General features: G+C 61.6%; 49 protein-coding genes (1 of these 49 cut by a window edge). 28 read left to right on the top strand and 21 right to left on the bottom strand.

Features of this window, described 5'->3' with window-relative positions:
* Nucleotides 1-170 precede the first annotated feature (170 nt).
* The 6 genes from recC to yfiB all read left to right on the top strand — a co-directional run bounded on the left by recC (nt 171) and on the right by yfiB (nt 11,888).
* Nucleotides 171-3,623 carry an exodeoxyribonuclease V subunit gamma gene (recC, locus tag AAIS01_RS24520; protein WP_343471072.1) on the top strand — a complete coding sequence of 1,151 codons (3,453 nt, stop codon included), beginning with the start codon at nt 171-173 and terminating at the stop codon, nt 3,621-3,623.
* Nucleotides 3,620-7,309, top strand: coding sequence for an exodeoxyribonuclease V subunit beta (gene recB, locus AAIS01_RS24525; protein WP_343471073.1), 3,690 nt, complete (start codon nt 3,620-3,622; stop codon nt 7,307-7,309). Before recC ends, recB begins: the two co-directional genes overlap by 4 nt.
* Nucleotides 7,306-9,402, top strand: a complete 2,097-nt coding sequence (gene recD / locus AAIS01_RS24530) for an exodeoxyribonuclease V subunit alpha (RefSeq protein WP_343471074.1) — start codon at nt 7,306-7,308, stop codon at nt 9,400-9,402. The genes recB and recD overlap by 4 nt, the downstream gene beginning before the upstream one ends.
* Before the next feature lie 138 nt (nt 9,403-9,540).
* A complete protein-coding gene (gene yfiR / locus AAIS01_RS24535; protein WP_343471075.1) occupies nt 9,541-10,116 on the top strand; it encodes a regulatory sequestration protein YfiR in 576 nt (191 codons plus the stop codon).
* Nucleotides 10,113-11,381, top strand: a complete 1,269-nt coding sequence (gene dgcN / locus AAIS01_RS24540) for a diguanylate cyclase DgcN/YfiN (RefSeq protein ID WP_343471076.1) — start codon at nt 10,113-10,115, stop codon at nt 11,379-11,381. The genes yfiR and dgcN overlap by 4 nt, the downstream gene beginning before the upstream one ends.
* 3 nt (nt 11,382-11,384) lie before the next feature.
* Nucleotides 11,385-11,888 carry an outer membrane lipoprotein YfiB gene (gene yfiB / locus AAIS01_RS24545; RefSeq protein ID WP_431191944.1) on the top strand — a complete coding sequence of 168 codons (504 nt, stop codon included), beginning with the start codon at nt 11,385-11,387 and terminating at the stop codon, nt 11,886-11,888.
* Here yfiB and AAIS01_RS24550 read toward each other — a convergent pair.
* A complete protein-coding gene (locus AAIS01_RS24550) occupies nt 11,885-12,832 on the bottom strand; it encodes a LysR family transcriptional regulator (protein ID WP_343471124.1) in 948 nt (315 codons plus the stop codon). The two genes, yfiB and AAIS01_RS24550, sit on opposite strands and share 4 nt — an antisense overlap.
* Nucleotides 12,833-12,975: 143 nt before the next feature.
* On the opposite strand from AAIS01_RS24550, the gene AAIS01_RS24555 reads away from it, so the two are divergent.
* Entirely contained in the window at nt 12,976-14,502 is a 1,527-nt protein-coding gene (locus AAIS01_RS24555; RefSeq protein WP_186656854.1) for a CoA-acylating methylmalonate-semialdehyde dehydrogenase, read from the top strand.
* 10 nt (nt 14,503-14,512) lie between these two features.
* Nucleotides 14,513-15,400 (top strand): 3-hydroxyisobutyrate dehydrogenase, encoded by an 888-nt coding sequence (gene mmsB / locus AAIS01_RS24560; protein WP_343471077.1) that lies wholly within the window; start codon nt 14,513-14,515, stop codon nt 15,398-15,400.
* A 224-nt stretch (nt 15,401-15,624) separates the two neighbouring features.
* Here mmsB and AAIS01_RS24565 read toward each other — a convergent pair whose 3' ends face one another.
* Nucleotides 15,625-15,969 carry a cupin domain-containing protein gene (locus AAIS01_RS24565; RefSeq protein ID WP_085701337.1) on the bottom strand — a complete coding sequence of 115 codons (345 nt, stop codon included), beginning with the start codon at nt 15,967-15,969 and terminating at the stop codon, nt 15,625-15,627.
* Between the two features lie 97 nt (nt 15,970-16,066).
* Nucleotides 16,067-16,951, bottom strand: coding sequence for a LysR substrate-binding domain-containing protein (locus AAIS01_RS24570; RefSeq protein WP_343471078.1), 885 nt, complete (start codon nt 16,949-16,951; stop codon nt 16,067-16,069).
* A 213-nt stretch (nt 16,952-17,164) separates the two neighbouring features.
* Here AAIS01_RS24570 and AAIS01_RS24575 point away from each other — a divergent pair, with 213 nt between their 5' ends.
* Entirely contained in the window at nt 17,165-17,929 is a 765-nt protein-coding gene (locus AAIS01_RS24575) for a sulfite exporter TauE/SafE family protein (protein ID WP_343471079.1), read from the top strand.
* Here the strand turns inward: AAIS01_RS24575 and AAIS01_RS24580 are convergent.
* Nucleotides 17,919-18,233: a putative quinol monooxygenase gene (locus AAIS01_RS24580; protein WP_343471080.1), complete on the bottom strand. Its 315-nt coding sequence runs from the start codon at nt 18,231-18,233 to the stop codon at nt 17,919-17,921. The two genes, AAIS01_RS24575 and AAIS01_RS24580, sit on opposite strands and share 11 nt — an antisense overlap.
* A gap of 196 nt (nt 18,234-18,429) precedes the next feature.
* Between AAIS01_RS24580 and mdaB the strand changes: the two genes are divergently transcribed.
* Nucleotides 18,430-19,020, top strand: a complete 591-nt coding sequence (mdaB, locus tag AAIS01_RS24585; RefSeq protein WP_047229531.1) for an NADPH:quinone oxidoreductase MdaB — start codon at nt 18,430-18,432, stop codon at nt 19,018-19,020.
* Between the two features lie 107 nt (nt 19,021-19,127).
* Complete coding sequence (locus tag AAIS01_RS24590) at nt 19,128-20,039, top strand: LysR substrate-binding domain-containing protein (protein WP_343471081.1); 912 nt, start codon at nt 19,128-19,130, stop codon at nt 20,037-20,039.
* A 95-nt stretch (nt 20,040-20,134) separates the two neighbouring features.
* Here AAIS01_RS24590 and AAIS01_RS24595 read toward each other — a convergent pair whose 3' ends face one another.
* Complete coding sequence (locus AAIS01_RS24595) at nt 20,135-20,614, bottom strand: Lrp/AsnC family transcriptional regulator (RefSeq protein ID WP_047229533.1); 480 nt, start codon at nt 20,612-20,614, stop codon at nt 20,135-20,137.
* Between the two features lie 412 nt (nt 20,615-21,026).
* On the opposite strand from AAIS01_RS24595, the gene AAIS01_RS24600 reads away from it, so the two are divergent.
* Nucleotides 21,027-22,007 (top strand): DUF6515 family protein, encoded by a 981-nt coding sequence (locus AAIS01_RS24600; protein ID WP_343471082.1) that lies wholly within the window; start codon nt 21,027-21,029, stop codon nt 22,005-22,007.
* A 132-nt stretch (nt 22,008-22,139) separates the two neighbouring features.
* On the opposite strand, the gene AAIS01_RS24605 is transcribed toward AAIS01_RS24600, so the two are convergent.
* Entirely contained in the window at nt 22,140-23,033 is an 894-nt protein-coding gene (locus AAIS01_RS24605) for a cation diffusion facilitator family transporter (RefSeq protein ID WP_343471083.1), read from the bottom strand.
* 28 nt (nt 23,034-23,061) lie between these two features.
* Nucleotides 23,062-23,481 carry a polyribonucleotide nucleotidyltransferase gene (locus AAIS01_RS24610; protein WP_214914184.1) on the bottom strand — a complete coding sequence of 140 codons (420 nt, stop codon included), beginning with the start codon at nt 23,479-23,481 and terminating at the stop codon, nt 23,062-23,064.
* A gap of 95 nt (nt 23,482-23,576) precedes the next feature.
* Here AAIS01_RS24610 and hrpB point away from each other — a divergent pair, with 95 nt between their 5' ends.
* The 3 genes from hrpB to AAIS01_RS24625 all read left to right on the top strand — a co-directional run bounded on the left by hrpB (nt 23,577) and on the right by AAIS01_RS24625 (nt 28,579).
* Nucleotides 23,577-26,093: an ATP-dependent helicase HrpB gene (gene hrpB / locus AAIS01_RS24615; RefSeq protein ID WP_343471084.1), complete on the top strand. Its 2,517-nt coding sequence runs from the start codon at nt 23,577-23,579 to the stop codon at nt 26,091-26,093.
* 110 nt (nt 26,094-26,203) lie between these two features.
* Nucleotides 26,204-27,256 carry a LacI family DNA-binding transcriptional regulator gene (locus AAIS01_RS24620; RefSeq protein ID WP_343471085.1) on the top strand — a complete coding sequence of 351 codons (1,053 nt, stop codon included), beginning with the start codon at nt 26,204-26,206 and terminating at the stop codon, nt 27,254-27,256.
* Nucleotides 27,257-27,418: 162 nt separating this feature from the next.
* Nucleotides 27,419-28,579, top strand: coding sequence for an L-talarate/galactarate dehydratase (locus AAIS01_RS24625; RefSeq protein WP_343471086.1), 1,161 nt, complete (start codon nt 27,419-27,421; stop codon nt 28,577-28,579).
* A gap of 59 nt (nt 28,580-28,638) precedes the next feature.
* Here the strand turns inward: AAIS01_RS24625 and AAIS01_RS24630 are convergent, their stop codons facing one another.
* Both AAIS01_RS24630 and AAIS01_RS24635 read right to left on the bottom strand, forming a co-directional pair.
* Nucleotides 28,639-29,718, bottom strand: coding sequence for an endonuclease/exonuclease/phosphatase family protein (locus AAIS01_RS24630; RefSeq protein ID WP_343471087.1), 1,080 nt, complete (start codon nt 29,716-29,718; stop codon nt 28,639-28,641).
* A 91-nt stretch (nt 29,719-29,809) separates the two neighbouring features.
* Complete coding sequence (locus AAIS01_RS24635) at nt 29,810-30,472, bottom strand: hypothetical protein (protein ID WP_343471088.1); 663 nt, start codon at nt 30,470-30,472, stop codon at nt 29,810-29,812.
* A gap of 177 nt (nt 30,473-30,649) precedes the next feature.
* Here AAIS01_RS24635 and AAIS01_RS24640 point away from each other — a divergent pair, with 177 nt between their 5' ends.
* From AAIS01_RS24640 to AAIS01_RS24650, 3 genes are all read left to right on the top strand, one after another.
* On the top strand, nt 30,650-31,411 hold the full coding sequence (locus AAIS01_RS24640; protein ID WP_343471089.1) for a DUF2076 domain-containing protein: 762 nt from the start codon (nt 30,650-30,652) through the stop codon (nt 31,409-31,411).
* 125 nt (nt 31,412-31,536) lie between these two features.
* Nucleotides 31,537-32,016 (top strand): LabA-like NYN domain-containing protein, encoded by a 480-nt coding sequence (locus AAIS01_RS24645; RefSeq protein WP_008012653.1) that lies wholly within the window; start codon nt 31,537-31,539, stop codon nt 32,014-32,016.
* A gap of 22 nt (nt 32,017-32,038) precedes the next feature.
* Nucleotides 32,039-32,650, top strand: coding sequence for a 3'-5' exonuclease (locus tag AAIS01_RS24650; RefSeq protein WP_047229543.1), 612 nt, complete (start codon nt 32,039-32,041; stop codon nt 32,648-32,650).
* 65 nt (nt 32,651-32,715) lie between these two features.
* On the opposite strand, the gene AAIS01_RS24655 is transcribed toward AAIS01_RS24650, so the two are convergent.
* Entirely contained in the window at nt 32,716-33,168 is a 453-nt protein-coding gene (locus tag AAIS01_RS24655; RefSeq protein WP_053125600.1) for an Lrp/AsnC family transcriptional regulator, read from the bottom strand.
* 161 nt (nt 33,169-33,329) lie between these two features.
* Between AAIS01_RS24655 and yedA the strand changes: the two genes are divergently transcribed.
* Together yedA and rhlE1 are read left to right on the top strand one after the other, a co-directional pair.
* On the top strand, nt 33,330-34,232 hold the full coding sequence (gene yedA, locus AAIS01_RS24660; RefSeq protein ID WP_076386438.1) for a drug/metabolite exporter YedA: 903 nt from the start codon (nt 33,330-33,332) through the stop codon (nt 34,230-34,232).
* A 57-nt stretch (nt 34,233-34,289) separates the two neighbouring features.
* On the top strand, nt 34,290-35,627 hold the full coding sequence (rhlE1, locus tag AAIS01_RS24665; RefSeq protein WP_092459751.1) for an RNA helicase RhlE1: 1,338 nt from the start codon (nt 34,290-34,292) through the stop codon (nt 35,625-35,627).
* A 21-nt stretch (nt 35,628-35,648) separates the two neighbouring features.
* Here rhlE1 and AAIS01_RS24670 read toward each other — a convergent pair whose 3' ends face one another.
* The 7 genes from AAIS01_RS24670 to AAIS01_RS24700 all read right to left on the bottom strand — a co-directional run bounded on the left by AAIS01_RS24670 (nt 35,649) and on the right by AAIS01_RS24700 (nt 44,636).
* Entirely contained in the window at nt 35,649-36,884 is a 1,236-nt protein-coding gene (locus AAIS01_RS24670) for a TIGR03862 family flavoprotein (protein WP_343471091.1), read from the bottom strand.
* 160 nt (nt 36,885-37,044) lie between these two features.
* The gene (locus AAIS01_RS24675) at nt 37,045-38,283 is read right to left on the bottom strand and encodes an OprD family porin (RefSeq protein ID WP_343471092.1); all 1,239 of its coding nucleotides are present in this window, start codon (nt 38,281-38,283) and stop codon (nt 37,045-37,047) included.
* Between the two features lie 153 nt (nt 38,284-38,436).
* A complete protein-coding gene (locus AAIS01_RS24680; RefSeq protein ID WP_343471093.1) occupies nt 38,437-40,176 on the bottom strand; it encodes an acetyl/propionyl/methylcrotonyl-CoA carboxylase subunit alpha in 1,740 nt (579 codons plus the stop codon).
* Nucleotides 40,173-41,792 carry a 5-oxoprolinase subunit B/C family protein gene (locus AAIS01_RS24685; RefSeq protein WP_343471094.1) on the bottom strand — a complete coding sequence of 540 codons (1,620 nt, stop codon included), beginning with the start codon at nt 41,790-41,792 and terminating at the stop codon, nt 40,173-40,175. The genes AAIS01_RS24680 and AAIS01_RS24685 overlap by 4 nt, the downstream gene beginning before the upstream one ends.
* A 9-nt stretch (nt 41,793-41,801) precedes the next feature.
* Entirely contained in the window at nt 41,802-42,608 is an 807-nt protein-coding gene (locus AAIS01_RS24690) for a putative hydro-lyase (protein ID WP_343471095.1), read from the bottom strand.
* Nucleotides 42,605-43,375 (bottom strand): LamB/YcsF family protein, encoded by a 771-nt coding sequence (locus tag AAIS01_RS24695; RefSeq protein WP_343471096.1) that lies wholly within the window; start codon nt 43,373-43,375, stop codon nt 42,605-42,607. Before AAIS01_RS24695 ends, AAIS01_RS24690 begins: the two co-directional genes overlap by 4 nt.
* Before the next feature lie 28 nt (nt 43,376-43,403).
* Nucleotides 43,404-44,636 carry an NRAMP family divalent metal transporter gene (locus AAIS01_RS24700; RefSeq protein ID WP_343471097.1) on the bottom strand — a complete coding sequence of 411 codons (1,233 nt, stop codon included), beginning with the start codon at nt 44,634-44,636 and terminating at the stop codon, nt 43,404-43,406.
* A gap of 252 nt (nt 44,637-44,888) precedes the next feature.
* On the opposite strand from AAIS01_RS24700, the gene AAIS01_RS24705 reads away from it, so the two are divergent.
* From AAIS01_RS24705 to AAIS01_RS24720, 4 genes are all read left to right on the top strand, one after another.
* Complete coding sequence (locus AAIS01_RS24705; RefSeq protein ID WP_214914238.1) at nt 44,889-45,554, top strand: GntR family transcriptional regulator; 666 nt, start codon at nt 44,889-44,891, stop codon at nt 45,552-45,554.
* Nucleotides 45,555-45,753: 199 nt separating this feature from the next.
* On the top strand, nt 45,754-46,323 hold the full coding sequence (locus AAIS01_RS24710) for a GNAT family N-acetyltransferase (RefSeq protein ID WP_343471099.1): 570 nt from the start codon (nt 45,754-45,756) through the stop codon (nt 46,321-46,323).
* Between the two features lie 103 nt (nt 46,324-46,426).
* Nucleotides 46,427-47,296, top strand: coding sequence for an acyl-CoA thioesterase II (gene tesB, locus AAIS01_RS24715; RefSeq protein ID WP_092402291.1), 870 nt, complete (start codon nt 46,427-46,429; stop codon nt 47,294-47,296).
* Nucleotides 47,293-47,886, top strand: a complete 594-nt coding sequence (locus tag AAIS01_RS24720) for an HAD family hydrolase (protein ID WP_092459762.1) — start codon at nt 47,293-47,295, stop codon at nt 47,884-47,886. The genes tesB and AAIS01_RS24720 overlap by 4 nt, the downstream gene beginning before the upstream one ends.
* 142 nt (nt 47,887-48,028) lie before the next feature.
* Here AAIS01_RS24720 and AAIS01_RS24725 read toward each other — a convergent pair whose 3' ends face one another.
* Both AAIS01_RS24725 and ypfJ read right to left on the bottom strand, forming a co-directional pair.
* A complete protein-coding gene (locus AAIS01_RS24725; protein ID WP_343471125.1) occupies nt 48,029-48,976 on the bottom strand; it encodes an alpha/beta fold hydrolase in 948 nt (315 codons plus the stop codon).
* Nucleotides 48,976-49,863: a KPN_02809 family neutral zinc metallopeptidase gene (ypfJ, locus tag AAIS01_RS24730; protein ID WP_343471100.1), complete on the bottom strand. Its 888-nt coding sequence runs from the start codon at nt 49,861-49,863 to the stop codon at nt 48,976-48,978. The genes AAIS01_RS24725 and ypfJ overlap by 1 nt, the downstream gene beginning before the upstream one ends.
* A 232-nt stretch (nt 49,864-50,095) precedes the next feature.
* On the opposite strand from ypfJ, the gene AAIS01_RS24735 reads away from it, so the two are divergent.
* Complete coding sequence (locus AAIS01_RS24735; protein ID WP_343471101.1) at nt 50,096-50,872, top strand: IclR family transcriptional regulator; 777 nt, start codon at nt 50,096-50,098, stop codon at nt 50,870-50,872.
* A 53-nt stretch (nt 50,873-50,925) separates the two neighbouring features.
* Nucleotides 50,926-51,804, top strand: coding sequence for a DMT family transporter (locus tag AAIS01_RS24740; protein WP_214914250.1), 879 nt, complete (start codon nt 50,926-50,928; stop codon nt 51,802-51,804).
* A 73-nt stretch (nt 51,805-51,877) separates the two neighbouring features.
* On the opposite strand, the gene AAIS01_RS24745 is transcribed toward AAIS01_RS24740, so the two are convergent.
* A complete protein-coding gene (locus tag AAIS01_RS24745; RefSeq protein ID WP_343471102.1) occupies nt 51,878-53,215 on the bottom strand; it encodes an MFS transporter in 1,338 nt (445 codons plus the stop codon).
* A gap of 272 nt (nt 53,216-53,487) precedes the next feature.
* Here AAIS01_RS24745 and quiC point away from each other — a divergent pair, with 272 nt between their 5' ends.
* Nucleotides 53,488-55,389 (top strand): 3-dehydroshikimate dehydratase QuiC, encoded by a 1,902-nt coding sequence (quiC, locus tag AAIS01_RS24750; protein ID WP_343471103.1) that lies wholly within the window; start codon nt 53,488-53,490, stop codon nt 55,387-55,389.
* 104 nt (nt 55,390-55,493) lie between these two features.
* Nucleotides 55,494-56,171: a TetR/AcrR family transcriptional regulator gene (locus AAIS01_RS24755; RefSeq protein ID WP_343471104.1), complete on the top strand. Its 678-nt coding sequence runs from the start codon at nt 55,494-55,496 to the stop codon at nt 56,169-56,171.
* 116 nt (nt 56,172-56,287) lie between these two features.
* Here AAIS01_RS24755 and AAIS01_RS24760 read toward each other — a convergent pair whose 3' ends face one another.
* Nucleotides 56,288-56,965, bottom strand: partial view of a shikimate dehydrogenase gene (locus tag AAIS01_RS24760; protein WP_431191945.1) — the 3' portion only. Its footprint extends 174 nt past the window's final position; 678 of the gene's 852 nt are visible here — the last part of the coding sequence; its start codon lies off the right edge, out of view — the gene reads right to left on this strand; it ends in the stop codon at nt 56,288-56,290.

Raw genomic sequence — 56,965 nt, forward strand, 5'->3', positions numbered from 1 at the left:
TAGGTCATCGTCAAGATTAAATTCCGAAACCCCTATCTGCTGATGCAGGTAGGGGTTTTGTTTTGCCCGCAGGAAAGTTCTTACGCCAAGCACGGACAGCTCCCGGCTGTCACAGCCCCCCGACAGTGCTAAGGTTCGGCCCTAGCTTTTGCATTTTCAAGGATGCCTTTATGCCGGACGCGACGTCCTTAAGCCCTGCTTTCATGGTGGTCCACGGGAATCGCCTGGATGAGCTGCGCAGCCTGGTGATCAGTTTGATGCGGCGCTATCCGCTGGGGCCTCTTGAAAATGAAATCGCGCTGGTTCAAAGCAATGGCATCGCCCAATGGTTGAAGCTGGCATTGGCTGAGGATCCGCAAGACGACGACACCGGTGGCTGCGGTATTGCCGCCGCCATTGATGTGCAATTGCCCGGCAGCTTCATGTGGCAACTCTATCGAACGGTTCTGGGGCGTGACGAAATCCCGGCCAAGTCGTTGCTTGATAAGGCTCCCCTCACATGGCGGCTGATGCGCCTTCTGCCGCAGTTGATCGAGCAGCCCCATTTCGAGCCGCTGCGGCGTTTTCTTACCCACGACACCGACTTGCGCAAGCGTTATCAGTTATCCGAGCGCCTTGCCGATCTGTTTGACCAATACCAGGTGTACCGGGCTGATTGGCTGGAGGACTGGGCGGAGGGGCGGCATCAGACAAGAAGTGTCCGGGGCGAAGTCAAGCCGCTCGCGCCAGAAAACTGTTGGCAGGCCGAACTGTGGCGCGCCCTTCTGGTGGATGTGGGCGAGCAAGGAATGGCCCAAAGCCGTGCCGGGGTTCATCAACGGTACATCGAGCGCATCAACAGTTTGGAAGTGGCTCCCAGGAACCTGCCCGCGCGGGTGATTGTGTTTGGCATTTCCTCTCTGCCGGCCCAAGCCCTGGAAGCACTTGCCGGTCTGTCCCGGTTTAGCCAGGTTCTGCTGTGCGTCCATAACCCATGTCGCCACCATTGGGCGGACATCGTGGCCGACAAGGACCTGCTACGTCACCAATACAAACGCCAGGCCCGCAAGGCCGGAATGCCTGTCGTCCTCGACCCGCAGACCTTGCATCAGCACGCTCATCCATTATTGGCCGCGTGGGGCAAGCAGGGGCGTGACTATATCAACCTGCTCGATAGCTACGACGACCCCAACAGTTATCGCTCGGTATTTCGCGATGGACGGATCGACCTGTTCAGCGAGGGCAATCCCACCACCCTTCTCAGTCAGCTGCAGGATGACATTCTCGAGCTGCGCCCCCTGAACGAAACCCGGGAGCACTGGCCTGCGGTCGATACGCAGCAGGACGGGTCTATCCGTTTCCATATCGCCCACAGTGCTCAGCGTGAGGTTGAAATCCTCCACGATCAACTGCTGGCCCGCTTCAGTGCGGATCCGAGCCTGCGCCCCCGGGATATCATCGTCATGGTCCCGGACATCGACAGCTACGCACCGCATATACGTGCTGTGTTCGGTCAGCTTGAAAGAACTGATCCCCGTTTCATTCCTTTCACCCTCACCGATCAGGGCCAGCGTGGACGTGATCCGTTATTGATCGCTGTCGAACACTTGCTCAAGCTGCCGGATAGCCGCTTTCCGGTCAGCGAAATCCTCGATCTGCTCGATGTTCCGGCGTTGCGTGAGCGGTTCGGTATCGATGAAGCTGACTTGCCTACGCTGCACCGCTGGATCGAGGGGGCCGGTATCCGCTGGGGCATGAATGCCGAACATCGTGCCGGACTGGGCTTGCCAGCGGAGCTGGAGCAGAACAGCTGGCGTTTCGGTCTTCGGCGCATGCTGCTGGGGTATGCCGTCGGCAACGCGGGCGCCTACGACGGCATCGAACCCTATGATGAAATTGGTGGCCTGGATGCGGCGTTGATCGGTCCTCTGGTTGCGTTGCTAGATGCTTTGGAAGTGGCTCATCAGGAACTCAGCTTCCCCGCATCACCGCAAGAATGGGGCTCGCGTCTGCAGGATCTGATGCAACTGTTTTTCCAGGCGAGCAACGAACATGACGACTATCTGCTGGCCCAACTCGAAGACTTGCGTGAAACCTGGCTGGAGACCTGTGAGTCGGTTGCCCTGCATGATGAGTTGCCCCTGACTGTTGTCCGAGAGGCCTGGCTTGCAGGGTTGGATCAGGGCCGACTGTCCCAGCGCTTCCTGGCCGGAGCGGTCAATTTCTGCACCTTGATGCCGATGCGCGCGATTCCTTTCAAGCTGGTGTGTCTGCTGGGAATGAACGACGGTGATTACCCGCGAGCGCAACCGCCCCTGGATTTCGATCTCATGGGCAGCGACTATCGCCCCGGGGATCGTTCCCGACGCGAAGATGATCGATATCTGTTACTGGAGGCGCTGCTGTCGGCCCGGGAAAAGCTCTATATCAGTTGGGTCGGCCGCAGCATCCGCGACAACAGCGAGCGCCCTGCGTCAGTATTGATCGGCCAACTGCGGGATCATCTCGCCAGCGGTTGGCGTTTGGCAGATGACAGCAAGGATCTGCTTGAGGCGCTGACCCAGGAACATCCTCTGCAACCGTTCAGTGCTCGTTATTTTCATCAAGGCAGCGCGTTGTTCAGTTACGCCAGCGAATGGCGAATGCTTCATGGTGCCCACGAACACGACGCCCAAAGCCAGGTGCTGGAACCCTATGTTCAGGAAGAGCCCTTGGGCCTTGGGCAACTGCAGGACTTCCTGCGCAATCCCGTCCGGCACTTCTTCAGTCAACGACTCAAAATATTCTTCGAGGCCATCGAGGCCCCTTTGGCAGATGACGAACCCTTCGTTCTCGATGCGCTGCAACGCTACAGCCTGAGCGACAGCTTGCTGGAGGCCGCCCTGGTTCGCCTCGATCAACCGGATCTGGCACTGGCCACTCATGCCAAAAGACTGCAGAACAGCGGCCTGTTACCGATGGCCGGTTTCGGTGAATGCATGCAACGAGAACTGATCGAGCCTTTGCCTGATTTGCTCCAGCGTTACCAGCAGCTTCTGGCGTTATGGCCCACACCGCTGACCAGTGCCTTGCCTGTCAGCTTGCAATTGCACGGCGTGAGCGTCGAGGGCTGGCTCAGTGGTCTGCACCAGCGTGCTGATGGAGCGGTTCTCACCATCAGCGCCATCCCCAACGGTATTGGCTCCCTCAAGACCCGTAAATGGCATCGTCTGATTCGTCCTTGGGTCAATCATCTTGTGGCGTGCGCTAACGGCTTTTCGATGACGACGGCACTGGTGGCCAGCGATGACAGCTTGCTGCTGGCTCCTTTTGAAGAGCCCGTGGCACGACGGTTGCTCGGCGATCTATTGCAAGCCTGGCAAGCGGGTATGCGCCAGCCGCTTCCCGTCGCGGTGAAGACCGCCTTCGCCTGGCTCGGCCAGAGTGATCCTGCCAAAGCCGATGCGGCTGCTCGAAAAGCCTACGAAGGCGATGGGCAGAACTCTGAAGGCGAGCGGCGGGAAAGTCCGGCGTTGGCCCGGCAGTTTGCTGACTTCGATGCCTTGACGGCCGACGAGACATTCTCCAACTGGTGCGATGCGCTTTACCGGCCACTGCTCGAAGCACCATGGCGTTCATTGGCCGGCGAGGAGATAAGCTCATGACTCGCCAGCCTCCCCTCGCTCTGGCCTTCCCGCTACATGGCAGTCAATTGATCGAGGCCAGTGCCGGTACCGGCAAGACCTTTACCATTTCGGCGTTGTACCTGCGCCTGGTACTGGGGCATGGCGGCCCGGCTACCGGCTTTGGTCGCGAACTGCTTCCTCCGCAGATCCTGGTGGTGACCTTTACGGACGCTGCCACCAAGGAGTTGCGTGAACGTATCCGCACGCGTCTGGCCGAGGCGGCGCGTTTCTTTCGCGATGAGATTCTCGCCCCGGACTCGCTGATCGCCCAATTGCGGGATGAGTTCGATGCAACGCAGTGGCCTGGCTGTGCAAACCGGTTGGACATCGCTGCGCAATGGATGGATGAAGCAGCAGTGTCGACCATCCATAGCTGGTGTCAGCGCATGCTGCGTGAACATGCTTTTGACAGCGGTAGCCTGTTTACCCAGACCCTGGAAACCGATCACAGCGACTTGCTGGGCGAAGTGCTGCGCGACTATTGGCGGCTGTTCTGCTACTCGATGCAGGGCGAAGCGCTGAATTGGGTGCGGACACATTGGGGCGGGCCCGCTGCGCTGCTGCCGCGAGTCAGAGGTCTGTTTTCCAGCGAGCGCGATGCTGTTGAGGGCGTTGAACCGGCCGAACTGATCGCAGCATCGCTCCAGGAACGCAGTGCCGCCTTGCTCGATCTCAAGGCGCCGTGGCGGCAATGGGCCGTGGAGTTGCTGGAGATCTGTCAGCAAGGCGTTGCCAACAAAAGCGTCGACGGGCGCAAGATGCAGGCCCGCTACTTCGAGCCGTGGTTCCAGAAAATCAATGCCTGGGTGGAGGACGAAAGCCTTGAACTGTTGGACATCGGCAGCGGATTCACACGCCTGACCCCCGAGGGCATGGCCGAGGCCTGGAAAGGCGAAGTGCCCAGCCATCCCGGGCTGGACGCCATGGCCGGTCTCAAGGCCAGCCTGGAAGCCTTGCCCACTCCCGACGCCGCGGTGCTGCAACATGCCGCGCAATGGGTGGGGGCACGCTTTGAGGCGGAGAAACGGCGCCGCGCGGAGATGGGTTTCGACGATATGTTGCTACGTCTGGACGCGGCCCTTCAGGCCGAAGGTGGGGAGCGTCTGGCAAGCTTGATCCGCGAACAGTTTCCGGTGGCGCTGATCGATGAGTTCCAGGACACCGACCCCATTCAATATCGCATCTTTGAAAAAATCTACCACATTGCAGAAAGCAACCCTGACACCGGGTTGTTCCTGATCGGTGATCCGAAGCAGGCCATTTACGCTTTCCGCGGCGCTGACATCTATACCTACCTGCGCGCCCGCGAAGCCACCACCGGCAGGCTGCATACGCTGGGAACAAACTTCCGTTCCAGCCACGCCATGGTCAGTGCGGTGAACCATATTTTCCAGAGTGCCGAATCCCGCTCTGAAGGGCGCGGTGCTTTTCTGTTTCGTGAACCGTCGGGCAAGAACCCGGTGCCGTTCTTGCCCGTTGAGTCCCAAGGGCGCAAGGAGTCCTTGCAGGTCGACGGGCTACCCGTTGCCGCACTGAATATCTGGCACCTGTCTTCTGATCAGCCGCTTTCCGGGGCGGTGTATCGCAAGCACATGGCGGCGGCTTGTGCCAGTGAGATCACGGCGTTGCTCAATGGCGGCCAATCGGGGCGCGATGGCTTTACGGTCGATGAAAAGACGCTCCAGGGATTACGCCCGGTGGATATCGCCATCCTGGTGCGTGACGGTAAAGAGGCTCAGGCAGTGCGCGATGAATTGTCCGCACGGGGAGTACGCAGTGTCTATCTGTCCGATAAAGACTCGGTCTTCGCTTCCCAGGAAGCGCGGGATCTGCTGATCTGGCTCAGGGCCTGCGCCGAACCGGATGTCGAGCGGCCACTGCGGGCAGCGCTGGCCAGCATCACGCTGAATCTTGCGCTGACGGAGCTGGAGCGTCTCAATCAGGATGAGTTGGCCTGGGAGCGCCGGGTCATGCAGTTCCGTGGCTATCGTACGGTTTGGCGCACCCAGGGCGTGTTGCCCATGTTGCGTCGCCTGCTACATGATTTCGAGCTGCCCCAGGCCTTGATGGCACGCAGCGACGGCGAGCGGGTGCTGACCAATTTGCTGCACCTTTGCGAGCTGTTGCAACAGGCCGCCGGTGAGCTGGATGGCGAGCAAGCTTTGATTCGGCATCTGTCCGAGCACCTGGCGCTGTCCGGGCAGGCTGGCGAAGAACAGATCCTGCGCCTGGAAAGCGATGAGCAACTGGTCAAGGTGGTCACGATTCACAAGTCCAAGGGACTTGAATATCCACTGGTCTTTTTGCCCTTCATCTGTTCGACGAAACCGGTGGACGGCAGTCGATTGCCTTTGCATTACCACGATGAAGCCTGCAAGGCGCAGATCAGCCTCAAACCCACTGTCGAGTTGATCGCCAAGGCCGATGACGAGCGTCTGGCCGAGGATCTGCGGCTGCTCTACGTGGCGCTGACTCGCGCACAACATGCGTGCTGGCTGGGTGTGGCTGATCTCAAACGAGGCAATAACAACAGCTCGATCCTGCACTTGTCCGCATTGGGCTATCTGTTGGGCGGCGGGGTACCGTTGGCCGAGTCGGTGGAGTTGAGGCGCTGGCTGGAGGACCTGCAACAGGGCAGCGCAGTGGTCAGCTATCAGGAGATGCCCCAGGCCACCGACGAGCATTACCGGCCGCCACGCAACGAAGCGGTATTGCTTGAACCTCTGATACCCGTACGCAAAGCCAGCGAAAACTGGTGGATCGCCTCCTACAGTGCCTTGCGTATCGGGGAAAGCCTGAGTGCGGGCAGCAATGATGCACCGGAGAGCCCGCAGGCTCAGAAGCTGTTCGACGATGAGCGGCTGGACCCTGATGCCCCCCGGGAAATTGTTGCCGTGGGTGGCGATATTCACCGCTTCCCTCGTGGTCCCGGACCGGGCACTTTTCTTCATGGCCTGCTGGAGTGGGTGGCTGGTGAAGGATTTGAAGCGACGCCAAGCGCCATCGAGGATGCCATAGCGCGGCGCTGCAATCGCCGAGGTTGGAAAGGCTGGATCACCACCTTGGGCGACTGGCTGCAGCATCTGATCAAAATGCCTATGCACATAGGTGGCGACCAGGCGCCGGTGGTGCTCGAAAACCTGTCCCAGTTCCAGGTCGAAATGGAATTCTGGTTTGCCAGCCACAAGGTCGATGTGCTCAAGCTCGACCAACTGGTTTGCCAATTCACCCATGGCGGTGTCGCGCGCGTGGCCGCTGAACCGGTGCTGCTCAACGGGATGTTCAAGGGCTTCATCGATCTGACGTTCGAGCACGACGGTCGGTACTACGTGGCCGATTACAAGTCCAACTGGCTGGGTGTCGATGACATGGCCTACACCGCGCCGGCCATGGAACAGTCGATCCTGGACAATCGCTACGACCTGCAATACGTGTTGTACCTGTTGGCCCTGCACCGTCAGCTCAAGGCGCGCCTGCCCGACTATGACTACGACCGGCATGTCGGGGGGGCGTTGTATCTGTTCCTGCGCGGCACTCGCTCAGCCAGTCAGGGCGTTTACTTCACCAAGCCTCCACGGGCGCTGATCGAACAACTGGACCGTATGTTCCAGGGAGCGGGCGAGCCAAAGGCTGAACCGGCATGGGAACAGGGGGAGCTGCTATGAAACGTTCTTTTGCCGATCTGTTACCCCAATCGTCTGATGACGAGAGCCCGATGGCTCTGGCGCCGCTGAGCCGTGCGGATGATTTGCTGTTGTTGCTCACCCGCTGGGTCGAACGAGGATGGTTGCGCGCCCTGGACAAGGCATTCGTCGCCTTCCTCCATGAACTCGCGCCTGAGGATGATCCATTGGTGCTGCTTGCTGCGGCACTCACCAGCCATCAGCTGGGCCACGGACATGTCTGCCTGGATCTGTTCGAAACGCTCAAGGAACCGGATTTCGCCCTGTCGCTGCCGCCTGAAGGCGACGCGCAAACTGGTGTGGAGCTGTTGCCCTCGCAAATACTCCGGACACTCGATGGGGCTCACTGGTGCAAGGTTCTGGCCTCCAGCGCTCTGGTGGCCTTGGCTGCCGATGAGCATGAAGAGGCCCGGCAGCGCCCTTTGGTGTTATCGGGCAAGCGTCTTTATCTGCGTCGTTATTGGGCTTATGAGCGGCGGATCGATGAGGCGTTGCGTCAGCGGCTTGCCGAACAGGAAGCGGCGCCTGGTGAGCTTCGCGAGCGTTTGAACGGGCTGTTCGGGCCGGCCAAACTCGCTGGTCCGATCGATTGGCAGAAACTGGCCTGTGCGCTGGCGACCCGGGGAGCCTTCAGCATCATCACCGGCGGCCCGGGTACCGGCAAGACCACCACCGTGGTGCGCTTGCTCGCCCTGCTTCAGGCGCCTGCTGTCGAGGCGGGCAAACCGCTGCGGATCCGCCTGGCCGCGCCCACAGGCAAAGCGGCGGCACGTCTGACCGAGTCTATCAGCCAGCAGGTCCGCACCCTCGATGTGGTTGACGCCGTGCGCGAGCGCATTCCCTGCGATGTGACCACGGTCCATCGTTTGTTGGGCAGTCGGCCTGGTACCCGACATTTTCGCCACCACGGGGGCAATCGCTTGCCACTGGATGTGTTGGTGATCGATGAAGCTTCCATGATCGATCTGGAGATGATGGCCAATCTGCTGGATGCGCTGCCGACTCATGCGCGACTGGTATTGCTGGGCGACAAGGACCAATTGGCCTCTGTTGAGGCGGGAGCCGTATTGGGGGACTTGTGCCGGGACGCCGAGGAGGGCTGGTACAGCCCCCGGACGCTGAGCTGGCTTGAGTCGGTCAGCGGCGAAAACCTGGCGGCCAGTGAACTGCAGCAAGACCTCGAAGGCACTCATGCTCTGGCCCAGCAAGTGGTCATGCTCAGGCATTCGCGGCGCTTCGGTGAGGGCAGTGGGATCGGTCAACTGGCGCGTCGGGTCAACCAGCAACAACCGGAACAGGCCCGTCAACTGCTGCTCGAAGGCGAATTCCCCGACCTGTTTTCCCTGGCGCTGAGGGGCGAACACGATGGAGCGCTGGAGCGCTTGTTACTCGACGGCAAGGGAGAAGGGCCGAAGGGTTATCGCCATTACTTGAGCCTGTTGCGTCAGCGCCGCCCGGCCATTTCCCGACCGCTTGAGGACGGCTGCTGGACCGATTGGGCTCGGGAGGTTTTGTCGGCCTTTGACGAGTTCCAACTGCTCTGTGCCGTGCGCAAAGGCCCCTGGGGCGTCGCGGGGTTGAATCAGCGCATCACCGCCGCGCTGCTCAAGGCCCGGCTTATCGACAGCGATCAGCAATGGTACGAAGGGCGCCCGGTTCTGATGACCCGCAACGACTATGGGTTGGGTTTGATGAATGGTGATATCGGTATCGCGCTCAAGCTGCCCGAACGAGATGGGCCGGACGCGGGCAAGCAGGTGCTGCGGGTGGCGTTCCCTCGTAACGATGGCCAGGGCGGTGTGCGTTTCGTCCTGCCCAGTCGTCTGAATGATGTAGAAACTGTCTTTGCCATGACGGTGCACAAATCCCAAGGTTCGGAGTTCGCCCATACGGCTTTGATTCTTCCGGATGCGCTGAACCCGGTGCTGACTAAAGAGTTGGTGTACACCGCCATTACTCGGGGCAAGCAGTGGTTCAGTCTGATAGAGCCGCGAGCGGGAGTCTTTGAAGAGGCGGTTCGGCGCAAGGTCAAGCGCTTGAGCGGGTTGATGCTGGAGCTGGAAGGAACTGTCTGAGGGACCGACTTTCGCGGTCAATGTCCTGGGCAGCTGTTCTGCAGGCGGGTATCGCAAGCGTTGCAGGACGCTGCCTCGCTGGCTTTTTGGCACTGTGCTATCTTTCCGGCACTTATCGCATCGACCAAGAGACTTTCCATGAGTGTGGCTGTTCAGGCGACAGTGCGGCGCAAGGGCTGGAGGCAATATTTGCTCGCCGGTTTTCTGTGCTTGCTGGCGCCTATGGTTGTCGGTCAGGACCAGACCGCCACGACCCGGGCTGAACAGCGGGCCGAATCCGTCACCCAGGTGGTGTTGGGAATTCTCAGCTACGCCCGATGGCCCGTGGAGCCGGCGCAATTGCAGTTGTGCATTGTCGGGCCTACCCAATACACCGACGATCTGGTCAAGGGAACGACGCAGGCCACTGGCCGGCCTGTGACTGTGCAGCGGGTGCTGGCCGACCACCCCAGCATCGCCACCGATTGCAACGCGATCTACATCGGCAGATTGACCCCTGACGAGCGCACCCGGTTGTTTGCGTCCTTGATCGGCAAACCTGTGCTGAGCATCAGTGAAGGAGGCGATCAGTGCACGGTCGGCAGTCTGTTCTGTCTGCGGGTCGCTGACGAACAGGTATCGTTCGAGGTCAACCTGGATTCGGTGGCGCGCAGTGGCGTGCGCATTCACCCCAGCGTTTTGCAGCTTTCACGTCGCAGGCCCGCAGCACCATGAATCTGCCCACGGCACGGAGCCGTCCCACCCTGGGCTCGGTCATTGGTCGCGGTCACCTGATTGTCGCGTTGGTGGCGATCACCATGGCCAGTGTCTCCCTGACGTTGCTCGGTGTACTTGCATTGCGAGTCTATGCCGATCACAACCTGCACCTGATCGCCCGTTCGATCAGCTACACCGTTGAAGCGGCCGTGGTGTTCGATGATTCAGCAGCGGCCACCGAGGCGCTGGCCTTGATTGCCTCCACCGAAGAGGTCGCCGATGCCGAGGTGTTCAACGAGCACGGGCGTCTGCTGGCTCGCTGGCAGCGGCCGGAAACGGGCTTGTTGTCGGAGCTGGAGAGGCACATCGCCAAAACCTTCCTGGAAAAGCCCATCAGGCTGCCCATCATCCATCAGGGACAGAATATAGGTGCAGTTCTACTGTCGGGGCATGGCGGCAGTCTTCTGCGGTTTTTGCTCAGCGGCCTGGCGGGAATTGTCCTGTGCACGGCGGTGAGCGCCTGGGTAGCCTTGTATCTGGCGCGACGTCAGTTACGCGCGATCACCGGGCCGTTGCGCAGCCTCGCCGAGGTGGCCCATGCCGCGCGCAGCGAACGCGCCCTCGACCGACGTGTACCGCCGGCCGCTATTGCCGAACTGGATAACCTGGGCAATGACTTCAACGCACTGCTCGATGAGCTGGAGTCCTGGCAAACCCACCTGCAAAGCGAGAACGAAAGCCTGGCTCACCAGGCCAGTCATGACAGCCTGACCGGATTGCCGAATCGGGCATTTTTCGAAGGCCGGTTGATTCGTGCACTGCGCAACGCCAACAAGCTCGATGAGCAGGTCGCCGTGCTCTATCTGGACAGTGACCGATTCAAGGGGATCAACGATAACTTTGGCCATGCTGCCGGTGACGCGGTGCTGACGGCGGTGGCGACACGGGTTCGGGCGCAGTTGCGCGAGGGTGACCTGGTGGCGCGCCTGGGTGGGGACGAATTTGCCGTGCTGCTTGCGCCCTTGCACCGGGCCGAGGATGCTGAGCGGATTGCCGAAAAAATCATAGCCAGTATGGAACTGCCCATTCAGTTGCCTGGCAATGCCTCGGTGCTGACTTCCCTGAGTGTCGGCATCGCCGTTTACCCTGATCATGGCGCTACACCAGGCGCCTTGCTCAATGCCGCCGATGCGGCGATGTATCAGGCCAAACGCCTCGCCAGAGGCGGTCAACACACGGCCGGGTCGGAGCACCCGGTTGCTGATCTTCAAGCCAGGAGCTGACTCGTGCGCCTCTATCCTCAACTCTCCCTGCAGCGCTTCGCCGCGTTTTTGTTCATCACCGTCCTGGCCCTGAGCGGCTGCCAGACGACACCTCAAAAAGGGCTTACCCCGGCGCAAGTCGCCGTGCTCAAACAACAAGGGTTCGAATTGACCGATGAGGGATGGGCTTTCGGCTTGTCCGGCAAAGTACTGTTTGGCAGCGATGTCGAAACCCTCAACGCGGCCAGCACCGAGATCGTCGAACGAATTGGCAAAGCTCTGCTGGGGGCTGGAATCGAACGGGTGCGGATCGATGGTCATACCGACGCATCAGGCTCGCAAGCCTATAACGAGCAACTGTCGATACGTCGGGCCAACAGCGTGAGCAAGGTATTGATTGGCGTGGGCATGCGCGAAGAAAACGTTCAAACACGGGGGCTGGGCAGTAGCAGGCCAGTCGCCTCCAACGACACGGTGGAGGGGCGCACCGAAAACCGTCGCGTCGCCATCGTGGTCATCGCCGACTAGTCGGCGAACACCATCTCCCGGCTCTCGCCCATCAGCAGTGGCTGGTTCTGCTCAGTCACTTCGCGGATGTAATCCCACAACAGGGTGATGCGCTTGAGCTTGCGCAGATCCTCCCGGCAGTACATCCAGAACTGTCGGGTGACGGTGATTTCCTCCGGCAGCACCGGCAGCAGGCGGGGATCCTGGGCGGCGAGGAAGCACGGCAGGATAGCCAGTGATCGTCCTTGCTGTGCTGCCACGAATTGCGCGATCACGCTGGTGCTGCGCAGGTGAGCATGGGCGCCGGGCAGTACATTCGCCAGATAGAGCAGCTCGGAACTGAACGCCAGATCGTCCACGTAGCTGATGAACGAGTGCTTGCCCAGGTCGGCCGGGCGCTGGATCGGTGGGTGACTGTCCAGGTATTGCTGGGTGGCATAAAGCTGCAGCCGGTAGTCGCACAATTTGCAGCACACATACGGGCCATGTTCGGGGCGTTCGAGGGCGATGACGATGTCGGCTTCGCGCTTGGAAAGGCTGATGAAGTGCGGCAGCGGCAGGATGTCCACGGAAATGGCCGGGTAGGCATCGACGAAATGACTCAGTTGCGGCGTGATGAAGAAGCTGCCGAAGCCTTCGGTGCAGCCCATGCGCACATGGCCAGACAACGCCACCCCTGAGCCGGACACCTGTTCGCAGGCCATGTGCAGGGTGCTTTCGATCGATTCGGCGTAACCCAGCAAACGCTGGCCTTCGGCGGTCAGGACAAAACCGTTGGTCCGGGATTTTTCGAACAGTAGCGTTCCCAACGAAGCTTCCAGCGAGCTGATGCGTCGCGACACCGTGGTGTAGTCGACGGCCAGGCGCTTGGCTGCCGTGCTGGCCTTGCGGGTACGGGCCACTTCGAGGAAAAACTTGAGGTCGTCCCAATTCAGCGACCCCAGGGAGGTGATGTTTTTTTGCATGATGGACCGGTTTTTATGTGCGTTCTTATTAGAAGTTTGCACATCTATACTCCAAAAACCGTCTCATCACCAAGGTGTCTGTTTAGGCACCTTGATCTGTGCTGAACCAGCGCTCTCTATAAGAACAAGTCCCGGAGGCCAGCATGAACGTTTCCCTTACGCCCAGCGACACTGCCCTGCAAACCGTAAAGTTGTTGATCGACGGCGAGTGGGTTGAATCCCAGTCCAGCGAATGGCACGACATCGTCAACCCGGCCACCCAGCAGGTACTGGCGAAAGTCCCGTTCGCCACGGCGTCGGAAGTCGATGCCGCCGTTGCCGCCGCCCAGCATGCTTTCCAGACCTGGAAGCTGACCCCCATTGGCGCGCGGATGCGCATCATGCTCAAGCTCCAGGCGTTGATCCGCGAGCACTCCAAACGCATCGCCGCCGTACTGAGCGCCGAGCAGGGCAAGACCATCGCTGATGCCGAGGGCGACATTTTCCGTGGCCTGGAAGTGGTGGAGCACGCTTGCTCCATCGGCACCCTGCAGATGGGCGAGTTTGCCGAGAACGTTGCCGGCGGCGTCGATACCTACACGCTGCGCCAACCGATTGGGGTGTGCGCAGGCATTACCCCGTTCAACTTCCCGGCGATGATTCCGCTGTGGATGTTCCCGATGGCCATCGCCTGCGGTAACACCTTCGTGCTCAAACCGTCGGAACAGGACCCGCTGTCGACCATGCTGCTGGTGGAGCTGGCCATTGAGGCCGGTGTGCCGGCGGGCGTGCTCAATGTGGTGCATGGCGGCAAGGATGTGGTGGATGCCCTCTGCACCCACAAGGACATCAAGGCGGTTTCCTTCGTCGGCTCGACGGCGGTCGGCACTCACGTGTATGACCTGGCGGGTCGCCATGGCAAGCGCGTGCAATCGATGATGGGCGCCAAGAACCATGCAGTGGTGTTGCCTGATGCCAATCGCGAACAGACCCTCAATGCTCTGGTCGGCGCCGGTTTCGGTGCGGCGGGCCAGCGTTGCATGGCCACTTCGGTGGTGGTCATGGTGGGCGCGGCCAAGCAATGGCTGCCCGAACTCAAGGCCCTGGCGCAGAAGCTCAAGGTCAACGCCGGCAGTGAGCCGGGCACGGATGTCGGCCCGGTCATTTCCAAGCGGGCCAAGGCGCGGATTCTTGAGTTGATCGAGAGTGGCGTGCAGGAAGGGGCGAAGCTGGAACTCGATGGCCGTGACATCAGCGTGCCGGGTTTCGAGCAAGGCAACTTCGTCGGCCCGACCCTGTTCTCCGGCGTGACGACCAAGATGCGTATTTACACCGAAGAAATCTTCGGTCCGGTGTTGGTGGTGCTGGAAGTCGACACCCTTGATCAGGCAATCGCCCTGGTCAATGCCAATCCGTTTGGCAACGGCACCGGCCTGTTCACCCAGAGCGGGGCGGCGGCGCGTAAATTCCAGAGCGAAATCGACGTCGGCCAGGTAGGGATCAACATCCCGATTCCGGTGCCGGTGCCGTTTTTCAGCTTTACCGGCTCCCGTGGTTCGAAACTCGGTGACCTGGGCCCCTACGGCAAACAAGTGGTGCAGTTCTACACTCAGACCAAGACCGTTACCGCGCGCTGGTTCGATGATGACAGCGTCAATGACGGTGTGAACACCACCATCAATCTGCGTTGAGGAGCCGGACATGAAGATCGCATTTATCGGCCTGGGCAACATGGGCGCCCCCATGGCGCGCAATCTGCTCAAGGCCGGCCATTCGCTGAACCTGTTCGACCTGAACCAGACGGTGCTGGCTGAACTGGCCACATTGGGCGGTACCATCAGCGCCTCGCCTCGCGATGCGTCCCAAGGCGTTGACCTGGTGATCACCATGTTACCGGCGGCTGCCCATGTACGCAGTGTCTGGCTCGGTGAAGACGGTGTACTGGCCGGCATCGCCGCCGGTACGCCTGCGGTGGACTGCAGCACCATCGACCCGCAGACCGCACGCGATGTTGCGGCCGCGGCCGCCAAACAAGGCGTAGCGATGGCCGACGCGCCTGTCTCCGGCGGCACCGGTGGCGCAGCGGCCGGCACATTGACCTTCATGGTCGGTGCCACCACTGAATTGTTCGCCACCCTGCAACCGGTGCTGGCGCAGATGGGCCGTAATATCGTGCATTGCGGCGACGTCGGCACCGGGCAGATCGCCAAGATCTGCAACAACCTGCTGTTGGGGATTTCCATGGTGGGCGTCAGCGAAGCCATGGCCCTGGGCGATGCCCTGGGGATCGATACGCAGGTACTGGCCGGGATCATCAACAGCTCGACGGGCCGGTGCTGGAGTTCGGACACCTACAATCCGTGGCCGGGCGTGATCGAAACAGCGCCGGCGTCCCGTGGCTACACCGGGGGCTTTGGTGCCGATCTGATGCTCAAGGATCTGGGCCTGGCGACTGAAGCGGCGCGGCAGGTTCATCAACCGGTGGTATTGGGCGCGGTGGCGCAGCAGTTGTACCAGGCGATGAGTCAGCGGGGCGAGGGCGGCAAGGATTTTTCGGCGATTGTTAACAGCTATCGCAAACCGCAATAAGCGCTGGGGTATCGGCGGCTTTTTGTGGCGAGGGGATTTATCCCCGCTGGGGTGCGAAGCGCCCCCCTTCAAAATGCCTGACATACCGAGTGTCAGGTTTTGGGACTGCTGCGCAACCCAGCGGGGATAAATCCCCTCGCCACAGGGGCATATGCAAGCAACATGCAGATCCCGAAAAGCTGTTTTCCGAGAGACCATGTCGGGTGGTCTCTCGGTTTTTTGTTTCAGGCAAAGACGAAATATTTACGCACGGTCTCGACCACTTCCCACGTGCCTTTCATGCCTGGCTCGACGACAAAGATGTCACCGGCCCGCAGATGGATCGGCTCCATGCCATCGGGGGTGATGATGCAGTAGCCTTCCTGGAAATGGCAGTACTCCCACTTCACATAGTCCACGCGCCACTTGCCCGGCGTACAGATCCAGGTGCCCATGATCTTGCTGCCGTCTTCGCTGGTGTAGGCGTTGAGGTTGACGGTGTGCGGGTCGCCTTCGAGCTTTTCCCATTTGCAGGCATCGAGTACGGGCAGCGGATGGGTATCGCGCAGGACGGTGATGGGGGCGGTCATGTGAACTCCGAAAGGGGCAGAAGAGAGCAGGCACCCTAACGCGCGACATGATCGGACAGATGCCTGTGCTCGACACCGACCTATCCAGAAGCGCTCATCAGATGGCGGTCAGGTGCGTGGCCAGGGCTCTGGCGTAGGCGGGCAAGTCTTCGAAGCGGCGGGCACACAGGCGCAGTGAGCGTTGAGCCCAGGCCTCTTGCAGCGACACCCATCGCCAGGAAGGCTCGGGCGGGCGCCGCGCGATCGCGGCCTTGGGCACGATGGCAATGCCCGCGCCATGAGCGACCATGCGAATCACCCCATCAAAACCGTCGGCGCGAATGCGAATGTGCATGCGTCGTCCGGCGTGCAGCGCCTGTTCTTCGAGGTAGATCGCCAGAGCACTGGAGGCGTTCAGGCCTACATAATCATGGCTGAGGGTCTCATTGAAACTCAGCGGACGGCCGTCAGCCAGGGGATGTTCCGAGGGCAGGATCAATACCAGCGGATCATCGCGAAAGGGGCGGGTTTCAAGGCCGGCGGTGTCGACCGCGTCGGAGATGATACCCAGGTCCGACGCGCCGTGACGCAGTGCATGGGTGATCCTTGAGCTGGGCAGTTCCTGCAGGTCGATGTCGAGGTTGGGGTGGGCCTTGAGAAAGCCGGCCAGCAACTCCGGCAGGTATTCGGTCATGGCGCTGGTGTTGCACAACAGCCGCACACGGCCCTTGACGCCCCGGGCGTATTCGCCCAAATCCTGTTGCAGGTGTTCGGCGTGTTGCAGCAACACCCGAGCATGTTGCCCCAGTGCCTTGCCGGCCGACGTGGGGGTGACACCGCGCCGCCCGCGCTCGAGCAACCCGATCCCCAGTGAGGCCTCCATGGCGCGGATCCGGGCACTGGCCGCCGCCAGGGACAAATGGCTGCGGGCAGCGCCGGCAGTGATGTTGCCGGTGTCGAGGATATGCAGGTAGAGGCGCAGGTCGATGAGGTCGAAGTGCATGAGTGATGTGATCCTGTGCCGGGTTCTGGGGTGCCTGATGGGCCGCCTTCGCGAGCAAGCCCGCTCCCACAGAAATGTGATCCCCCTGTGGGAGTGGGCTTGCTCGCGAAGGCGCCAGTTGCACCCACAAAACGCTCAGCCTCTTGCTCGGCCAGAGGCTGTCTCAGTCTATGGCAGATTTAAAAACCTACCGCCAGGGCCCACGATACGCCCATGAACACACTCATGGCTTTCTATCAAAATCTGGGCCTTATGCTTTCCTTGCTGGTCATCGGCACCTTTCTGCTGGCCGGCACCATCAAGGGCATGATCGGCCTCGGCCTGCCGACCATTTCCATGGGCCTGCTCGGCCTGGCTATGGCGCCGACGCAGGCTGCGGCGTTGCTCATCATCCCGGCCACACTGACCAATGTCTGGCAACTGACCTTTGGCGGTCATCTGCAAGCCTTGATCCGGCGATTGTGGCCGTTGTTGCTGGCGATTTGCATTGGTACCGGTCTGGGCACGTTGTGGTTCGATACGGTGGGTGGACCTTGGGCGGTTCGAGCGTTGGGGGGCGCGTTGTTGCTGTACGCGCTGAGTGGGCTGTTGCTGCCGACATTGCGGGTTGCTGCCAGTGTTGAGCGGTGGGCAGCGCCGTTGTGCGGTCTGCTCACTGGCCTCATCACCTGCGCGACGGGTGTGTTCGTTATTCCGGCGGTGCCCTACCTGCAAGCGTTGGGCTTGAACAAGGACGAACTGGTGCAGGCGTTGGGGTTGTCATTCACGGTGTCGACACTGGCCCTGGCGGCCGGCCTGCTTTGGCACGGCGCCTTGGGCGGTGGCGAATTAAGTGCTTCGTTGCTGGCCTTGGCGCCGGCGCTGCTGGGGATGTGGCTGGGGCAATGGCTGCGTCAGCGCATCAGCGCCGAGCTGTTCAAACGGGCATTTTTCATTGGCCTGGGTGTGCTCGGCGGCCATTTGCTGATCAGCGGCTAGCCGAGGACGGGCTGAGCATGTCGACGCGGCGGATTTCGAAATCGCGCTCCAGGTACTCCATGCGCTGCTCAAAGAACTGCTTCATGTGCGGCAGGTTCGAGTGCTCGTCCAGATGAGCCTGGGATTGCCAGATTTCATAGAAGATAAACAGTGTCGGGTCTTGCCGGTCTCGCAGCATGTGATATTCGATGCAACCGGGTTCGGCACGGCTCGGTTCAACGTAGGCACGAAACAGCGTTTCGAAGGCTTCGGCTTTTTCCGGACGGGTCTTGGCGTGCAGGATGAAACCGTGCAGTTCGCTCATCGGGCGGGCTCCTGAATAAAAGTATGCGAATACTACGACAAGAGTGCGGTATGTATTCGTGCGTATAGGTCAAATCAGTTTTGCCGTTGCACTGCTTACTCCGCCCCAGTCTCATCGGTACTCTGCCGCCATCATTTTCAATCTTTCCATTGGGTGAACGTTCAACCGCGTCCCCTGGAATCCGATGAGGCTCTTCATGAAAAAAGTCCTGCTGCTCAACGGTGGTAAACAATTCGCTCACTCCGACGGTCGCTATAACGCCACCCTCCATGATGCGGCGGTCAGCGTGTTGGACCGTGGCGGGTTCGATGTGAAAACCACGTTCATCGACGGTGGTTACGACATCAAGGAAGAAGTCGCCAAGTTCCTCTGGGCCGACGTGATCATTTACCAGATGCCAGGCTGGTGGATGGGCGCACCGTGGACCGTCAAGAAATACGTCGATGAGGTCTTCACCGAAGGCCATGGCAGCCTCTACGCCAGCGACGGCCGCACCCGCTCCGATGCTTCGCAGAAATACGGCAGCGGTGGCTTGTTACAGGGCAAGCAATACATGTTGTCGCTGACCTGGAACGCCCCGCAGCAAGCCTTCGATGACCCGACCGACTTCTTTGAAGCCAAGGGTGTGGACGCAGTGTATTTCCCGTTCCACAAGGCCAACCAGTTCCTGGGCATGAGCGGATTGCCAACCTTTCTGAGCGTGGACGTGATGAAACGCCCGAACATCGAGGCCGATGTGGCGCGCTATGAGCAGCATTTGATTGAGGTGTTCGGCCTGAAGGCCTGACCTTTCTTTTGTCACGTATCCCGATACTATCCTGTGGCTCAGGTCCGCTTTGCGGCACAACGGGGATAGACTCCCTTGCCACAAGCGCGAAGTCGACAGGGGGATATGTGAAAGCCAGATCCGACGAATTGCAGATTTTCGTCTGCGTGATCGAATGCGGGTCAATTTCCGCCGCCGCCGAACAGATCGGGCAGACGCCCTCTGCGGTCAGTCGTACCTTGTCGCGCCTGGAAGCCAAGCTCGATACCACGCTGATCAACCGCACCACGCGGCGCATGGACCTGACCGAAGAGGGCAAGTATTTCTTCGAGCAGGCCAAGGGCATTCTTGACCAGATGGATGAGCTGGAGGAGCGTCTGTCGTCCCGCCAGAAAAACCCGGCTGGGCGGTTGCGGATCAATGCGGCGTCGCCCTTCATGCTGCACGCCATCGTGCCGCACATTGAAGAGTTCCGCGGGCTCTACCCGGATATCCAGCTCGAACTCAACAGCAACGACCTGATCATCGACTTGCTCGAGCAAAGTACCGACATCGCGATCCGCATCGGCACCCTCAGCGACTCGACGCTTCACGCCCGATCCCTGGGTTGCAGCCCGCTGCACATACTGGCCAGCCCGACCTATCTGAAGCGGCACGGAACACCGGCCACTGTCGCCGAGCTGGCCCGGCATGCCCTGTTGGGGTTTGCCCAGAATGAGGGCCTCAATCAGTGGCCGTTGCGTCACGAGCACGGTGATCGTTTGCCGATCCAGCCAGCCATCAGCGCGTCCAGTGGCGAGACCGTGCGCCACTTGGTGCTGCAAGGGCAGGGCATCGCGTGCCTATCGGACTTCATGACCCGCGAAGACATCCGTGCCGGTCGGCTCACGGTGCTGCTGGCCGACGCCAACAGCGGCTATCGCCAACCGATCAACGCGGTGTATTACCGCAACTCCCAACTGGCCCTGAGGATCCAGTGCTTTCTGGACTTCATCCAGGGCAAGCTCGCCGAATACGCCTCGCGGGACTTCAAAGGCTGATTCGTGGCTTCAAGGCGAGTGTGGTTTGGGTTCGAGGGCTGGCCGATGCCCGAGCGTAAGTCCGTGTGAGGCTGTGAATCGGCGCTCGTTTGTCGTCAGCCGCGCAGATGAGTCAGCGGCAGTTCGGTGCTGTTGAGCACCTGGTTCAACACAAAGCTGGAGCGCACGCTGGTGACCCCGTCAATCCGGGTCAGGTGCCCCAGCAGCAGTTTTTGATAGTGGTCCATGTCCGGCACCACGACCTTGAGCTGGTAATCGGCATCCATGCCGGTCACCAGGCTGCATTCCAGCACCTGGGGCAGGTTGCGGATGGCGGCTTCGAAGTTCTCGAAACGTTCAGGGGTGTGGCGGTCCATGCCGATGAGCACGTAGGCCGTCAGGCTCAGGCCGAGCATTTTGCGGTCGAGCAGGGCGACCTGACGGGTAATGTAGCCGTCGTCTTCCAATTGCTTGACCCGCCGCGAGCAAGGTGATGGCGACAGACCGATGCGTTCGGCCAGTTCCTGATTGGAGATGCGCGCGTCGCGCTGCAATTCCGCCAGAATGCTCAGGTCATAACGGTCGAGTTTGCTCATTGGTCGGGCCTTTGTCTGGATAATTGCTGGATATTATCTATCGCGGGTAAAAAATTGCGCAAGTGATGTTTATTTACGCAATCTTCGCAATCATTTGCCGGTGCGCCGGGCCTATGCTTATCACCAAGATCACTGCTCGGACAAACAGTCCAGTGCAGCCCGCCCAATCCGGCCGGCTGCGGTCGCAGCACCCACCGGTGTTGGCAGACCCCCGAGCTGCACACTGTCCAGAAGACGGCGTGAGGTGAGCCGATGTCAAAAGCGTCGCGCACGGACGAAGTTCTCAAGGGGAGGCCGACGGGCCTCCCTTTTTTAATGTCTAAATAATGGCGACGACTGATAACCTGTCGCAGAACCGGCCTAGACTTTTCCAGTCTCATTCATCAGGCCCTGAACCGTTGTGAGGAATTTCATGAAGTCGCGCATCTGGCGTTTGGCAGGTGTTGGTTTGTTGTGGGCAAGTGTCAGTGCGCAGGGCGTGGCCGACGATCAGCAAAATCGTGGCGGGCCGGAAGGGCGAGGTGGTAACGGCCAGGGTTATTCAGGCCAACCCCGGCCACAGAGCAACGAGATCATTCGCGGCGACAACAGTCGCCAGTTTGAGGTCCAGCCTCACGCTCAAGGCGGCCAGCCCTACAACCGCCCGCCGCAAGACCCCAATGGTCGTCCGCCGCAACAACCGGGTAACAGCCTGCCGATCCACGGACGCCCCGACAGCGTGACCCAGACCCAGGAGCCGAAGCCGGGTTACTACCGCGATATTCCGCGCCGCAGCGATGGCTATCCGAGCGGTGGGCCACGCCCAGGCCATGACCCTCGCCCGGACCAGCACTGGCCCGGCCGGCCGGACGGTCATGGCAACGGCTGGGGACCGGGGCCGCAGTATCGTCCCGGGTATGTCATCGACCGTTTTCCGGATCGCAACTACCGCGTGCCTTACCGTGGCCATGACTATTTTTATTCGGGCGGTTACTGGTATCGCCCTCAAGGGCCGCGCTATATCGTGGTTGAGCCTCCGCGCGGAATCCGTACCCGTTATCTGCCCGATTACGCCCGGGAAGTCTGGATCGGCGGCTCGCTGTTTTTCCTTGCCGCTGGCGCCTATTACATCTATGAAGCCAACACCCGGGACTATGTTGTGGTCGAGCCGCCGTTAGCCAACCCGCAGCCCCAGCCCCAAGGCAACAGCTTCGATGTGGTGGCTTATCCAGCCAACGGCCAATCTCCCGAGCAGGTCAATCAGGACGGCTACGAATGCTATCGCTGGGCGGTGCAGCAGAGCGGTTTCGACCCGCGCAACTACACCTACCCACCCGCGCCGCAAGTGGTGCAGACCTATCGTCAGGCCCAGGGGAGTTGCTTGAGCAGTCGCGGGTATCAGGTGACGTACTGATGACTCGAAAGAAAAACACTCCCCTGTGGCGAGGGACTTTGCTCCCGCTGGCCTGCGCAGCAGGCCCAGGTTTGCGGTCGCTGCGTAACCGAGCGGGAGCAAGCTCCCTCGCCACGGGTTCTGTGTTCGGCGTCAAGCGCTGGCGCCTTTCACCACTTCCGTCGGATCGGCATGCACCAGCACTTCGGCCTTCGGATAGGCGCGGTGTATGGCATCGGCGGCCTGGTCGCTGATGCCGTGGGCCACTGACAGGGTCAGTTCGCCCGGCAGCTCCAGATGCAATTGCACGAACCAGTGGTTACCCGAGATACGTGTGCGCAGGTCGTGGGCACCCAGTACGCCGGGCACTGCGCAAGCCAGTTCCAGCATGCGCTGGCTGACGTCAGGTGGCAGTTCCTCATCCATCAGTACCGCGAAACTTTCCCGGGCGATCTGGATGGCGCTCCACAGGATGTAGGCGGCGATGCCCAGGCCGAACCAGGCGTCGAGCCGATCCCAACCCAGCCCGGCCAGCACCAGGGCGACCAGGATGCTGCCATTGAGCAACAGATCCGAGCGATAGTGCAGCGAGTCAGCGCGCACGGCGGTGGAGCCGGTGGCACGCACGACCCGATGTTGCAGCGCCAACAAGGCCAGGGTCAGCCCCAGGGCGAAGATGATCACGCCGACACTGAGCCAGGCCGCCTCCACCGGGACCGGGTTTTTCAGGCGCTCAACTGCCTGCAACGCAATCAACACGGCACTGCCGCCGATGAACAATGCCTGGGCCATGCCGGCCAGGGACTCGGCTTTGCCGTGGCCGTAACGATGGTCCTCGTCGGCGGGGCGCAAGGCGTAATGCACGGCCAGCAGGTTGAGCAGCGACGTGACGCCGTCCAGCGCCGAGTCGGTCAGGCCGGCGAGCATGCTCACCGAGCCGCTCAGCCACCAGGCCAGTGCCTTGGCAACGACCAGAATGAGCGCCACGGCCACCGAAGCGCGCGTGGCCAGGCGCAGCAGACGGGCATGTTCGGTGCTGGTGGTCATGGCGCGGTCGTTCCTTCAATAGCGCCCATCACGCGGCCGGTTTAAGCCCGAGGGCGGCCAGTTGCTGGGCGTTGCCCTTGCTTTGGATCAAGCGTGGGTCGTCCAGGGGGAAACTGCGGCCCAGTTCGCTTTCCAGGATCGCTTGCAGCTTGAGGTTATTGACGCTGCCGTCGGCGTTGATGGCCGGCTTGAGTTTCTCAGGCTCGATCTGAACGCTTCTGCCGGGTTCGAAATAAATCGCCCCGGTGGCGAAGTCCACGGCGAACGCGATCAGGCCGGGGATGATGTAGAACAGCAGGCCGACGGCGTCCAGCGCGGCAATCGCCGGGTCGATCTTGCCGTCGATCTGGCCGCGACGGTCGGGGTAGAAGATCGAGCCGCAGGCGCTGATCTGGGTCAGCAGCGTGGCGACCAGAACGCCACCGATCACGCGAAAGGGAATACGCATAGCAATCTCCTGAGCAGGTAGAGGCGTTGCTGGTTGGAGTCCAGACCACGCTAAACAGTTCGCCGTTATACTCGGCCCTCTGTTTTGGAGCCAGCATGATTTCTTTGCCGATTGATGAAGTTTTACCCGCCCTGCGTCAAGCCTTGGCATCGTGCCACGAAGCCGTGCTCGAAGCACCGCCCGGCGCCGGTAAAACCACCCGCGTCCCCTTGGCCCTGTTGAATGAGGCCTGGTTGGCCGGGCAGACCATTCTGATGCTTGAGCCCCGGCGTCTGGCGGCACGGGCGGCGGCCGAGCGACTGGCCAGCGAGCTGGGGGAAAAGGTCGGTGAAACCGTCGGCTACCGGATTCGGCTCGACAGCAAGGTCGGCCCCAAAACCCGCATTGAAGTGGTCACCGAGGGCATCCTCACCCGCCGCTTGCAGGACGACCCGGCGCTGGAAGGCGTGGGGCTGCTGATTTTTGATGAATTCCACGAACGCAGTCTCGACGCCGACCTGGCCTTGGCCTTGAGCCTCAATGGCCGGGAGCTGTTTCGCGACGACCAGCCGCTGAAGATCCTGCTGATGTCCGCGACTCTGGAAGGCGAGCGCCTGGCCGGGTTGTTGGGCGACGCGCCGATTCTGCGCAGCGAGGGTCGCATGTTCCCGGTGGCAGTGCGCTGGGGCCGGCCGTTCCAGCCCGGCGAGTTCATCGAGCCGCGCCTGGTGCAGACCGTGCTCGAAGCGCTGCACGATGAAACCGGCAGCGTGCTGGTGTTCTTGCCTGGGCAAGCGGAGATCCGGCGGGTTCATCAGCAACTGGCCGATGCCTTGGGTGAGGGCGGCAATGTGCTGCTCTGTCCGTTGCATGGCGAGCTGGACCTCGCCGCCCAACGTGCGGCCATCGACCCGGCGCCGCCCGGCCAGCGCAAAGTGGTGCTGGCCACCAACATCGCTGAAACCAGCCTGACCATCAATGGCGTGCGGGTGGTGATCGACGCCGGGTTGGCGCGAGTGCCGCGTTTCGATCCGGGCAGTGGCATGACCCGCCTCGACACTCAGCGCATTTCCCGGGCCAGCGCCACTCAGCGGGCCGGGCGGGCCGGGCGTCTGGAGCCGGGGGTGTGTTACCGGTTGTGGTCCGAAGACCAGCACGAACAACTGGCCGCCTATGGCAGCGCCGAGATTCTTTCGGCGGACCTGGCCGGGCTGGCCCTGCAATTGGGACGTTGGGGCGTGACGCCGCAGCAATTGGTCTGGCTCGACATTCCGCCCGCCGCCGCTTATGCCCAGGCGCAGGATCTGCTGCAACGCCTGGGCGCGCTGGACGGCGAGCAACTAACCCGGCATGGCCAAGCCATGGCCGAACTGCCGGCTCACCCGCGCATCGCCCATTTGTTGCTGCGTGGGCAGTCGCTGGGGCTGGCGGACATGGCGTGTAACGTCGCGGCGTTGTTGGGTGAGCGAGACATTCTGCGCGGCGCCGGGGCGGACCTGCACACGCGCCTGGCGTTGCTGTCTGGTGAAGAGCGGGTCGCCCGTGGCGCCCAGGGCGGGGTCCAGCGGGCGCGGCAGCTGGCCCGGCAATATCGCGGTTACCTGCGGGGCAAGGCCGAAGAAGCCGTCGCCGACCCCGAACATCCGCGCTGGCTGGGCGCTCTGTTGGCGCTGGCCTACCCGGATCGCGTCGCCCAACAGCGGCGGCCCGGCGGGGCGGAGTATCGCCTGGCCAACGGCCGCGCGGCGTTGTTTGCCGAGGCGGATAGCCTGATGAAAAAGGCGTGGCTGGTGATCGCCGACCTGGGCAGCCGTCAGGGGCAGCGCGAAGAACGGATCTACCTGGCGACGGACTTCGATCCGGCGCTGTTTGATTCGGTGCTGGCCGAGCAGGTGCGCTTGGTGGATCAACTGGATTGGGACGAGCGTGAAGGCGTGCTGCGGGCCGAGCGCCAGCGCAAGGTCGGCGAACTGGTGCTCAGCCGTGAGCCACTGACTGGCCTGGATGAATCGGCCCGCAGCCAGGCGCTGGTGAATCTGGTACGGCGCAAGGGCCTGGAGTTGCTGCCCTGGACGCCGGAGCTGCGGCAATGGCAGGCGCGGGTGGCACTGTTGCGCCAGCTCGACCTGGAGGCCAAGGGCGAGAGTGATTGGCCAGATGTCAGCGATGGGGCGCTACTGAACACGCTTGAGCAGTGGTTGATGCCTTACCTGGGGCGCGTGTCACGCCTCAGCCATTTTGCCAACCTTGACCTGCCCAGTATCGTCCACAACCTGCTGCCCTGGCCCTTGCCGCAACGGCTGGATGAATGGGCACCCCATCATCTGAGCGTGCCTTCGGGCTCGTCGATTCGCCTGGACTACAGCGAGCACCCGCCGATTCTGGCGGTACGCTTGCAGGAACTGTTCGGCCTGGCTGACACTCCGCGTATTGCCGGCGGCCGGCAGGTCGTCAAACTGCACTTGCTGTCACCGGCGCGGCGACCGGTGCAAGTGACCCAGGACCTGGCGAATTTCTGGCGCAGCACTTATGCCGAAGTGAAGAAGGACCTCAAGGGGCGGTATCCCAAACATTACTGGCCGGACGATCCGCTGGTGGCCGAAGCCACGGCACGGATCAAACCCCGCAAGTAAAAAACCGCCGGCTTGGCCCGCCAGCACGGCGGCGCAAATGGTAGATTCACCGCCCCATCAACTGCTTTATACGCAGTCCCGGTTAGTTGGCTTCAGATTCGGAACAGTTCATGGCAAAGAAACCAGCAGCGTCCACCTTTCAGGGATCGACGACCGCCGCCACCAAGGGCGCCAGCCTGACGTTGGTCGATGTGGCAAAGATTGCAGGCGTTTCGCCAATGACTGTTTCCAGGGCATTGCATCGCCCTGAACTGGTGAGCGAGAACACGCGGGAGAAGGTCCGCGAAGCGGTGCGCCAATCGGGCTATGTGCCGAACATGCTGGCGGGTAGCCTGGCGAGCAACAAAAGTCGTCTGGTGGCGATTTTCCTGCCTACCATCGCTAACTCCATTTTTGCAGACACCGTGCAATCGCTGATGGACCGCCTGACCCAGGCGGGCTATCAAACCCTGCTCGGCCTGACAGGCTACAGCGCGGAGCAGGAAGAAAAACTGCTTGAAGCCGTACTCGGTCGGCGTCCGGATGGCATCGTACTGACCGGTACGCTGCATACCGAATCAAGCCGCTTGCGACTCGCCCAGGCGGGAATCCCCGTGGTCGAGGCCTGGGATCTGAGTGAAGACCCTTTAGACATGCTGGTGGGCTTCTCACATGAAAAAGTGGGGCAAGAGACAGCGCGACATTTGCTTAAAAAGGGTTACCAGCGCTTTTCCGTGGTGACCATCAGCGACCCCCGTGGCCTGCGTCGCTGCAACAGTCTTATCGCCGAGCTGAGGCGCCAGGGCATTGAAGAGGTGCCGATGGAAGTCTTGGCGCCCCCCGCCACGCTGGAGGTGGGGCGTGAGGGGCTTCGGCGGCTGCTGGATCTGCCGGTGCGCCCCGACATCGTGGTGTGCAGCTCCGATACCGTGGCTCAAGGTGTGTTGGCGCAAGCCGCCAGCCTTGGCCTGAAGGTGCCCGCTGAGCTGGCCGTTATGGGCTTCGGAGATCTCAGCAGCGCGGCACAGGTTTACCCGGCGCTGTCGACCGTCAGCGTTGACGGCGCCAGGCTTGGCCTGCATGTGGCTGAGGCACTGCTTGAACGCTTCGAAAATCCCGGCGCCCACCTCGAACCCGTGCGGATCGACACCGGCTTCACGTTCATCGACCGCGCCAGTACCTGAACCTGGCAGTCGATTTTCCGGGGATTTGCGGGATTGAATGATTGCGCAATCAGTGTAGTATCGAGGCAAGAGACCTTCTGAAGCACCGGCGAAGGTCTTTTTTATGTCTCTTGATGATTGCGCAATCATCGTCGCCTTCAGAGCCTGTCCAAGGAGAGCCCCATGCTCGTACAACAACAAACACTCAAGTCCTCCGACGACGACCGCATTGCCTGGGTTCGTGTCGCTTCGGTCATCCTGCCGCTGGCCAATCCCATCAGTGATGCCAAGGTGCTCACCGGCCGACAGAAGCCGATGACTGAAATCGCCATCCTGTTTGCCGAAATCGAGACCGTCGATGGGCATCAGGGCCTGGGTTTCAGTTACTCCAAACGTGCCGGCGGGCCGGGACAATTCGCGCATGCCAAGGAAATCGCCCCGGCGCTGATCGGCGAAAACCCCAGTGACATTGCCAAACTCTGGACCAAGCTGTGCTGGGCTGGCGCGTCGGTGGGCCGCAGCGGTATGTCGACCCAGGCCATCGGTGCGTTCGACGTGGCGTTGTGGGATTTGAAGGCCAAGCGCGCCAATCTGTCGCTGGCCCGCTTGCTCGGTGCTCAACGTGACTCGGTGCGTTGCTACAACACGTCCGGTGGCTTCCTGCACACCCCGCTCGATCAGTTGATGAAGAACACCGACCTCTCGCGTGAAAAAGGTATCGGCGGCATCAAATTGAAAGTCGGGCAACCGGATTGCGCCATCGACATTGAACGGGTCAGTGCGGTGCGCAAGCACTTGGGTGACCACTTCCCGTTGATGGTGGATGCCAACCAGCAATGGGATCGCCCGACGGCCCAGCGTATGTGTCGGCAGTTTGAAGCGTACAACCTGATCTGGATTGAAGAGCCGCTGGACTGCTATGACGCTGAAGGCCATGCCGCGTTGGCGCAGCAGTTCGATACACCGATTGCCACGGGTGAAATGCTCACCAGCGTTGCTGAACACGCCGAGTTCATCAAGCAGCGCGGCGCTGATTTCCTGATGCCCGACGCGCCACGAGTAGGCGGCATCACCCCTTACCTGAAGGTCGCATCAATGGCCGAGCAGGCGGGCCTGATGCTGGCCCCTCACTTCGCCATGGAACTGCACGTTCACCTGGCCGCCGCTTATCCGACCGAGCCCTGGGTCGAGCATTTCGAATGGCTTGAGCCGCTGTTCAACGAGCGTCTGGAAACCCGCGACGGTCGGATGTTGGTACCCACTCGTCCCGGTTTGGGCCTGACGCTGAGCGAACAGGTCAAACCCTGGACGGTCCAGGCAGCTGAGACAGGGACTCGACCCTGATCACGTGTGGGTGATGCGGGCCAGCGCCACACTCGTCTGGCGACGAATGTGGCTTGCCGTCACGGCGTGGCCGGCAACAGGAATCGGGCAATCACCGGCAAATGATCGGAGATCCGCAAGGTATCGTCCTGCCGCACCCGAGCCTCGACCCGCTTGATCCGAGGGCTGTAGAACAGGTAGTCGACAGTGCGGTCAGGGCCGTTGAGGCCGGGGTCGTTAGGGTAGTGGGTCAGCCAGTGGGCGCGGTCGATGCCGCTGGCCTCGTTGTTGGTGGGGATCATCGGGTATTTATCCCACAGCAGGTGCAACGGGCTGTCGGCGGAGTAGGGCGTGCGTTGCTCGGCAGGCAGGCGCAGGTATTGGCCCAGGGGGAGCAGATTGAAGTCGCCGCCGATCAGCCAGGGTGTGCCTCGCGATTCAAGTTTGTCCAGGACCTTGCTCACGGCCCTGACCTGATTGGGTAGGGTTTCATCTGGTTGCGTGGCCCGTTCCAGATGCGTGTTGAGCACGACCAGGTGGCCGCCACTGCTCAGTGGCAGGTGACTGACCAACAAAGCGTTTTTCGGCTGGAACTGGCGGCTGATGAAATTGGCCCCGGCCACTGGCAACTGCACCCGTTCCGCTTGATCGATGCGGTAACGGCTCAACGTCGCCAACTGCCGGCCAACGCTGCCGAAGATATGCGGGTCGGGGATGAAATCGGCTTTCCAGTCAAAGGCGCTGGTGCTGCACGGATACAGGTCGGTCAAGCGTTCCTGCAACAACTTGAGCTGGTTCTGGTAGTCGCTGGCCTTGGCGCCGTCGTCCAGTTCCTGGAGCAACACGATGTCCGGTTGCTCGTCGCGAATGACCCTTGCCACTTCGTCAAGGCTGAAGGCCATGTCTTCGGCGGTCGGGCTTTCATCGTCACCCTGGGCCAGGTCGTGCCAGAACACGTAGCGCTTGCCGGCCAGGAACTGGACGTTCCAGGTCATCACCTTCAAGGCCTGGCCAGGCCTGAGCGTTGCGGTGTTGGCGGGGCAACTGACCGGCAGTGCTTCCCGGGGCTGTGGGCGCCAGGTCAGGCTGTAGATCGACAGGGCGGCCAGGCCGAGAATCAACAACAGGCCCAGCAAGGTGTAGCGCAATAGACGGGTCATGGCTCGACTTAAATGGGCAATACGCAAAAGTGATCCCGAGCATAACCGAGAGCAGTTGCCGAGCCCAAGCCCGTCACCTGCGCAGCAGTCGTCAACGGTTGTCAGGTTTTTCCGCGACGAGCATGAACATCCGGAACAGCACCACGGTGGTGAACAGTTGCAGGAAGCTGTGAACGCTGTCGATCAGCAAGGTGATCAGCGGGTTCTGGGGCGGCGGGTACACCGACAGGCTGGCGCCCTTGAGCAGCCAGAGCGGGACCATCACGCAAAGAATGCACAACAGGATGCGCCAGAAACTGCCGCGACTCAGGCGCAGGCTTTCCTTCATGGCTGCCAGCGGCGTCAGGCCGCGCAGCACCAGCAGGTATTCGCCAAAGGCCAGCACCACCATCAGCCAAAGGCCCGGCAGGAAGTACAACGAAATGCCCACCAGAATCAGCAACGTATTGAGTGCGGTCAGCAGGGCAAAGCGTGGCCACAGGGTCAGGGCCGTCGCGAGAAGGTCACGGGGACGGGGCGATTCGCCGCGACTGCGGGCGTCGAGAAACAGAATGAGCGCAGTGGTGTACAGCGGGTATATCAGCAGCCCGACGATCAGGCTGTAGCCGGAAAAGCCTTCGGGGCCCACGACGCTGTCCACGCCTTGTTGCAGCACGGCCTCGAGGATCACCAGCGGCAGGCACAGCTGGGCGATCCGGCCAAGATGGCGCTTGAAGAAATACAAAGAGTCGCGCAGCACGTCAAACGGATTCATGAGTCGGTATCGCAGGTCAAAAAGCGGTCCGACACTTTAACCGATCAGGCGCCTGCACAAGCAAACGTAAACATCAGGTAAAGACCATTGAAACCTCTGTGCCCAGCCCCATTACTGGCTGGCACCGGTCCTGTGGGGCCGGCATGGTTTTCTACCCGGCAATCTGATGAGGTCGCCATGAACAGCGAAGAACAAACCCTGATCGATGGACTGTTTTCACGGTTGCAACAGGCCGAAAAGGATTCAGCTCCGCGCGACGCCCAGGCCGAGGCGCGGATCAAGGAACATATGATCCGCCAGCCCGCAGCGGGTTATTTCATGACCCAGGCGATTCTGGTGCAAGAGACGGCGCTCAACAGCCTCGACGAGCAGAACAAGCAGTTGAGCCAGCAGATCGAGCAGTTGCAGGCGGACCTGCAACAGGCCCGCCAACAGCCTCCAGCGCCCAGCGGGGGTGGCTTTCTCTCGAGTATTTTCGGTGGCAGCTCGCGCGACTCACGTCCCGCGTCAACTCCAGGCGCTTCGCCCGCCAGCGGTGGCGGCTGGCGCGAACCGGCGCAAACTGGCTTCAATGCGCCACCCCAGCAGAACTACGCCGCGCCGCCCGCTAACTACGGCGCCGCGCCACAGCAGGCTCCAGGGGCCGGCAGCTTCATGAGCGGCGCGCTGAAAACCGCGGCTGGCGTGGCCGGGGGCGTGATGCTGGCCCAGGGCATCAGCAGTCTGTTCCACGGTGCCCAGCAGCCTCAGGAAGTGGTCGAGGTCATCGAGCAAGCGCCGGCCCAACCGGTCAATGACACGGCAAGCAGTGACAGCGGCTGGGGCGATGACTCAAGCGTCGCCGGTAACGATGCCTATGGCAACGACCAGGGCGGTTTCGCCGACGCCGACTACAGCGACGATTCATCCTTCTTTGGCGATGACGACTCCTTCGTCTGACCTGCCATTCGTCCGGGGCGCCCTGGTGCCTCGGACCGATTATTCGCGGAACATTCCTCTGGGCTGGCATACTGGGCAACTTTTCGGGCCCGCTCTGCTGGCTTGTGCATTCAAGAGGAAACGCGGTGAAAAAAATCGCAGTGTTCGCCGATGTCCAGAACCTCTACTACACCGTGCGCCAGGCTTATGGTTGCCATTTCAACTACGCGGCCTTGTGGGCCGATGTCAGCAAGCAGGGGCAGATCGTCGAGGCCTACGCGTATGCGATCGATCGCGGTGACAGCAAGCAGCAGCAATTCCAGCAGATCCTGCGCAACCTGGGCTTTATCGTAAAGCTCAAGCCTTACATCCAGCGCAGCGACGGCTCGGCCAAGGGCGACTGGGACGTGGGCATCACCCTGGACATCATGGACGCTGCCGATCACGTTGACGAGGTGGTGTTGGCGTCCGGTGATGGCGATTTCGACATGCTGCTGGAACGCATCATCAGCAAACACGGGGTTCAGGCGGTGGCTTATGGTGTGCCGGGGCTGACGGCCAACTCGCTGATTCGCGCCGCCAGCCGCTACGTGCCGATCGAAGGCGCGTTGCTGCTCAAGAATTGATTTTTACGGAGTTCAGACAGGTTTGGAACGCATCGCAGTCATCGACTTTGAAACCACCGGCATCACGCCGAGCAGCAGTTGCCGGGCCACCGAAATCGCCGTGGTGATCCTCGAACAAGGCCGGATTGTGGATCGCTATCAGAGCCTGATGAACGCCGGTGTGCGCGTGCCTGCGTTCATCGAGCAACTGACCGGCATCAGCAACGCCATGCTGCGCAGCGCCCCGCCCGCGGAAAAGGTGATGAACGAGGTCAACGAGTTCGTCGGCATCACGCCGCTGCTGGCCCACAACGCCGCATTCGACCAGAAGTTCTGGGACTTCGAACTGGGCCGGATCAAGCGCACCCGCCTGCAGAATTTCGCCTGCTCACTGCTGCTGGCCCGGCGCCTGATGCCGACGGCGCCGAACCACAAGCTCGGCACGCTTAACACCTTCGCCGGCCTGCCCCACACGGGCCAGGCTCACCGGGCCATGGCCGACGCCGAAATGGCCGCCAACCTCACCGCGCACCTGGCGACGCAGCTGCGGCAACAGCATGGGCTGCGGGAGTTGTCCCACGATTTGCTGTGCAGTTTGCAGAAAGTGCCGGCGGCGAAGATCAACGAGCACCTCAAGCGCCATCGCGGGTTCTAGGCATACTGCAAAACCCTGTGGGAGCGAGCAAGCCCGCTCCCACAGGTTGATCAGGGGTGAGCAGGTTATTTTCCGTTGCCTTCCAACTGCCCCAACGGCACGCGCTTTTCAATCGCGCTGGACAGCACGATCGAGGTCTTGCTGAAGCCAAACTTGGCGATGCGGTTGATCAGCTCTTCCAGCTCCGGCATCGAGCCGACCGCCGCCTGCATGATCACGCACGGGTCGCCCGTCACCCGATGGCACTCAGTCAGTTGCGGGATTTTGCACAGTTCGTCGTAGGTCTTCTGGTTACCGTGCTGGTTCATCCGCAGTTCGATGACGCACTGCACCGGCAGGCCGATTTTCGCCATGTCGACTTTTGCTTGATAGCCGGTGATCACGCCGCTGGTTTCCAGCTTGCTGACCCGCTCGGCCACGGCCGGGGCCGAGAGGTTCACTTTGCGGGCCAGTTCGGCGTAGGACGCACGACCGTTTTCCAACAGGGCACTGAGCAGCATGCGGTCGTATTTATCCACGGTTCTGGCTCCCAGGGGGCTGGCTTTCGAAAGTACGGTTTATAGCGCTGATCTCCTTGTTTTGAAAAGTGTACGGTTCGGATAAACAGGTTTTGTAACTTATTTTCCGCTTGTCGCCTTTCTAGAATAGCGTCTCTCATTGTCCTGACTTCGAGCTGACCATGCCTGGCCCACGCCGTTTTCCCTTGCCATTGATCGCTGCCTTTTTTGCCTTGTATGTCATCTGGGGGTCGACCTACCTGGTGATTCGCATTGGGGTGGAGCATTGGCCGCCGCTGCTGTTGGCCGGGATTCGTTTCGTGATCGCCGGGTCGCTGATGTACGGTTTCCTGCGCTGGCGCGGGGCGCCGGCACCGACCTGGGCGCAGTGGAAGGCCGGGGCTGTGATCGGCGTGTTGTTGCTCAGCTTCGGCAATGGCGCGGTCAGTGTCGCCGAGCACACGGGCGTGGCGTCCGGGGTGGCGGCGCTGGCCGTGGCGACGGTGCCGTTGTTTACCTTGCTTTGCGGATATTTCTGGGGCGCCCGTAATACCCGGTTGGAATGGGCGGGGATTGTGCTGGGGTTGATCGGCATTGCCATGCTCAATCTGGGCTCCAACCTGCAATCGAGCCCACTGGGCGCGACCTTGCTGCTGTTCGCGGCGGCATCCTGGGCCTTCGGCTCGGTATTGAGCAAGCACCTGCCGCTGCCGGCGGGGGCGATGGCCAGTGCCGTGGAAATGCTGGTGGGCGGTGTGGTGCTGTTGATCGGCAGCGTGGCCAGCGGCGAACACCTGGACAGCATGCCGCCGCTGGAAGGCTGGATAGCGCTGGCCTACCTGACTTGCTTCGGTTCGATCATTGCCTTCAACGCCTATATGTACCTGCTCAAGCACGTCCGTCCGGCGGCGGCCACCAGCTATGCCTACGTCAACCCGGCGGTGGCGGTGCTGCTGGGCATTGTGTTCGCCGGTGAAACCATCGGCATCGAGGAGGCCCTGGCGATGTTGGTGATCATCAGTGCGGTGGTGTTGATCGGTTTGCCCCAGTGGCGCAAACCCAAGCCTGCGCCGGCCGAATCCTGATTTAGGGTAAACTGCCGCGCATTGCACACCTTGCGCTGATTTTCCTACGGTACTTCCATGACTTTCGCCACCCTTGGCCTGATCGAACCCTTGCTGCGCGCCCTTGAGACGCTCGGCTACCAGACCCCGACCCCGGTGCAGGCTCAAGCCATGCCGGCGGTGCTGGCCGGTCGCGACCTGATGGCCGCGGCCCAGACCGGCACCGGTAAAACCGCCGGTTTCGCCGTGCCGCTGTTGCAGTTGCTGACCACCGAGGGGCCGAAGGTCAGTGCCAACTCGGTACGGGCGCTGATTCTGGTGCCGACCCGTGAACTGGCCGAGCAAGTTCACGAAAGCGTGCGCCAATACGCGCAAAACCTGCCGTTGAGCACCTATGCGGTGTACGGCGGCGTCAGCATCAACCCGCAGATGATGAAGCTGCGCAAAGGGGTTGATCTGCTGGTCGCCACGCCAGGGCGCTTGCTCGACCTGTTCCGCCAGAATGCACTGAAGTTCAACCAGTTGCAGACCCTGGTGCTGGACGAAGCCGACCGCATGCTCGACCTGGGCTTCTCCGAGGAGCTGGCGAATATCTACAAAGCACTGCCGAAGAAGCGCCAGACGCTGCTGTTCTCGGCAACGTTCTCCGACGCGATCCGCTTGCTGGCCGGGCAAATGCTCAACGATCCGCTGAGCATCGAAGTGAGCCCGCGCAATGTGGCCGCCAACACCGTCAAGCAATGGGTGGTGACGGTGGACAAGAAGCGCAAGCCAGAGTTGTTTGTGCACCTGATGCGCAAGAACAAGTGGAAACAGGTGCTGGTCTTTGCCAAGACCCGCAACGGTGTCGATGCGCTGGTGGAAAAACTCCAGGGCATGGGCGTCAATGCCGACGGCATCCACGGCGATAAACCCCAGGCCACTCGCCAACGGGCGCTGGACCGTTTCAAGGCCAGTGAAATCCAGATCCTGGTGGCCACCGATGTCGCCGCGCGTGGGCTGGACATCGAAGACTTGCCGCTGGTGGTGAATTTCGATTTGCCGATCGTCGCCGAGGATTACATCCACCGTATCGGTCGTACTGGCCGGGCAGGTTCCACCGGGGAAGCGATTTCCCTGGTCTGCGCCGATGAAGTGAATCTGCTGTCAGCCATCGAAACCCTGACCCGTCAGACGCTGCCACGGCAGATGGAGCAGGACTTCGAGCCTGAGCATCGGGTGCCGGACACTGATGCCAGCGGCCAGGTCATCAAGAAGCCGAAAAAGCCGAAGAAACCGAAAGCCTCGGGCGGTGGCGGCAAGCGCAACCTGGGCAAGTGGGTCGACAGCGGCGACGCCTCGCCCGTGGAGCCTTCGGTCAAGCCGGTGCGCAAAGTCCCGGTGTTCAATACCGGGCCGCGTAAGCGTAAGCCTTGATCTCAAAGGTCTCCTACGAATTCAACCATTCAAGAATTCCAACATCCCTAGGCCAGCCGCCCGGCCGCTGGCAAAGCAGGCCGTGAGCAAATAGCCGCCGGTCGGTGCTTCCCAGTCGAGCATTTCTCCGGCACAGAACACGCCAGGCATCTGCTTGAGCATCAGGCGTTCGTCCAGGGCTTGGAAGGTCACGCCACCGGCACTGCTGATGGCTTCGTCCAGCGGGCGGGTTTTTACCAGGGTGATGGGCAAGGCCTTGATTGCCTGGGCCAGCCGCGCCGGGTCGGCGAAGCAATCGGCAGGTGTTTGCTCGCGCAACAGCGCAGCCTTGACCCCATCGATCCCCAATTGACTGTGCAGGTGCTTGGCCACCGAGCGTGAACCGCGAGGTTTGCTCAACGCTTGCTGGATCTTGTCCAGCGGCCGGCCCGGCAGCAGGTCCAGATGGATCGTCGCGCTACCGTGCTGGTTGATGGCTTCGCGTATCGGTGCCGACAGGGCATAGATCAGACTGCCTTCGATACCGGTAGCGGTGATCACGCATTCGCCGAGGCGCGGCTTGTCATCGTTCAGGCCGATGGCGACATTTTTCAGCGGGGCACCGGCGAATTTGCTGACCATCAGATCGCTCCAGGCCTGCACGTCGAATCCACAATTGCTCGGCTGCAGTGGCGCCAGGGCTACGCCGCGCTGTTCCAGGGGCAGCATCCAGGCACCGTCCGAACCCAGGCGTGACCAGCTACCGCCGCCCAGGGCCAGCAGCGTCGCGTTGGGCTGCAACGCCTTTTCACCGTCGGGGGAGGCCATTTTCAAGCTGCCGTCCGGGTTCCAGCCAAGCCAGCGATGGCGGGTGTGGATCACCACGCCAGCGTCGCGCAGACGCTTGAGCCAGGCGCGCAGCAGCGGGGCGGCTTTCATGTCGGTCGGAAATACTCGTCCGGAACTGCCGACAAAGGTATCGATGCCCAATCCGTGAATCCATTCGCATAACTCGTGCGCACCGAAGGCCCGCAACAGCGGGGCGATATTGGGCGCGCGCTCGCCGTAGCGGGACAGGAACGGCGAGAAGTCCTCCGAGTGGGTGATGTTCATGCCGCCGACACCGGCCAGCAGGAACTTTCTGCCCACTGAGGGCATGGCGTCGTACAGGTCGACCTGTATCCCGGCCTGGCTCAACACCTCGGCCGCCATCAGGCCGGCAGGGCCGCCGCCGATGATGGCGATGTTCGGGGTATGGGGGCGGGCGGTTGGGGTCATGGCGTGAGCTACGGAGGACGGGAATAAGCGGGGCATTCTATCAGCACAGATCCCTGTGGGAGCGAGCTTGCTCGCGATAGCGATCTGTCAGCCAACATCCATGCAAGCTGATCCGCCGCTATCGCGAGCAGGCTCGCTCCCACAGGGAGGGCGGTGATTCTTAGAGCGCTAATGTGTAACTCACGATCAGACGGGTCTCATCCAGGTCATTGCCAAAGTTCGAACGAACCGTCGCGTTTCTGAGTTTGACCCCGACGTTCTTCAGTGAGCCACTTTGGATCACGTAACCGATGTCGGTATCGCGCTCCCACTCTTTGCCTGAGTTGCGGCCTGCGACCTGGGCATTGTCGCCGCTGACATAACGCGTCATGAAGGTGAGCCCAGGGATGCCTAGCGCGGCGAAGTTGTAGTCATAGCGCAGTTGCCATGAGCGCTCCTGGGTGTTGGCGAAATCGTTGATCTGTACGAAGTTGACGAGGTAAGGGTCGCTGTTGGCGATGTAGGGGAACGGGTCGTCACCGCTCATGCGCTGATAGGCGGCTGTGAACACGTTGGCGCCCAGGGTGTAGGAAACCAGCCCGTTCGCTGCCCGGTTATCGAGGGGGCGGAAGTGACCGTCATCGGTACTTTTCGAATAACGCAGATCGAACTTCAGCGACTGTTGTGCGGCGAGGGGAATTTCATAGACGACGCCGCCAAAGAACTGCCGATAGACATTTTCCAGGTTGCCATAGAACAAACTTGTGCTGAGGGTTTTGTTGAAGCTGTAAGTACCACCGGCAAAGCGGAAGTCATCACTGACACCGCCGATGCGGTTACCGGTGAAGTCCTGATAGTTAGAGGAACTGTTGAATTTTATCTGTTCCAGCTTGCCCCCTTGCAGGACCCACTGATCAATGTCGCTGGAAGTCAGTAGCGCGCCTTCGAACGTCGACGGCAACAGGCGCGTGTCATTGCTCGATACCACGGGCGTGCGGAAGGCGAGGGAGCCGACTTTCAAAACAGTTTGCGAAACTTTCGCCTTGGCGGTGAGTTCGAGTTTGGAATATTCGTCCTGTGAGCCGCGGCCGTTTTTCGAACCCAGGTCAGCCGGCAACAGGCCCGTGCCACCGGACCCTTCACCGCCGTCAAGCTTGAGGCCGAGCATGCCAACGGCGTCGATGCCCAGGCCCACGGTGCCGGCGGTATACCCCGACTCCAGGCGCATCATGATGCCCTGCGCCCATTCTTTTGCCGCGTCACGCTGGGCCGTGGGTGGGCCGTTGCGAAAGTCGCGATCAAAGTAGAAGTTGCGCAGTTCTACACTGGCCTTACTGTCGGCAATAAAATCGGCAGATGCCGCCAATGGAAAAACCAACGCGCAGGTACCCGCCACCGCAAAAGCCTTGTTGATCAACATGCTCTTTATGCTCCAGATAACGCCAGATTGAGGGTGTGTGTTTTATCGTTAGTGTCTATGCAACATGACATCGAACATTTTTTTGCGGGCAGCACGCGGCAACCGGGTTATTCACCCGTTGCGCGTGTTATCTGCGTAAGAAAAACGTTTGGATCAGTGAGCGGTTTCGATGCGGCCGATGATCGAGCCGGCTTCGAAATAGGCGCCTGCCTGTTCAGCAATCCGCACCTTGCCGTCAGCAGGGGCCAGGATCGAGGTTTCCATTTTCATTGCTTCGATAACGGCAACCACTTGACCGGCACTCACCGTCTCGCCGTCTTCGACGACCCAGGTATGCAGATTGCCCGCGACCGAGGTGCGTAGTGCCTGTGGATCATCCACCTCGCTTGGGGCCGTGCGTTCGCCCGCCGTGGCCGGGGCGTTCAGGCTCAAGCCGCGCAACAGCTCGGCCGGCAGGCCCAGCTCGTGGCGCTTGCCGTCGATTTCGACGAACGTGCGCAACACCCCAGGGTCGGCCGACATGGCGTTGCGGGGTGCGAGGGTGATCTGGTCAGCGAAGTCGGTTTCGATCCAGCGCGTATGCACGGCGAATCGACCCGCGCCCGTGAAGTCGTCATGGTCCATCACGGCCCGGTGAAATGGCAGTACCGAGGCGATACCCTCGATATTGAATTCGGCCAGGGCGCGCCGGGCGCGCACGATCGCCTGCTCGCGGGTGGCGCCCGTGACGATCAGTTTGGCCATCATCGAATCGAAGGTGCTGGGCACTTGCGAACCGCTGGTCACGCCGCTGTCCAGGCGTACGCCCGGGCCAGAGGGGGGCTGGAAGGCGGTGATGTGTCCGGGGGTCGGCATGAAACCCTTGCCTGCGTCTTCGGCGTTGATGCGAAATTCGAAGCTGTGGCCGCGCGGTGTCGGCGTTTGGCTGAAGGACAACGGCAAACCGTCGGCGATGCGCAGTTGCTCGATCACCAGGTCGACGCCGGTGGTTTCTTCGGTTACCGGATGCTCGACCTGCAACCGCGTGTTGACCTCCAGAAACGACAGCGTGCCATCCTGACTGAGCAGGAACTCCACCGTGCCGGCACCGACGTAACCGGCCTTGGCGCAGATATCGTGGGCGGCCTGATGAATGCGCTGGCGCTGTTCTTCGCTGATAAAAGGCGCTGGCGCTTCCTCCACCAGTTTCTGGTTGCGTCGTTGCAGCGAACAATCCCGGGTCCCTACCACGACCACCTTGCCGTGTTTGTCTGCCAGGATCTGCGCTTCGATATGCCGAGGGCGGTCGAGGAACTGTTCGACGAAACATTCGCCGCGACCAAAGGCCGCTTCGGCTTCGCGCACGGCCGAGGCGAACAGCTCGGCGACTTCGTCCATGCGCCAGGCGACTTTCATCCCGCGCCCGCCGCCACCGAAGGCGGCCTTGATGGCAATCGGCAGGCCATGTTGCTCGGCGAAGGCCAGCACCTGGGCTGCGCCTTCGACCGGTCCCGGCGTACCGGCTACCAGGGGGGCGCCGACCTGTTGGGCCAGTTTTCGCGCCTGGACCTTGTCCCCCAGCACGTCGATGGTTTCCGGGTTGGGGCCGACCCAGATCAGCCCCGCGTCGATCACTGCCCGGGCGAAATCGGCCCGTTCCGACAGAAAACCATAACCTGGGTGCACGGCGTCGGCGCCGCTGCGTTTGGCGACGGCAAGCAGTTTGCCGATATCGAGATAGGTTTCGGCCGGACGCTGACCGTTCAGTGAATAGGCTTCGTCAGCCTGGCGCACGTGCAGGGCATCGATGTCTGCGTCGGCGTAGACGGCGACAGATTGCACGCCGTAGTCGCGGCAGGCACGGGCGATGCGTACGGCAATTTCACCACGGTTGGCGATCAATAATTTTTTCATGGGATTTTCTTCGCATCGGCAGTTGGAAAAGAAGCAGCTGTGCTGGGTTGAATCTCGTGGAATTCATCCAGTGGGTTGAAGCGAATCTGCGCGTTGACCGGTATTTGTCCGGCCAGATCCAGATGATGGCTGGCCACCACGGCGATCACCGGATAGCCGCCGGTCAATGGATGGTCCGCCAGGAACAGCACGGGTTGGCCGCTGGCCGGAACCTGGATGGCGCCCACGCAGGTGCCTTCGCTGGGCAACTCTTGGTGGTTGCTGCGTGTCAGCGGCGTTTCCCCGGCCAGACGAATACCGACCCGATTGGATTGCGCGCTGACCCGCCAGAGTTGGCTGCTCAGGCGCTCGATGGCGTCCTCGGTAAACCAGTCGGTGCGGGGGCCCATGACCACGTCGAGGGTGACGATGTCGCTTGCCGTTGGCAGTTCAAAGGCCGGCGCTTCGTTCAGCGATACGCTGGTGCCCGTGCCGAGTGTTGCAAAACCCAGGCGGTCGCCAGCGGCCAGGGCAGGGGGGCCGACTTGGGCCAGGGTGTCCGTGGACAGGCTGCCGAGCACGGAAGCGACGTCAAACCCGCCGCGAATCGCCACGTAGCTGCGCAGCCCCGCCTTGGGTGAACCGAGGCTGACGCGATCACCCTCGTCCAATTCGATGGGCTGATAGTTAGGTGCTTGCCATTGCAGGCCGCCGGCCGTGGTGATACTGACCGGGGTCTGGGCGCCGGTGACAGCGATCACGGTGCGGCCATGGCAGACAACACTCAAACCGCCGAGTAGCGCTTCGATGCAGGCCATGTCCGAGCGGTTGCCCACGGCGCGGTTGGCCGCTCGCAGGGCACTCAGGTCCAGCGCGCCGGATTTGGACACGCCTTGGCTGGTCTGGCCGGGACGCCCCAAGTCCTGCAGGACGCTGTGCAGTCCGGGGGTGATGATCTCCAGGCAGGCGCCGCTGGGTGGGGCGGCGCGCGTCGGCGGAGTGGGCGCAGGCAAACCGTTGGCCGGAAGAGGGCCGGCATCGGTAAAGCGAACCTTGTAGCCGGGGCGTAACAACGCCGGTTCATCGCGGTTCAGGTCCCACATGCGTGAGGGCGTAACCCCGATGATCTGCCAGCCGCCGGGGCTGGCTTGCGGATAGACGCCGCTGAACTCACCGGCCAGGGCCACGGCGCCGGCGGGGATGCGGGTGCGCGGGGTTTGCCGGCGCGGGACCTGGAAGCCGGCACCGCCGGTGAGGTAGGCGAAGCCTGGGGCGAAGCCGCAGAAGGCCACGGTGTAGTCATGGGCAGTGTGGCGGCGGACCACCTCGTCGCGGTTCAGCCCCAGCAACGTGGCGACCTCGTCGAGGTCTTCACCCGTGTAGTGCACAGGGATTTCCACTCGACGATGTTCGTGCGCGCGGCGCTGGCTCAAATCCTGGACAGCGATACGGTTAACCAGCACCTGGCGTTCGATGGCGCTGGGGCGGAACTCGATCAGCAACGTTCGAGCGGCGGGAATGATGTGCTCCACCCCGGCAATGGGCTCGGCCATCAGGGTGTCGTACAACGCCAGGGTCTGGTCGAGGTCTTTCAATTCGACGAGCAGGGCGTCCAGGTTGACCGGTAGAAAACGCACGGGAGACTCCTAGACGTGGTAGGTGCTGTCAGGCACATCGGTGATGAACATATGGCCCGGCGAATGGGTGATGGCGAAGGGCACGCCCGACGCCATGACCGCTGCCTGGGGCGTCACGCCGCAGGCCCAGAACACCGGAATCTCACCGGGTTCGATGCGTACGGCGTCGCCGAAATCGGGGCGCGCCAGGTCCTGGATGCCGAGCAGCGCGGGCTCGCCGATGTGCACCGGAGCACCATGGACCGAAGGGTAACGCCCGGAAATACTCGCCGCCTGCGCGACACGATCGGCCGGGATCGGGCGCATGGACACCACCATTTCACCGTGCAGACGCCCGGCCGGGCGGCAGGCACGGTTGGTCCGGTACATCGGCACATTGCAGCCATCGGTGATATGCCGCACGTCGATACCGGCCTCTTGCAGGGCAGTTTCAAAGGTGAAGCTGCAGCCGATCAAAAAGGCCACCATATCGTCGTGTTCAGCCCAGGCCTGAGTGGCATCGCTGACTTCCTCGGCCAGCTTTCCATCACGCCAGATGCGGTACAGCGGGATGTCGGTGCGCAGGTCGGCCCCTTCAGCCAGCAGCGTACTCGGGCTGCCGGCGTCGCTGACGTCAAGGATCGGGCAGGCTTTGGGATTGCGCTGGGCGTACAGCAGGAAGTCGTACGCCCAGGCGCGCGGCAGGGCGATCAGGTTGGCTTGGGTCATGCCCGGCGCGATACCCGCCGTGGGGGCAATCAGGCCGTTACGGTAAGTGGTGCGTGCATCGCGGGCAGCGGCAATCGCCGCCTGGCGGGCGAGAGCCAGGGCATTCATGGGCGTGCTCCGGCAAAGGGCAGCAAGGACATGTGCGCTTGTTCCAATACCCGGCGCAGCTCGCGGGCCATTTCCACAGCAGCGGGACTGTCGCCATGGACGCAGATCGAATCGGCTTGGATTCGGGTCAGGCTGCCATCGATGGCTTCGACCGTGCCGTCTTCCACCAGGCGCAGCATGCGTTGGGCCACGAGCTTGGGATCGTGCAGCACAGCCCCGGGTTCGCGCCGTGAAACCAACGTGCCCTGGGGGGTGTAGGCGCGGTCAGCGAAGGCTTCGGCGACACATTGCAAGCCCTCGTTACGGGCCAGTTCGATCAGGCTGGAACCGGCCAGGGCCACCAGTATCAGAGTCGGGTCGACAGCGCGGATGGCGTCGATCACCGCCAGCGCCTGCCGCCGATCGTGAGCAATGGTGTTGTACAAGGCGCCGTGGGGTTTTACGTAGCGCACCGACGTGCCGGCGGCCTTGGCCAGGCCCTGCAGCGCACCAATTTGGTAGATCACGTCTGCAGTCAGCTCATCGCTGGCCACGTCCATGTTGCGTCGACCAAAGCCCACTTTGTCCGGGTAAGCGACATGGGCACCGATGGTGACGTTTTTTGCCACCGCCGCTTTCAGTGTCCGCAAGATGCCGGCCGGGTCGCCCGCGTGGAAACCGCAGGCGACATTGGCGCTGGTCACGACATCGAGCATTGCGGCATCGTCGCCCATACTCCATGCGCCGAAGCTTTCGCCCAGGTCACTGTTGAGATCAATATTTGGCATGAGAGTGGCTCCTTTGTTTCTATCGGGCTCAGACCACGTTGAGGAAGGCGAAGATCGGCCCAACGGATTTGAACGCCATGTACCAGGTCAACAGGCTGGTCAGCGCGCCGAGCACCAGCAGCCAGCGTGGATAATGGTAGCCGCCCATCAAGTCCGACCGGCGCCAGCCAACGTAGATGAAGATGCTCAGGCCGATGGGCAGTATCAGGCCGTTGAACCCACCCGCAAAAAGTAACAGTGCGGCGGGGGCGGTGCCCATCAGGGTGAAGATCAGCAGCGACAGGGCGATGAACACAGTGGTGGCGCGGTTTCGGCCTTTTTCAGTGATGTTCGGCTTGAACACGGTGATGAAGGACATGGAGGTGTAGGCGGCACCGATCACGCTGGTAATACTGGCGGCCCAGAGAATCAGGCCGAACACGCGCAGGCCGAACTGCCCTGCCGCGGCCTGGAAGGCTTGCGCCGCCGGATTGGCGCCTTGGCCGGAGGTGTCGATGACGACGCCACTGGCCACAACGCCGAGGATGGCCAGAAACAGGATGTAGCGCATGACGCCGGTGACCATGATGCCGCTCAAGGCAGCCTTGGACACGGCCTGAAGGTTCTCCACGCCGGTGGTGCCTCGATCCAGCAGGCGGTGAGCCCCTGCGTAGGTGATGTAACCGCCGACCGTGCCCCCGACAATGGTGGTGATGGTGGCGAAGTTGATCTGGTCTGGAAGCACGGTCTGGTACAGGGCTTCGCCCAGTGGCGGGTTGGAGGCGAAGGCGACGAACAGGGTCAGGGTGATCATCACCAGGCCCAGCACGACGATCAGCCGGTCGACGGCAACCCCTGCACGGTGGGAGGAGAAAATGCCGATGGCCAGCAGGGCGCTCAGACCACCGCCCCATTTTGCATCCAGGCCCATCAGGGCATTGAGCCCCAGTCCGGCACCGGCGATGTTGCCGACGTTGAACACCAGGCCGCCGAAGATCACCAGGACTGCCAGCAGGTAGCCGCTCCCCGGGATCGCCTGGTTGGCCAGGTCGGCCGCGCGCATCCGGGTCAGCGAAACAATTCGCCAGACATTCAGTTGAACGACGAAGTCGATCAGGATCGAAGCCAGGATACCGAAGGCGAACGCCGCGCCGATGTTTGCCGTAAAGGTCGCGGTCTGGGTAATGAAGCCAGGGCCGATGGCGGAGGTCGCCATCATGAAGATAGCGGCGATCAGGGAAGAGCGTCGCGCCTTTGTGAACTCATGAGCGATCTGTGTCACGGCATCATTCCTACGGTGGGAGATGATGGGTGTTGAGCAACGAACATGCCAGAACTCAGAAATCTGCCGCAAAGTGTTGATCTATAGCTATTGGATCGTTGAACAATCCTGCGTGCTTAAGGCTACAATTCGCACCGAATTGTAACCTTGTCACTCGCGCGTGTTACTTAATGATGCACGCAGGCCTCTGGCTTCTTGCCTTGCACCAAGCTCTCGTGGAACATCGTGGCTTTCTCTTATCCTGGATTGCACATGAACGACGTTTCACCTTCCCTTCCTCGCTCGCTGGGAGAGTCCATCACCCAGGAAGTCCGCAGAATGCTGGTCGAAGGTGAACTGGTTCCGGGTCAACGACTGTCCGAAGCGGCCCTGGCCGAAAGCCTGCAGATTTCCCGCAACACCTTGAGGGAAGCGTTCAGGGTCCTGACCCGCGAGGGGTTGCTCAAGCATGAACCCAATCGCGGGGTCACCGTGGCGGTGCCCGATATGGCGTCGATCATCGATATCTATCGTGTGCGCCGCTTTATCGAATGCAAGGCCATTGCTCAGGGTTACCCGTTGCACCCGGGGACTGTGCATATGCGCGAAGCGGTGGAGGCGGGTATGCGAGCCCGTGAGGCCAAGGACTGGAAGGCCGTCGGCACCGCCAACATGATGTTCCACAAGGCGATCGTCGAACTGGCCGACAGCCCGCGATTGGTGGTGTTCTACGGGCAGATATCAGCCGAGCTGCGATTGGCGTTCGGCCTGCTCAATGACCCGGAATTCCTGCATATGCCCTATGTCGATATGAACGTTTCAATCCTGCGCTGTATCGAAGAAGGACGATCAGAAGAGGCCACCCGACTGCTCGAAGCCTATCTGGTGCAGTCGGAGCGCACCGTTCTGGCCGCTTACGAGCGCAGTCTTAACCGATAGGGCCTGACCCGCGCGACGAACGTCTCGCCAGCAAAGCCAAGCCTGTCGATAATCGATACTTGGCACAGCCGCGGGCTCATTCAATCAAGGTGAACACATCGCCGGCGTCTCCCACTTTGATTCCGGCACCGGCCGTGGGCAGTTTATTTGGGCGTTGAGATCCGCTTGAGTAGACGTTGGGGCATGGAGAGGAATGAAAATGGAGCCGATACTGGAACTGGAAAGTGCGCGGCTGATACTGCGCCAGTGGCGCGACGCTGACTTGCCGGAGTTTGCCGCCATGTCGGCCGATGCGCAGGTGATGCGTTATTTTCCGGCGCCCTTGAGCCGTCTGGAAAGCGCCGCGCTGATCGGGCGCGTGCGTGGGCATTTTGCCGAGCATGGTTTTGGTTTGTGGGCCCTGCAGCGCAAGGACACCGGCGCCTTCATTGGCTTTACCGGCTTGGGCGTGGTCGGGTTCGACGCGCACTTCACTCCGGCGATCGAGATCGGCTGGCGTCTGGCCCGGGAACATTGGGGCCTGGGCTATGCCAGCGAAGCCGCATGGACGGCCCTGCGGTGCGCGTTCGATCGCCTCCGGCTGGAAGAGGTGGTGGCGTTCGCCGCCGTCGATAACCTGCCATCGCAGAAGGTCATGCAAGCCATCGGCATGCATCATGACCCGGCCGATGACTTCGAACACCCAAAGCTCGCGGTCGGTCATCCATTGCGTCAACATGTGCTCTATCGCATCAACCGTGAACAGTGGCTACAGACCCTGCACGGTTAACCAACACGGACGTTTACAATGCCCGCCACAAATGGTCCGGGCCAACAATCGATTCACCGTTGCAGCAGCGACTGCGCGGTTGAGCTGTGTGAGGAAAGTCTGAATGAGCCACGTGTTGGAAGATCTGGTCGACCTGCTGACCCTGGAACCCATCGAAGAGAACCTGTTTCGCGGTCGTAGCCAGGACCTGGGTTTTCGCCAGTTGTTCGGCGGCCAGGTGCTGGGCCAGTCACTCTCGGCGGCCAGCCAGACCGTGGAAGAGGCCCGTCATGTACATTCGATGCACGGTTACTTCCTGCGCCCGGGCGATGCGGCGTTGCCGGTGGTCTATCAGGTGGACCGGGTGCGTGACGGTGGCAGTTTCAGCACACGCCGGGTCACGGCGATCCAGAAGGGCCACCCGATTTTCACGTGCAGCGCGTCGTTTCAATACGACGAGCAAGGTTTCGAGCACCAGAACTCCATGCCCCAGGTGGTCGGGCCGGAGAACCTGCCTTCGGAGCTGGAGCTGACCCAGCAGCGGGCGCACCTGCTGCCCGAGCACATGCGGGAAAAACTGCTGTGCCCTAAACCGATCGAAGTGCGCCCGGTCACTGAGAAGGATCCCTACAATCCGCAACCGGCCGATCCGGTCAAGTACGTGTGGTTCCGGGCCGATGGTGCCCTGGCGGACTCGCCGGCCCTGCATAAATACTTGCTGGCCTACGCCTCGGACTTCGGTCTGCTGACCACCTCGATGCTGCCCCACGGCAAATCGGTCTGGCAAAAGGACATGCAGGTCGCCAGCCTCGACCACGCCTTGTGGTTCCATGCCGATCTGCGCGCCGATGACTGGTTACTCTATGCGATGGACAGTCCATGGGCCGGCAATTCCCGTGGGTTCTCCCGCGGCAGCGTGTTCAATCGCGCCGGACAGTTGGTGGCATCGGTGACTCAGGAAGGCCTGATTCGCCACCGCAAGGACTGGGCATGAGCCTGGCCGATGTGCGCCACTGGGTGTTCGACATGGACGGTACGCTGACCATCGCCGTGCATGATTTTGCGGCGATCCGCGTGGCCCTGGCGATCCCGGCCGAAGACGACATTCTGACCCACCTGGCGGCGTTGCCGGCTGACGAAGCCGCCGCCAAGCATGCCTGGCTGCTGGAACACGAGCGGGACCTGGCGCTGGGCTCCCGGCCTGCGCCGGGGGCGGTCGAGCTGGTGCGCGAGCTGGCGGGGCGCGGCTATCGCCTGGGGATCCTGACGCGTAACGCCCGCGAGCTGGCCCACGTAACCCTGCAAGCTATCGGCCTGGCGGACTGTTTCGCCGTGGAGGATGTGCTGGGCCGTGACGAAGCGCCACCCAAGCCCCATCCAGGCGGCCTGTTGAAACTGGCCGAGGCCTGGAGTGTGGCGCCCGAAGCGATGGTGATGGTGGGTGACTACCGTTTCGATCTGGACTGCGGGCGTGCGGCGGGCGCGCGGACGGTATTGGTGAACCTGCCGGATAATCCGTGGCCGGAGCTGGCGGACTGGCATGCGCGTGACTGTGGGGAGTTGCGGCGGATGCTGTCGGCTTGAATGTTATGTTGGCTGGTTAACCGCATTCGCGAGCAAGCCCGCTCCCACAGTGGATTCGCAGTGAACACCGATTTTGTGATCGACACATCCACTGTGGGAGCGAGCTTGCTCGCGAAGAGGCCCCTCCCGCTCGACACAAGGCTCACTGCCCAAACAAAGCCTTAAGCCCCTGCGCCGAATTGAACATGCCATCCCCATCATGCCCAACCCCGGGGACTTCGATCAGCCGCTGGTTCAGCCCTTCAGGATGGCGCCGGGTCAGGTAGTCGAAAAAGAACTGCCCGCGCAGTAACCGATACGCCCCTTGGGTCTGCGCTTCACAGCCTTTATCCAGCGCCGGGTGCTCCGGGTCGATGTCCTGTTGCCCAAGCAGATAAACGATGTCGCGTTTGACGTAGTTGTCTTCCAGTTGAGCGGGCGTTTGCCCGGCGGCATAGGCGGGCAGGTTCTGCAGGCCGTACTTCCAATGGTTGAAGCCGGGACAACCGGCCGGGTCGAAGGCCATGGGGCGCTGCGCGTCGAAATAGGCATAGGAGGATGGGTTGGCGATGACGAATCTGGGTGTGATCCGGGTTTGGCCGCGAGCGAGCAAGGCGTAGCGCTGCGCGACCTGCGCGCCGCCGGAATGGCCCGCGATGACGATCTCTTTCACCTCGGGAAACTGCTGCCGGTCACTGACCCGGGCGACGATGTCGTCGAGAACCTGAAAGGAACTGACCGCCTTGGGGCCCGTGGATAAGCCGCCGGCCATCCAGTCGTTGCCCTGCCAGCGCAAGAGGTCATTGGGCAACTGATGGCGGGCAACGTCATGTTGGTTGAGAAACTGCGGGGCGATGATCAGGGTCGTGGTCAGTTGACCAGCGTGTGCGGCGGCCTTTTCGGCGCTGTGCAGATACGTCTGGGCGTTGCGTAGCCGGCCATGGAGGATGATCAACACGCGCTGGATAGACGCCGGGGGCGGACTCACGCCGACGACCATGGCGCCGCCCTTGAGCTGCAGTCGCCCTTGAGCGACCACGCCCACGCCCTGTTCGTTTGCCTGGGTAAAGGTGCAGCACAGCAGCAGGCTGAGGAGGGCGCCCCACTTCATTACAGGTTTTTCGCCGCGAAGGTGTCGCATTGGCTGACTTGACCCTGGGTAAACCCGGTCTTGAACCAGCGAACCCGTTGCGCCGAGGTGCCGTGGGTAAAGGAGTCCGGCACCACCCGGCCCTGGCCCTGTTGCTGCAATCGGTCATCACCGATGGCGTTGGCGGCGGTCAAGGCCTCTTCAATGTCCCCCGGCTCCAGCCAGTTCAGGCGCTTCTGCGCATGGTTGGCCCAGACACCCGCCAGGCAATCGGCCTGTAATTCCTGACGTACCAGCAAACCACCATCGCCTTCCATCTGGCGGCCCTGACGGCGCGCCTCCTGGATTTTTGCCGACACACCAAGCAGTGTCTGGACGTGATGCCCGACTTCATGGGCGATGACGTAGGCCTGGGCGAAATCCCCGGCGGCGGAGAACCGTTGGGACATTTCCTGGAAGAAACTCATGTCCAGGTAGACCTGTTTATCGGCCGGGCAATAGAACGGGCCGGTGGCTGATGAAGCGAGGCCGCACGCCGAGTTGACCCGGCCGCTGAACAGCACCAGTTTGGGTTGCTGGTACTGACGCCCGGCCTGTTGGAAAACCTGGCCCCAGGTGTCTTCGGTATCACCGAGGATCGAGCGCACGAACTCGGCCTGTTCATCGTTCGCGGGCGGCGCTTGCCGGGTCTGGGAGGAAGCAGGGGCCGAAGTCTGGTCCATCTGCCCGGCCAGTTGCCCGAGAATTTGCATGGGGTCCTGGCCGGTGATCCAGCCGATGCCGACGATCAGGACAATGGCCGTCAGGCTCAGCCCCTTGCCGCCGCCGAAACGCATCCCGCCGCCGCCCCCACCGTCACCGCGGGCGTCCACCACGTTGTCACTGCGGCGACCTTTTTTCCATAACATGTGGGAATCCTCTGATTGACCGTGTGAAGAGTGTTGCTGCTGAGTGGGGTTGCCGCCAGTTCACGGGCAGACATTCGCAGTGAGTCTAGCTTTTGAAGGCGCAGGGTGTACGCCTGAGCTCTCAGGCAATCGCCACGGGTTTTGGTTCATCGGTCAACATTGAATGTCGGGTTCCAGAATTTGCATTACACTTCGCATATTTTGGAATCGGCGTCTCTCATCTGGATTTTTCATGGCCGGCAGTCAAATCGAACGGGTTTTCAATGTGCTGGAATGTCTTGCCAGCGATCCCCACGGCTGGGCTCTGCAAGGGTTGGCCGAACACTTGCAGATTCCCAAGAGCGCTACGCACCGCCTGCTTGCCGAACTGACGCGCCTGGGTTACGTGCGCCAGAATCCCGAGAACCTGCGTTATCACTTGTCGACCCGCCTGGTCGCCCTGGGCTTTCGCTACCTGTCGCGCAGTGGTGCCGACATCGTGCAGCCAGTGCTTGATCGTTTGGCTAGGGAAAGCGGTGAACTGGTGCGCCTGGGCGTGATCGAGGGTGATCGCCAGACCTGGATTGCCAAGTCCCAGGGCGCCCGGTCCGGGTTGCGCTACGACCCCGACATGGGCCGTGAGGCGCCGTTGGTCTATACCGCGTCGGGCCATGCCTGGCTGGCGTGCATGAGCGACGCCCAGGCGCTGTCGCTGGTGGAGCGCCAGGCCCTGGCAATGCCGGCGGACGTGGGCCCCAACGCGCCGCGCAGCAGCGTTGAATTGCTTCAATACCTGCGTCAGGCCCGTGAGCAGGGCTATGCCTGTGTCGAGGAAAGTTCGGCGGTCGGCACCTCAGCCATTGCTGCCGTGGTGCGTCATCCGCTGGATGGCCGGGTCTTGGGGGTGCTCAGCATTGCCGGGCCCACCGCACGGATGACGCGAGCGAGGCTGCATGAGCTGGCGCCGACCTTGCTTGCGTTTACCGAGGAATTGTCACAAGCCAGCCAGGCATCGGAGTTGTTCAGCTGAATTTGCAGTCGCAGATACCGGCTCCTCTACATCAAGCAGCGCAGGATTTTTACATGACCGTCAGCACCCCGCTTTCCGGCGTCAATCAGGCCTTCAAGGGCATCCTGCTGATACTCTGCGCGACGTTCCTGTTCTCCAGCCATGACGCGTTGTCCAAATATCTTTCGGGGTTCTATCCGATCATCATGGTGGTGTGGGCGCGTTATCTGGTGCACACGCTGTTGATGGCGGGGATTTTCCTGCCGCGCTCCGGGCTGCGGGTGCTGCGTACCAAGCGGCCGTTATGGCAGTTGGCGCGTGCGTTGTGCCTGTTGGGCACCAGCCTGTTTTTCACCACGGCGCTGCTCTACATTCCGTTGGCGGAGGCGACCGCGGTCAACTTCCTCGCGCCCGTGCTGGTCACTGCACTGTCGGTGCCTTTACTGGGTGAACAGGTGACGCGCGGCCAGTGGATCGCGGTGATCTTCGGTTTTATCGGGGTGTTGATCATTGTCCATCCGGGCGGTGACCTGTTCACGCCGGCGGTGTTGTTGCCGTTCTGTTCGGCACTGTTTTTCTGTTTCTATCAACTGCTCACTCGCAAACTCAGCGAGATCGACAGCCCCACCACCAGCAATTTCTTCGCCGGCCTGTGCAACACATTGGTGATGAGCGCCCTGGTACCGTTCTTCTGGCAGGTGCCGAGTCTGTTGCATGGGGCGATGATGCTTGCACTGGGGGCGTGCGGGATGACGGCGCACCTGATGCTGACCCAGGCCTTCCGCTTCGCCGCCCCGGCGCTGCTGGCGCCATTCGGGTATTGCCAGATCGTGTTTGCCGGCCTGCTCGGCTGGTTGCTGTTCAGCCATACGCCGACGCTGACCACGGTGTTCGGCATCGTGCTGATCTGCCTCAGCGGGTTGGCGGCGGCGTGGCAACAGCGGCGGAGCTAAAGCGGACCGTGGTGGGATCGCCTGTGGGAGCAAGCCTTGCTCCCACAGGGGGCGAGTCCCGGGCTGACGGGTATCAGCTTTCCAGCGTCGGCACCTTGCGCGGTGCCATGAAGTACAACCAGATCAGGGCAATGAAGTACATCGCCGGGATCAGGGTAAACAGTACGGTGTAGTTGTTGTGGGTCACCGTGAGGATGTGGCCCACCAACTGGGTCATGAACATCCCGCCGACGGCGGCGCACATGCCGCCGAAGCCGAACACTGTACTCATCATGTGTTTGGGCGTGTAGTCCATCACCAGGCTCCAGATATTGGCGGTCCAGGCCTGGTGCGCGCCGATGGCCAGGGAAATGGCAAACACTGCCATCCACAGGTTGCTGGCGCCGGCGGCCATGATCACGCCGATGATGCAGCAGGCGAACAGCAACATGGAAATCAGCCGGGCCTTGATCGGATTCAGGCCGCGACCGATCAGGAAGGAAGACAGAATCCCGCCGCCCACACTGCCGAAGTCGGCGGTGAGGTAGATGATGATCAGCGGGATGCCCATCTGGGTCACGTTGATGCCCAGGTTGTATTGCTGGTTCAGGAACGGCGGCAACCAGTAGAGGTAGAACCAGAACACCGGTGCCGTGATCGAGTAGGCCAGGGCGAACGCCCAGGTACCCCGCATGCGCAGGATACGGGAGAAAGGCACGCGGACCTGATCGGGTTCGTCCTGGGCCTGGATGTAGTCCAGTTCCGACTGTTTGACGCGGGGATGATCTTCCGGGTTGAAATATTTCAGGCCCCAGAACACCAGCCAGATCCCGCCCAGCGCGGCCATGCACAGGAACGCCGCCTGCCAGCCCCACACCTGCAGGACCAGCGGCAGCAGCATCGGGGTGAACATCGCGCCAACGTTGGTCCCGGCGTTGAAAATACCGGTCGCCACGGCCCGTTCACCGGCCGGGAACCATAGCCGCGTGGTCTTCACGCAGGCCGGGTAGTTGGCCGCTTCGGTCAGGCCCAGGATGAAACGGCAGACCATGAAACCCACCGCCGACGTGGCCAGGCCATGGGCACCGGTCGCCAGGCTCCAGAGCAGTACGGCGCAGAAGAACACACGCTTGACGCCAATCCGGTCGATCAGTCGACCTTGCAGCACGAAGCCGATGGCATAGCCGACCTGGAACCAGAAGTTGATGTTGGCGTAATCCATCGCCGTCCAGCTCATTTCCTTGGCGAGAATGGGCTGCATCACGCCCAGGGCGGCGCGGTCGATGTAGTTCAGCGTGGTGGCGAAGAACACCAGGGCGAGCATGCCCCAACGGGTCTTGCCCACGGCCAGGGCGCCGCGGATCTTGTCACCGACGCCAGCAGTCGTGGCACTCAGGACGGGGGGCAGGCGGGAGCTTTGGGAAGGAATCATAACGTGTACCCGTTCTTGAAATTCTTATGGTGTGGTCTGGGGCTATCCAGAGAGGCCGACGATCAGGCCGGCCTCAATGAGGGGCCGATGGTGCGCAGTGAGCAAAAAATCGTCAATTCGCTGATCGGGCATTGCGTTCGATAATCGCCCAAAAAACTAACCGGATGGTACATATTGAATTGCTGAAACCCACCTTCAGCTCAATAATCGGCTCACTCTTTCAAAAGCGGCACACCTGTGTGTAGCCGATGCCTGTCCCGGGAGCCGAAGTCATGCAGCGTTCCATTGCCACCGTGTCCTTGAGCGGTACCCTGCCGGAGAAACTTGAAGCCATTGCCGCCGCCGGATTCGACGGGGTGGAAATCTTCGAAAACGACCTTCTCTATTACGATGGCAGCCCTCGGGAAATCAGGCAGATGTGCGCCGACCTCGGCATCGCCATCACGCTGTTCCAGCCGTTTCGGGACTTTGAAGGGTGTCGGCGCGAACGCCTTGCGCGCAATCTGGAGCGGGCCGAGCGCAAGTTCGACCTGATGCAGGAACTGGGCACCGACCTGGTGCTGGTGTGCAGTAACGCCTCGGCCGACAGCCTGGGTGATGAGCAGATTTTGGTGGATGACCTGCGATTGCTGGCCGAGCGAGCCGGTGCGCGAGGCTTGCGCATCGGTTACGAGGCGTTGGCCTGGGGCCGACACGTCAATACTTATCAACAGGTCTGGAACATCGTGCGCCAGGCCGACCACCCCAACCTGGGTGTGTTGCTCGACAGCTTCCATACTTTGTCTCTCAAGGGCGATCCGAGTGCGATTGCGCAGATTCCCGGCGACAAGATTTTCTTCGTGCAAATGGCCGATGCGCCGATCCTGACGATGGATGTCCTGGAATGGAGTCGGCACTTCCGTTGCTTCCCGGGCCAGGGTGAGTTCGATCTGCCGGGCTTTTTGGCACCGATCATCAAGAGTGGCTACACCGGGCCACTGTCGCTGGAGATTTTCAACGACGGTTTCCGCGCTGCCCCCCCACGGGCCAATGCCGCCGACGGCCTGCGTTCATTGCTGTATCTGGAGGAGAAGACTCGCCAGCGGCTGGCCGAAGAGGCCGAGCCGGCGAGCCATGCTGACATCCTCTTCGCCACACCGCCGGCCAGCGAATACAATGGTATCGAGTTCCTTGAGTTTGCGGTGGACGACAACCTTGGCGCGAAGCTGTCCCATTGGCTGGAGCGGCTGGGGTTCGTCAAGGCCGGCCAGCATCGCTCCAAGAACGTGAGCCTGCTGCGCCAGGGCGATATCAACCTGATCCTCAATTGCGAACCCTATTCGTTTGCCCACAGTTTTTTCGAAGCCCACGGGCCGTCGTTATGCGCCACCGCCGTGCGGGTCAAAAACAGCGCCAGCGCCCTGGAGCGAGCCGTGGCCTACAAGGGCCAGCCTTATCGCGGCCTGGTGGGGCCCAACGAACTGGAGTTGGCGGCGGTGCGCGCACCGGACGGCAGCCTGATTTACCTGGTGGATCAGGACGCCGACGTCTACGGCACCGATTTCAACCTGCAACCGGGGGCTGTCATCGGGGCCGGACTCAAGCGCATCGACCACATGGCGATGGCGCTGCCGGCCGACAGCCTCGACAGCTGGGTGCTGTTCTACAAGAGTCTGCTGGATTTCGAAGCCGACGACGAAGTGGTGTTGCCCGATCCGTATGGCCTGGTAAAGAGCCGCGCCCTGCGTAGCCGTTGCAGTTCGATCCGGTTGCCGCTCAATATTTCCGAGAACCGCAACACCGCCATCTCACATGCCTTGTCCAGCTATCGCGGTTCCGGCGTGCACCACATCGCCTTCGACTGCGATGACATCTTTGCCCAGGTCAGCCGCGCCAAAGAGGCCGGTGTGCCGTTGCTGGATATTCCGCTCAACTATTACGATGATCTGGCGGCGCGTTTCGATTTCGACGATGAGTTTCTCAGCGAGTTGGCGTATTTCAACGTGTTGTACGACCGTGACGCCCAGGGCGGCGAGTTGTTTCACGTCTACACCGAGCCGTTCGAAGGGCGCTTCTTCTTTGAAATCATCCAGCGCAAGAACGGTTATGCCGGCTACGGCGCCGCCAATGTCGCGGTGCGGCTGGCGGCCATGGCCAAGTCCCGTAGCGGTGGCTTGCGGCACGCCAAGTTGTAGGGAAATCGTAAATGCGGCGGTAAAGGGCAACCCCGTGGCTTGGCTTGACTGCGCGGTGCGGCCCATAATCGCCAACCTGTGCAGTGATGGCCGTGAGCCCCGCGATGACTATGAATTCAGAGCTTTCCGCAGACCTCGACGAACCTGTCGTCGAGCCGCGCAAGAGTCGCAAGAACAATCCGGAGAAAACCCGGGAAAACATTCTTCAGGAAGCCATCGTCGAGTTCGTCCAGCAGGGCCTGTCCGGCGCCCGGGTCGATGCCATTGCGGAGCGCATTCACACGTCCAAGCGCATGATCTACTACTACTTCGGCAGCAAGGAGCAGTTGTACGTCGAGGTGCTGGAAAAACTCTACGGTGATATCCGCAACACCGAGAGCCGCCTGCATTTGGCGGAACTGGCCCCGGTCGATGCGATTCGCCGCCTGGTGGAATTCACCTTCGACCACCATGACCGCAATGTGGATTTCGTGCGCATCGTCTGCATCGAAAATATCCACAACGCCGAGTACGTCAAGCAATCGGGCGCCATCAAGGCGATGACCAATACCATCCTTGATTCCCTGGGCGTGATCCTGCGTCGAGGTGCCGAAGAGGGGGTGTTTCGCGCCGGTCTGGAACCGCTGGATGTGCATCTGCTGATCAATTCGTTCTGCTTTTACCGCGTGTCCAATCGCCACACATTCGGTGAGATTTTCCAGATCGATTTGCCGGACGAAGCGATCAAGCAGCGTCATCGCCAGATGATTTGTGAGTCGGTATTGCGGTATCTGCAGGCCTGACTCTGAACCTGATGTGGGAGCGGGCTTGCTCGCGAATGCGGTGTGTCAGTCACATATTGGCTTACTGACCCAGCGCATTCGCGAGCAAGCCCGCTCCCACAGGGGATGCTTCAGGTTCAGTGATTCATGCTCTGGAAATGCTCCAGCATCCGCTGCGCATCCGGCGCCACGCCGCTGAACAGCTCGAACGCCTTCACCGCCTGGAACACTGCCATGTTGCCGCCGTCCAGCGTGCGGCAGCCAAGCGCACGTGCATGGCGCAGCAGTTCGGTTTCCAGTGGGAAGTAGACGATTTCCGCGACCCACAATTGGCCCCGCAGCAGTTCGACCGGCACCGGCATGCCCGGCAGTTTAGCCATGCCCATGGGCGTGGTATTCACCAGGCCGTTCGCCTCGGCCATGGCGCCAGGCAAATCATGCCCGGCGCGGGCGCGGCCAGGACCAAAGTGTTGATTCAAGTTGTCGGCCAACGCTTCGGCGCGGCTGACTTCCACATCAAAAATGCTCAGCGTCTGTGTGCCTTCTGCCAGCAGCGCGTGGGCCACCGCCGCGCCTGCACCACCGGCACCCATCTGGACCACGTGCTGGCGTGCCACTTCACCCAGGCCGCGGCGAAACCCTTCGGCGAACCCCAGGCAGTCGGTGTTGTGGCCAATGCGTTTGCCCTCCTTGAACACCACCGTATTCACCGCGCCAATGCCCCTGGCCTCGGGCGACAGTTCATCGAGCAGAGGGATGACTGCCTGCTTGCAGGGAAAGGTGATGTTCAGGCCAGTAAAGTTCATGCGCTCGGC

It is taken from the genome of Pseudomonas halotolerans, assembly GCF_039581215.1.
Taxonomy (GTDB): domain Bacteria; phylum Pseudomonadota; class Gammaproteobacteria; order Pseudomonadales; family Pseudomonadaceae; genus Aquipseudomonas; species Aquipseudomonas tehranensis.

Excerpts from the sequence above, each read along its gene's own strand:
- dgcN (WP_343471076.1), top strand. The coding sequence starts at position 10,113 with ATGAATCTGCCCACGGCACGGAGCCGTCCCACCCTGGGCTCGGTCATT.
- AAIS01_RS24695 (WP_343471096.1), bottom strand. The coding sequence starts at position 43,375 with ATGCCAAATATTGATCTCAACAGTGACCTGGGCGAAAGCTTCGGCGCA.
- AAIS01_RS24755 (WP_343471104.1), top strand. The coding sequence starts at position 55,494 with ATGACTATGAATTCAGAGCTTTCCGCAGACCTCGACGAACCTGTCGTC.
- recD (WP_343471074.1), top strand. The coding sequence starts at position 7,306 with ATGAAACGTTCTTTTGCCGATCTGTTACCCCAATCGTCTGATGACGAG.
- AAIS01_RS24705 (WP_214914238.1), top strand. The coding sequence starts at position 44,889 with ATGAACGACGTTTCACCTTCCCTTCCTCGCTCGCTGGGAGAGTCCATC.
- AAIS01_RS24605 (WP_343471083.1), bottom strand. The coding sequence starts at position 23,033 with ATGACCACCAGCACCGAACATGCCCGTCTGCTGCGCCTGGCCACGCGC.
- AAIS01_RS24720 (WP_092459762.1), top strand. The coding sequence starts at position 47,293 with ATGAGCCTGGCCGATGTGCGCCACTGGGTGTTCGACATGGACGGTACG.
- AAIS01_RS24600 (WP_343471082.1), top strand. The coding sequence starts at position 21,027 with ATGAAGTCGCGCATCTGGCGTTTGGCAGGTGTTGGTTTGTTGTGGGCA.
- AAIS01_RS24725 (WP_343471125.1), bottom strand. The coding sequence starts at position 48,976 with ATGAAGTGGGGCGCCCTCCTCAGCCTGCTGCTGTGCTGCACCTTTACC.
- AAIS01_RS24745 (WP_343471102.1), bottom strand. The coding sequence starts at position 53,215 with ATGATTCCTTCCCAAAGCTCCCGCCTGCCCCCCGTCCTGAGTGCCACG.
- AAIS01_RS24550 (WP_343471124.1), bottom strand. The coding sequence starts at position 12,832 with ATGCAAAAAAACATCACCTCCCTGGGGTCGCTGAATTGGGACGACCTC.
- AAIS01_RS24675 (WP_343471092.1), bottom strand. The coding sequence starts at position 38,283 with ATGTTGATCAACAAGGCTTTTGCGGTGGCGGGTACCTGCGCGTTGGTT.
- AAIS01_RS24635 (WP_343471088.1), bottom strand. The coding sequence starts at position 30,472 with ATGAATCCGTTTGACGTGCTGCGCGACTCTTTGTATTTCTTCAAGCGC.
- yfiR (WP_343471075.1), top strand. The coding sequence starts at position 9,541 with ATGAGTGTGGCTGTTCAGGCGACAGTGCGGCGCAAGGGCTGGAGGCAA.
- AAIS01_RS24670 (WP_343471091.1), bottom strand. The coding sequence starts at position 36,884 with ATGACCCCAACCGCCCGCCCCCATACCCCGAACATCGCCATCATCGGC.
- AAIS01_RS24580 (WP_343471080.1), bottom strand. The coding sequence starts at position 18,233 with ATGAGCGAACTGCACGGTTTCATCCTGCACGCCAAGACCCGTCCGGAA.
- mdaB (WP_047229531.1), top strand. The coding sequence starts at position 18,430 with ATGAAAAAAGTCCTGCTGCTCAACGGTGGTAAACAATTCGCTCACTCC.
- recC (WP_343471072.1), top strand. The coding sequence starts at position 171 with ATGCCGGACGCGACGTCCTTAAGCCCTGCTTTCATGGTGGTCCACGGG.
- AAIS01_RS24710 (WP_343471099.1), top strand. The coding sequence starts at position 45,754 with ATGGAGCCGATACTGGAACTGGAAAGTGCGCGGCTGATACTGCGCCAG.
- AAIS01_RS24595 (WP_047229533.1), bottom strand. The coding sequence starts at position 20,614 with ATGAGCAAACTCGACCGTTATGACCTGAGCATTCTGGCGGAATTGCAG.
- AAIS01_RS24630 (WP_343471087.1), bottom strand. The coding sequence starts at position 29,718 with ATGACCCGTCTATTGCGCTACACCTTGCTGGGCCTGTTGTTGATTCTC.
- AAIS01_RS24565 (WP_085701337.1), bottom strand. The coding sequence starts at position 15,969 with ATGACCGCCCCCATCACCGTCCTGCGCGATACCCATCCGCTGCCCGTA.
- AAIS01_RS24735 (WP_343471101.1), top strand. The coding sequence starts at position 50,096 with ATGGCCGGCAGTCAAATCGAACGGGTTTTCAATGTGCTGGAATGTCTT.
- rhlE1 (WP_092459751.1), top strand. The coding sequence starts at position 34,290 with ATGACTTTCGCCACCCTTGGCCTGATCGAACCCTTGCTGCGCGCCCTT.
- AAIS01_RS24610 (WP_214914184.1), bottom strand. The coding sequence starts at position 23,481 with ATGCGTATTCCCTTTCGCGTGATCGGTGGCGTTCTGGTCGCCACGCTG.
- AAIS01_RS24625 (WP_343471086.1), top strand. The coding sequence starts at position 27,419 with ATGCTCGTACAACAACAAACACTCAAGTCCTCCGACGACGACCGCATT.
- mmsB (WP_343471077.1), top strand. The coding sequence starts at position 14,513 with ATGAAGATCGCATTTATCGGCCTGGGCAACATGGGCGCCCCCATGGCG.
- quiC (WP_343471103.1), top strand. The coding sequence starts at position 53,488 with ATGCAGCGTTCCATTGCCACCGTGTCCTTGAGCGGTACCCTGCCGGAG.
- AAIS01_RS24640 (WP_343471089.1), top strand. The coding sequence starts at position 30,650 with ATGAACAGCGAAGAACAAACCCTGATCGATGGACTGTTTTCACGGTTG.
- ypfJ (WP_343471100.1), bottom strand. The coding sequence starts at position 49,863 with ATGTTATGGAAAAAAGGTCGCCGCAGTGACAACGTGGTGGACGCCCGC.
- AAIS01_RS24570 (WP_343471078.1), bottom strand. The coding sequence starts at position 16,951 with ATGCACTTCGACCTCATCGACCTGCGCCTCTACCTGCATATCCTCGAC.
- tesB (WP_092402291.1), top strand. The coding sequence starts at position 46,427 with ATGAGCCACGTGTTGGAAGATCTGGTCGACCTGCTGACCCTGGAACCC.
- AAIS01_RS24575 (WP_343471079.1), top strand. The coding sequence starts at position 17,165 with ATGAACACACTCATGGCTTTCTATCAAAATCTGGGCCTTATGCTTTCC.
- AAIS01_RS24555 (WP_186656854.1), top strand. The coding sequence starts at position 12,976 with ATGAACGTTTCCCTTACGCCCAGCGACACTGCCCTGCAAACCGTAAAG.
- hrpB (WP_343471084.1), top strand. The coding sequence starts at position 23,577 with ATGATTTCTTTGCCGATTGATGAAGTTTTACCCGCCCTGCGTCAAGCC.
- AAIS01_RS24680 (WP_343471093.1), bottom strand. The coding sequence starts at position 40,176 with ATGAAAAAATTATTGATCGCCAACCGTGGTGAAATTGCCGTACGCATC.
- recB (WP_343471073.1), top strand. The coding sequence starts at position 3,620 with ATGACTCGCCAGCCTCCCCTCGCTCTGGCCTTCCCGCTACATGGCAGT.
- AAIS01_RS24620 (WP_343471085.1), top strand. The coding sequence starts at position 26,204 with ATGGCAAAGAAACCAGCAGCGTCCACCTTTCAGGGATCGACGACCGCC.
- AAIS01_RS24740 (WP_214914250.1), top strand. The coding sequence starts at position 50,926 with ATGACCGTCAGCACCCCGCTTTCCGGCGTCAATCAGGCCTTCAAGGGC.
- AAIS01_RS24690 (WP_343471095.1), bottom strand. The coding sequence starts at position 42,608 with ATGAATGCCCTGGCTCTCGCCCGCCAGGCGGCGATTGCCGCTGCCCGC.
- yedA (WP_076386438.1), top strand. The coding sequence starts at position 33,330 with ATGCCTGGCCCACGCCGTTTTCCCTTGCCATTGATCGCTGCCTTTTTT.